We start from the raw sequence: 56,633 nt of genomic DNA, 5'->3' as shown, positions 1-56,633 counted from the left end.
ATCGTCGGCACGCGCCCGGATGACACCTCACCCGCGTGAGGGCCATGACGGGGACCCGTAGGCACGGCATGCGGCCTTCGGACGGGTGAGGTGTCCGCGGGAAGGGTGACGACAGGGGCTGATGCCCGGGAACAACGGTCGTCGGCGGTCAGGCCGATGAGCGCCGCCGACCGTCGAGCGTGCTCGCTCGGGCGTGCTCTCACCCGGTTCTCATCCGTGGCGGGTGCACCATGTCTCCATGTCCGGACAGCCGCCGAACGATCCAGGAAACGCACCCGGCGCGGCGAGCGCAGCGGCCGCCATTGGTGAGTCGAGATGGGGCGCGGGCGCCGCCGTCCTGGTCGCCGCCTTGGTGACGTCCGTTCTCCCGGAGCGGCTCACCACCGGGCCGCGGTGGGCGTTGCCTGCGCTGGAGCTCGCACTTCTCGCCGCCCTGCTCGCGGCGAACCCGCGCCGGCTGACCCGGAAGTCGCGGGACGCACGCGCGCTGTCGCTGGTGCTGATCGCCGTCATCGGCGCCACGAACGCGCTGTCGCTTGTCAGCGTCGTCCACCAGCTGCTGGTCGGCGACGTGTCCACCGGCCGGGAGCTCGTCTACGCCGCGGCCGGCGTGTGGCTGACGAACGTCGTCCTCTTCGGTCTGGTGTTCTGGGAGCTGGACCGCGGCGGTCCGCATGCCCGGAGTACCTTGACCTCCGGCCGCGCCGATCTGCTGTTCCCGCAGATGACCATGGACCGGCCGGACGACCCTGCATGGTCGCCGTCTTTCATGGACTATTTGTACGTCAGCTTCACCAACTCGACCGCCTTCAGCCCCACCGACACCATGCCCCTCACGCCGCGGGTCAAGCTCGCCATGACGGTCCAGGCACTGCTGTCCCTCGTCACGCTGGGCTTGGTGATCGCGCGTGCGGTCAACGTCCTGGGCTAGGTCGGCCCAGCCGCACTGGTCTTCTGCACAATGTCGATCTCCCAGCCGGCGCCGCACGCCGCGGCCACGCGACGGCTGGCTCAGCGGCCGGAGCAGCTGAGGAAGTCGAAGCTCTCTTCGGCGAAGACGGCCGGACCCTCGGGCCAGTCGACCCTGTCGGCTTCGACCACGTAGTAGCGCACCCGCCCCTTGGCCGCCTCCAGGATCGGGCCCCAGTCGATGGTCCCCTCGCCGACGCTGGTCTGCCCCGACGTCCCGGTGCCGATGGCGCCGTCCTTGATGTGCAGCAGCTCGATGCGGTCCCCGTACCGCTCGATGAGTGCCGCGGTGTCGACACCGGCGGTCTCGGACCAGAAGACGTCGACCTCGAAGGTCACCCAGCGGGGGTCGGTGTTCTCGACCAGGATCTGCCAGGCGGTCTTCAGCTCACCGGTCACGGGGTCGGGGTACGTGGTCTGGAACTCCGCGGCATGGTTGTGCCCGAACAGCCGGCCGGTCCCGTTTCGCATCGACAGCTCGCCGAGCCGGTTCATCTGCGCCGCGGTGGCGAGCGTGTCCTCGTAGCTGCCGATGCCCGGCTGGCCGAAGCCACCGGAGCCGACGAATCGGTGGCCGATGGCCTTAGCGTACTTCAGGAAGTCGGCGAAGTTGGCGTCGGTGTAGCGGTACTGCCCGCTCGACGCCTTGAGCCCGTACTTCCGTAGCAGCGCCTCGAACTCCTCGGCCGGCAGGCTGTATGAGCCGGCGTAGGGCTGGACCTCCTGGTAGCCGATCTCTGCCAGCGTGGCGAGCACCTCCTCGAGACCGACGTCGGCGATCCACTCGCGAGCGCCGTAGAGCTGGAACCCGATGGCCGGGGTGGGTACTCGAACGCCGGAGCAGTCGGCGGAGGGGGACGCCGACGACGTCGCAACCGCGCTGGAGGACAAGGCGAGCGCGGCGATGGCCGCGGTGACGGCGTGGGCGAGCCGCCGGCGGCGAAGGAATGCGGTCATGACTGTCGACCTCCTGGTCGGGTGGGTGAAGGGGTGCCGGGAGAGCTTGTCGTTCCGGCGGCTAGCGGCCGGCGGCGACGCCGCGGCCGTGGAAGTCGATGGCGTCGACGTTGTAGCCGTTGTTCTGGTCGGTCCGGAAGACCACGTAGAGCGTGCGCGTGCCGCCGGGATCCGTGACCGGCGCCGGGACGGTGTCGACGTAGGCGTCGGTGCTGCCGGTGCTCTGGATCGGTGTGGAGGCGAGGAGCTCGCCGTCGGGGGAGTCGGCCCGGAGTTCGATGGTGCCGGTGGTGGTGCCGGCGACCCGGTAACTGATGGAGTTGATGCCGCGCAGGTTCATCCGCTCGAAGGCGATCCAGTCGCCCGTCGAGATTCCGGCGACGCGGTAGGCTCCTTCGGCGTAGGCGTCGCTGCGCTGTTCCGACGTCCCGGACTGCGTGCTGCGGTGCTCGGCCTGGCGGTGTTTGGGCTGCAGCATGACGGTGGTCGTGCCCGTGAGCGGCGCGACGCCGTCGGCACCCTGATCGGTGTACGTCGCCGTGATGACGTAGAACATGTTGGCGTCGTCGCCGTGCCCCGCCGCCGATGTGGTGAAGGTGCCGGAGCAGCCGAACAGCTCCTCGAGCGGGTGACCGTGCGTGTCGTGGCCGATCGCCGGCTGGACCACGACGTTCTCACAGTCGATCCGGCCGTCCTCCCGGTCCTGTACCGCGACGCGGTACCTGATCGTGTCGCCGGCGTCGACGAAGCCTCCGTCGGGTGGCAGCAGGAGCTGCACGCTCGGCGCCGTGTTGCCGACGCTCACGGCGATGCTGGTCACGCCGGTGCGGCCGGTGTCGTCGGTCACGGTGAGGGTGGCGTCGTAGTCGCCCTTCGTCGTGTAGGTGTGCGTCGGGCTCGGCTCGTCGGAGCTGGCACCGTCGCCGAAGTCCCAGTGGTAGCTGATCGTCTGGCCTTCGTCGGTGTCGGCGGAACCGGTGCTGGAGAAGCTGACCGTCAGCGGCGCCCTGCCGTTCGTCGGGGTGGCCGTCGCGACGGCCTTCGGAGCGCGTTCGCCGGGCGGTGCGTGCTCGATGCGGTAGATGCCGTCGTCGGGGTTGTTACGCCCGAACCCGCGTCCCCACTCCGCGAGATACATGGCGCCGTCGGGACCGAACACCATGTCCATGGGCGCGTTGAAGATGGTGTCGGGCAGGAAGCCCGTGGCGTGGCTCGGCCGGCCGTTCTCGTCCAGCTCGATCTCGGCGAGGAAGTGCTTGCCCCACTCGTAGAAGAACGCCCTGCCGTCGTAGTACTCGGGGAACTTGCGGTCCGAGTCGAGGTCGGGGTCGTACTGGTAGACCGGCCCGGCCATGGGCGCACCACCGGTGCCCAGCTCGGGGAAGTCCGGGTCGGGGGCACTGGCCGAGTAGGCGATCTCGGGAGCGATCACCGGCGTCAGCTCCTGGAGGCCGCTGTTGTTCGGGGAGTCGTTGACGGGGTTCGCGCAGTCGAACTTCGGGCCCGACACGCCCGTGGCGAAGTCGTAGTCGTTGTAGGCCAGGTTCGGGCCGTGGCAGTAGGGCCAGCCGTAGAACCCGGGCTCGTCCACGACCTGCCATTCCACGTAGCCCTCCGGGCCGCGCTCCGGGTCGGCCGCGCGGGCGTCGGGGCCGTAGTCGGCCAGCAGGATGGCGCCGGTCTCGGGGTGGATGGAGATCCGGAACGGGTTGCGGAAACCCATCGCGTAGATCTCGGGCCGGGTCAGCGCTGTGCCCGGCGCGAACATGTTGCCCTCGGGGATCGTGTAGCCGCCCGCTTCGGTGTCGGCCGGCGTGATCCGCAGCACCTTGCCGCGCAGGTCATTGGTGTTGGCCGACGATCGCTGGGCGTCGAACTCCTCTCGGCCCGGCCGCTCGTCGATGGGGGAGTAGCCCGACGACTCGTAGGGCTGGGTGTCGTCGCCGGTGGACAGGTACAGGTTGCCGTCGGCTCCGAACTCGATCGACCCGCCCACGTGCGAGGGCCGCGGCGGGTAGGTGGTCGGAACGCTCAGGAGTTCGACCTCACTGGACAGATCCAGGGTGTCGCCGACGATGCGGAAGCGTGAGAGCCGCTTCTCCGGCTCCTCGATCGAGGAGTAGTAGAGGTAGATCCAGCCGTTGCTCTCGAAGTCAGGGTCGAGCGCGAGGCCCTGGAGTCCGCTCTCGCCCCTGGTGTCGACGTTGAGGGCTCCGGCCGTGACCGTGGTGCCCGTGTCCGGCTTCCAGATCCGCAGACCACCGGTGCGCTCGACGAAGAACACCCGGCCATCGGGTGCCACCGTCAGCTGCATCGGCTGGGTCACCTCGGCGACCAGCGACACCTTCTGGAAGTCGGTCTGCGGAGGGGGCTCGGCGTGCTCGCCCTCTTCGTGTGCGGACGTCGGCGCGGCGGCGCCGACGAGAGCGATCACCGCGCTGGCCACGAGTGCCAGTAAGCGGGTTCGGAAGGTGCGATGACTCATGTCGCTCCTCTCGCCGAGTCCGCACGGGACCCGATGGGCTTCATTGCTCAAGGGTGAAAACTAAGGGACGAACTCGCAACCGGCAAGAGGTCAGATTCGGCACAGAGCGGCGGGCAATTCGCCGATATAGGGCACCCACCTGCGGCCATCCGCCGCTTTGAGGCCATTGACACAGCAGCCAATCGCATGCCATTTTTTCCATGTGAGCAACGAAGCCCTCGTGTCGACGGCGGTCTGGAGCGGCCGGTACGGCCGCCTCCTGTCGCTGCTGCGCGATGAGGGCGCCTGTACGCGCATCGAGGTCGCGCGCAGGCTGTCGCTCTCGCCGACGACGGTCTCGCGGATCGTCGCTCAGCTGGTCGATGCCGGTTTGCTCATCGAGGGTGGCAGCGTCAGCCGGGCGGGGATGGGCAGGCGTGGGATCGAGGTGGCGATCGCCGTCGACTCGTACTGGGTCGTCGGCGTCCACATCGGTGTCGGGCGGGTCCGCGTCGGCATCGCGAACCTGGTCGGTCAGTGCCGGGTCCGCCGCACGGGATTCTCGTTCGACCTCGCCGCACGAGCGGCGGACATCGTGGCCCGAGCCGGCCGGGCCGCGCTCGGCCTGATCTCGGGCGCCGGGATGCGGCGCGAGCGCGTGCTCGGCGTCGGAGTGGCCGTCGCCGGACCGGTCGACGCTGACCACCGGACGCTGGCCATCCAGATCAACCTGCGGTGGGAGCACGTCCCGATCGCCGACATCCTGGAGCGCGACCTCGGGATTCCGGTCGTCGTCGAGCACAACGTCCGGGCGATGGCTCTGGCCGAGGTCCGGTTCGGGATGGCGCGGGGTGCCGGCAGTGTGGGGTTCGTCCACCTCCGTACGGGCGTCGGGACCGGCCTCGTCGTGGCGGGCCAGGGGTTCGTCGGTGGCGTGCACGGTGCCGTGGAGCTCGGGCACGTCCGGGTCACCGAGGGTGGCCGGCGCTGCCTGTGCGGCGGGGTCGGCTGCCTGGAGACGGAGGTCTCCGAGCGAGCCCTTCACCTGCTCCTGGGGCGGCTCGGTCTCCCAGTCGCCGGCGGGGAGCCGCTGGCCGTCCTCATCCAGGCGGCGAGGAACGACCGGTCGGCCGCGGCGGCGCTGGACGATCTCATCGTGAAGCTCGCCACGGCGCTGTCCGCGCTGGTCAATCTCCTGACCCCGGAGATCGTCCTGCTGGGGGGCGCCTTGGAGTTCCTGTCCGACCGGCTTCTCGACCGGCTCACGCGAGCCACTCGAGAAGCCGTCTTTCCCATCATCCGGCCGGCGGTACGGATCGCTCGGTCCAGCCTGGGGCCCGACGCCGGAGTGACGGGTGCGGCCACGACCGCGCTCGACCGATTCGTCTACTCCTGAACAGCCGAACCATCGAACACAAGGAGACCGCATGTCTACTCCGACGGCCCGCATCGACCTCCCGGTGCGCCACCTGGATCCCCTGGACTCCACCGTGGTGCTCAGCCCCGAGGCCACCGAGGCCGGCTACTGGATCGGCTGCGCGGCGGTGCTGCACGAGCCCGGGAAGAACCGGTTCGTGATGACCTATCGTCAGCGCCGCCCTCGCGAGCACGCCGGGGGCGACCGGGGCTACCGCTGTGCGGTCGCGGTCAGCGACGACGGCGTCAGGTTCAGCGACGTGTGGTCGGTCAACAAGGCCGAACTCGATTCGCCGTCCATGGAGCGGTTCAGCGTCATCCCGGTCGAGGACGGCTACCAGCTCTACATCAGCTACGTGGATCCGGCCGACAACCGCTGGCGCATCGACGTCATCGAGGCCGACGAGGTCGACCGGTTCGACGTGGCGTCGCGCAAGGAGGTGCTGACGGCCGCGTCGACCGGTACGGAGGGCGTCAAGGACCCCTACGTGCTGCGGCGCGGACCGGTCACGTATCTCCTCGCCAGTTACGCGGAGCCGTTCGCCGAGCCGGCGCGGGCGGCGTCGGCCCACGCGACGGCCGACATCTACAACGTCGGGGCGACGACGCATCCCACCGGGCTGGCCACGAGCGTGAACGGGCGGGAGTTCACCTGGCACGGCGAGGCCCTGGGCGTCGGCGACGGCTGGGACCGCTACCAGGCCCGGGTGAACTCCGTGGTCGCGCTCGAGGGCGGCGGCTACCTGGGCTTCTACGACGGCTCGGCCAGCCACCTGGAGAACTACGAGGAGCGCACCGGGCTGGCCGTGTCGTCCGACCTGTTCACGTGGCGGCGGCTCACCCCGGAGGGCCCGTGGACCGTCGTGCCGCACGCCACCGGATCGGTGCGGTACGTGGACGCGCACGTCATCGACGGCGAGTGGTGGATCTACTTCGAGACGACCCGGCCCGACGGCGCGCACGAGCTGCGGCTCGCGCGCCGTCCGGTGAGTGTGTGAGCGGGAGACGCGATGGCCAACAAGCATGCAGAGTCGCTGCTGGAGGCCGGCCGGCCCCCGTCCTCCGACACCGCCGGCGACGGATCCACTGTCGCCCGGATGCGCCGCCGACAGGGCGTATCGCTGGCCTGGCTGTATCTGGCCACCTTCGTGCTCGGCATCGGCCTGTGGTGGCTCTATGCCGCGCTCGGCGACAACGAGCTCGCGCCGGCGCCACCGGAGGTCATCGAGAGCTTCCGCGAAGGTCTGCGAGACGGATGGCTCCTCGAGCACACCGCGGCGAGCCTCCAACGCGTGGTCGCCGGCTTCCTTCTCGGGGTGGCCCTGGCCATTCCCGCCGGATTCCTCATGGGGTGGTACCGGTGGGCGCGGGGGATGGTCGAGCCGTGGGTGCAGTTCTTCCGCACCGTCCCGCCACTGGCGCTGATCCCGCTCGTCATCGTGTTCCTGGGGATCGGTGAGACGGCGAAGATCTTCGTGATCTTCCTGGCGGCGTTCCTGTCCTGTGTGATCGCCACCTTCCAGGGGGTGCGGAACGTCGACGTCACGTTCGTCAACGCCGCCCGCGTCCTGGGTGCGAACGACGCGACGATCTTCGCGAGGGTCATCGTGCCCGCGTCCATGCCGTACATCTTCGTCGGCATGCGGGTGGCACTCGGCTCGTCCTGGGCGACGCTCGTGGCGTCGGAACTGCTGGCCGCTCCGACCGGCCTCGGCCGGATGATGCAGAGCGCACAGCAGTTCCTGCAGACCGAGCGCATCGTCGTCGGCATCATCATGATCGGCGCCCTGGGCTTCGCCATGGACCGGCTCCTGCTCGTCCTCGAACGCAGGCTCACGAGTTGGCAGGAGGTGCGGTGACATGGCGCCGATGATCTCCATCCAAGCGGTCACCAAGGTCTACCAGTCCTCTCGCGGCGACGTCACCAGCCTGGACGACGTCAGCCTCGACGTGGACCGCGGCGAGTTCGTGACGCTCGTCGGGCCCAGCGGCTGCGGCAAGAGCACCATGCTCAACCTCGTCGCGGGACTTCTCGAGCCGACGTCGGGGCAGGTGCTGGTGAACGGTGCGCCGGTCTCCGGACCCGGACCGGACCGCGGCGTGATCTTCCAGCAGTACGCGCTGTTCCCCTGGCTCACCGCGCGCAAGAACGTCGAGTTCGGGCTCCGGCTCCAAGGTCTGAGCAAACGGGAACGGCGCGAGCGCGCGCAGCACTACCTGGAGCTGGTGGGCCTGGGCCGGTTCGGGTCGGCCCTGCCCAAGGAGCTGTCCGGCGGCATGAAGCAGCGGTGCGCCATCGCGCGTGCCTATGCCGTGAACCCGTCGCTGCTGCTCATGGATGAGCCGTTCGGCGCCCTCGACGCGCTGACCCGCGTGCAGATGCAGGACGATCTCCTGGCGACCTGGCAGCAGGAGCGGCGCACGGTGCTGTTCATCACCCATGACGTCGACGAAGCCGTGTACCTGGCCGGTCGCGTCGTCGTCATGAGCCCCCACCCGGGGCGCATCAGCGACATCGTCGACGTCCCGCTGCCGTATCCGCGCACGGAGGACATGCGACTGTCGCCGCAGTTCGCGGAGATCCGCGGACGCGTCTGGCGCGGTGTGCACCACCCTTCCGCAACGTCCAACCTACGAGGCGATGGAGCCTGATCATGATCATGCGACGCAGTGTGTTCGCCCTCGCAGCCGTGGCCGCTGTGGCCCTGGCGGGCTGCTCGGGCGACTCGGAGAGCTCTGACGACCAGGCGATGGCGGGCGGCCGCGAATCGGTCGAGCTGAACGTGGGTTACATCGACACCAGCATCAACGGTGTCGGCGTGATCGCCGTGGCGAACGAGCTGGAGCTGTGGGAGAAGGCCGGCATCGACGTGAACCTGACCCCGTTCACCAACGGCCCGACCCAGGTCGAGGCGATGGCGGCGGGCTCCCTGGACGTCGGGTACATGGGTGCCGGCGCCACCTGGATGCCGGCCTCCGGCCAAGCGGTGATCGTCGCGCCCAGCGAGGCCACGTACGGCGACTTCCTCATCGCCTCCCCGGACTCCGGCGCGCAGAGCGTCGAGGACATCGAGGGCCTGCGCGTCGGCGTCCCCGTCGGCGGCTCGGGCGAGATGATCCTCAGCCTCGCACTCGACGCGGCCGGTCTGACCGAGGACGACATCGAGAAGGTGCCCCTCGACCCGCCGGCCGTCGTGTCGGCGTTCGTCAGCGGGCAGATCGACGTCGCGGCCATCTTCTCCCCGCTCAGCGACCAGATCATGCAGAGCGTCCCGGAGGCCGTCGTCATCGCGAACAACAAGGACTTCCCCGACGTGACCTTCCTCGGTGCGTGGGTGGCGTCGAACCAGGCGATGGAAGGCAAGCAGGAGGCGGTCGAGCGGTTCCTCGAGGTCTACATCGAGGCGAACGACTACCGGAAGGAGAACCCCGAGGAGACGGTCGAACTGGCCGCCGCCGAATCCGGGGCGCCGGCCGAACAGCTGCAGGGCCAGGTCGACGCGCTCGAGTGGTTCACCTCCGACCAGCTGCTGGCCGACAACGAGGACGGCACCACCCGCGAGCGCTTCGGCGCCCTGCAGGACCTGTTCGTCGAACTGGGCCGCATGGAGAGCCCACGGCCGGTGGAGGAGTGGGTCGACGTCGACCTCTTCGCACAGGCCGCGGAGAGCCTCTCGTGAGCGCCGCCGGCACCGATCGGCCGGTGCGGATCGGGATCCTCGGCGCGGGCTTCGTCTCCGAGCTCTACCTGCGCGCCCTGGAGCACATCCGCGGACACGACGTGACAGCGATCTCCGGACGCAACGCCGAACGCGCGACGAAGCAGGCCGAGCGGTTCGGGATTCCCACCGCCGTCACCGGTGTCGACGACCTGGTCGGCCGCGACGACGTCGACCTCGTCCTCGTCGGCGTGCCACACGACCTGCACGTCGAGGCTGTCTCCGCCGCCGCGGCGGCCGGCAAGGCCGTCGTCTGCACCAAGCCGCTCGGCCGCAACGCCGCCGAGGCACAGGCCTGCCTCGACGCCGTCGAACGGGCCGGTGTCTGGCACGGCTACGCCGAGACCGAGGTCTTCGCCCCCGGCCTGGTCAAGGCGAAGCAGCTCGTCGACGCCGGCGCGATCGGCCGGGTCACCTGGGTCCGCGCCCGCGAGGCACATGGCAACCCGCACGCCCACGCACGCGACAAGGAACGCATGGGCGGCGGACCGCTGCGCGGCCTCGGCTGCCACTGCGTCGCCATCGGCCGCTGGTTCCTCGAGGGCGCGCAACCGGTGGAGGTCATGGCCTGGGGCGACCGCCTCGTGCGCGACGACGTCACCTCCGAGGACAGCGCGGTGATGCTCGTCCGGTTCGACGACGGCCGGCTGGTGCAGGTGGAGGCCGGGTGGACCCACGTCGCCGGCCTCGACGTGCGCAACGAGATCCACGGCTCACACGGCTGGATCGGCACCGACGAGACCGGCAGCACCGGCCTGCGTGCGTTCGCCGGCAACCCGGCGGGCTACGTCGTCGAGAAGGCCGGTTCCACCCAGGGCTGGATCACCCCCGTGCCCGACGAGCCGTGGACCTACGGCTACCACGCCGAACTCGCCCATTTCGTCGACTGCTTCAGGCGCGGCGAAGCACCCAGGCAGACGCTGCGCGACGGCGTCGTCGACAACGCGGTGATCGACGCCGGCTACCGGTCCATGGCGAGCCGCTCCTGGGAACCGGTCGCGCTGCCGGCGGCCGGCTGATGCCGGAGCTGCCAGGCGCCCGCCCGGGGCGGCCGGCGCCGGGCAGCAAGCCGGACCACCCCTACTCGGGGCGGTGGAATGGTAGTTTTCCTCGTGTGAGCAAAGAACTCTCCCGGGTCGAGGAGTCCAGCAGGAGGGGGCAGATCCTGCGGCTCCTCCGAGCCGAACCCGGGCTCACCCGCATCGAGGTGGCACGCCGCACCGGCTTGTCGGCCACCACGATCACTCGCGTCGTCGCTCAGCTCGTCGCGGACGGCAGCGTGACTGAGGCCGGCAAGGTGTCACGGCTCGGAACGGGACGTCCGGGCACGGAGATCTCCATCGAACCGACCTCGTACTTCGTGATCGGCGTGCACATAGGCGCGGGCTCGGTGCGCATCGGTGTCGTCGATCTGATGGGCGTGAGCCATCGGCAATCGGGCTTCGACTTCGAGCCCCACCAGGATGCCGACGTCGTCCTCGACCGGGTGGCGGTGTCGGTGACCCAGCTCATCGCGGACACGGGTGTCGACCGATCCCGGCTGCTGGGCATGGGGGTCGCCGTGCCCGGCCCGGTGGACGCCGACCACCGCCGGCTGCTGATGCCGATCAATCTGCCCTGGCGAGACGTGCCGGTCGCCGACCGGTTGGAGAAGATGGTCGGCCTCCCGGTGGTTGTCGATCACAACGTCCGCTCGATGGCGCTCGCCGAGGCGCAGTTCGGCGCCGGCAAGGGCTTGAGCAGTGTGGCCTTCATCTACCTTCGTATGGGCGTCGGGGCCGGTCTGGTCGTCGAGGGACAGGCCTTCCAAGGAGGCGTCCACGGCGCCATAGAGATCGGCCACCTGCGCGTCGTCGAAGGCGGCGAGAAATGCATCTGCGGTGGCGTGGGCTGCCTCGAGACCGTCCTGTCGGAACGGGCGCTGCGTAGCGCGCTGGCCGACCTCGGCATGCCGTCAGACGTCAGCAACCCGTTCGTCGCCCTGCTGAGCGCGGCGGCCGAGAGCCCGGCCGCCGCCGCCCATGCGGAGCTCGTGGTCAAGCGTTTCGCCACCGGGCTGTCGGGCCTCGTCAACCTGCTCAACCCCGAGCTCATCCTGCTCGGCGGCTTCCTCTCCGCCGTGCCAGAGGAGTTCGTCGGCCAGCTGACCGAGGCGACCCGCGAGGCGGTGTTCCCGATCATCCGGCCGACGGTCCAGCTGCGGCGCTCCGATCTGGGCCTCGACGCCGGCGTCTACGGCGGTGCGACGATCGCCCTCGACCACTTCTTCTACACCTGATCGCTTCAGGAGTCGGAGCGCTTGAGGCGCCACGCGGCTGCGGCGACGGCGGCGACCACGTAGCCGCCGAAGACGTTCCGGCATTGGACGGCAGGTACGCCTCGCCCCGCGCGGCGACGACATCCGGGGTCTCGGTGGACAGGACGCGCCACTATGGTGGACCGATGGCGTCGGTCAAGCAGTTCCAAGTCACCTTCGACTGTGCGGAACCTGAGCGCGTCGCTCGTTTCTGGTGCGAGGTGTTGGGGTACGTGGTACCGCCGCCGCCGGAGGGGTTTGCTACGTGGGACGATTTCGATCGCTCGCTGCCGCCTGAGCGTCAGGGTTCAGCGTTCGCCTGCATTGATCCCTCAGGTGTGGGCCCGCGACTGTACTTCCAGCGCGTTCCCGAAGGCAAGGTCGTCAAGAATCGGGTGCATCTCGACGTGCGGGTCGGCGCCGGGCTCGTGGGTGAGGAGCGCCTCGCCAGGCTCGAGGACGAGTGTGCACGACTGGTCGCGCTCGGGGCGGTACGCGTGCGACTGCTGCCTGCCGATGGCGTCAACGAGTCGTGCATCGTGATGCGGGACATCGAGGGCAACGAGTTCTGTCTCGACTGAGGGGCGCGAAGGCGGCCCCGAAAGCGAATCCGAATGAATCGGCCGAGTAGGGCGTCACCTCGGGGACAGCATGAGCCGGACCGCGTCGACGATGGCCTGCCGGTCGATGCCGGCGGCGTGCAGCTGCTCGGCGGGTGTCGCCGACGTGGGCATGCCGTGGACCGCGAGTTTCAGGACCGCGGGTGCCTGGTCGCCGTGGCCGAACACATCGAGCACGGCGTCGCCGAGGCCGCCCTCCGGCCAGTGGTCCTCGACGGTGACGATGCGGCCGGTCTCGCGCGCGGCGTCGCGGAGAGTCTGCGCGTCGACCGGCTTCACGGAGTAGAGGTCGATCACCCGGACCGCGATCCCGTCGTGGGCCAGGTCGTCAGCGGCGGCCAGCGCTTCGTGCACGGTGATGCCCGCCGCCACGACGGTCACCTGGTCGGCCGGCGACGATCGCAGGATGCGGCTGCCGGCGATGCTGAACTCGTCGTCGGGCCCGTAGATCACCGGGGTCTCGCCGCGGGTGGTGCGGAGATAGCCGATGCCGGGATAGTCGGTCATGGCCGCGACCAGCGCGGCGGTCTGGTTGGCGTCGCACGGGTACAGCACGACGCTGCCGTGAACGGCACGGAACGCGGCCAGGTCCTCCAGCCCCATCTGTGACGGCCCGTCCTGGCCGATCGAGACGCCGGCGTGCGAGCCGACCAGTCGTAGGTCCGCGCCGCCGATGGCGGCCATCCGGACGAAGTCGTAGGCGCGAGTGAAGAACGCGGCGAACGTGGCGACGTACGGGATCCAGCCGCGCGCCTGCATGCCGATGGCGGCGGCCACGAGCTGCTGCTCGGCGATGTAGAGCTCGAAGAACCGCTCCGGATGCGCGGTCGCGAACTGGTCCATCCGGGTGGAGTCGGCCACCTCGCCGTCGAGGCCGACGACGTCCGGGCGGGCCGCCCCGACGGCGGCCAGGGCCTCGCCGAACGCATTGCGGGTGGCGACCTCGCTGCCCACGGCGTACGACGGCAGCTTGACCGTGCCCGGCTCGCCGAAGCTGTGCGGCTGGGCCCGCTTCGCCGGTGGCGTGACGTGGACGCGCATCCGGCGGATGCCGCCGAGCTCCTCGATCGCGTCGTCGGGGTCGGTGAGCGGCTTGCCGTGCCGGCCCTCCTGGTCCGCGACGGCCGCGACGCCGGCGCCCTTCGTGGTGAGGGCCAGCACGGCGGTGGGCCGGTCGGCGGCGGCCGCCTCGGCGTAGGCGCGGTCGATCGCGGCGACGTCATGACCGTTGATCTCGACGGTGTGCCAGCCGAACGCGCCGATGCGGCGCGCGTACGCACCGGTGTCCCAGCCGTGCCTGGTCGGGCCGCGCTGGCCGAGCCGGTTGACGTCGACGATGGCGACGAGGTTGCCCAGCCGCTCGTAGCCGGCGGCCTCGAAGGCCTCCCACATGGAGCCCTCGGCCAGCTCGCTGTCGCCGCACAGCGCCCAGACGCGGTAGGGGAGCCGGTCCAGCAGCTTGCCGGTCAATGCCAGCCCGACCGCCACCGGCAGCCCGAGGCCCAGTGACCCGGTGGCGACGTCCACCCACGGCAGCCGCGGCGTCGGGTGCCCCTCCAGCCGGCTGCCGAGGGTGCGGAAGGTCAGCAGCTCCTCGTCGGTGATCGCGCCCGCTGCCTTGTACATCGCGTACAGCAGCGGCGAGGCGTGACCCTTGGAGAAGACCAGGTGGTCGTTGTTCGGGTCGTCGGGCTGGTCGAAGTCGTAGCGCAGATGCCGGGCGAGCAGCGTCGCCATCAGGTCGGCCGCCGACATCGACGACGTCGGGTGGCCGGAGCCGGCCGCGGCGGCGCACCGGACGGCGTCGACCCGCAGCTGCTGGCCGAGCTCGGCGATGTTCAGGTCGTCGTTCAGGTTCTGATCGGTCATCTCGGCCACCCGTCTGTCATCGGCTGTCGGCGGTCCTGCCTTCCTCGACCGCCCGGTCGAGGTCCTCGTCGGTGAGCACACGCTGATCCGGATCCGCCGTCGTCCCAGGCTCGACGGAGAACCTCAGCCGCTCCATGTACGGCGTGGGCTGCTTGCGGCGGTGGTCGAGGAACTCCTCCGCGTAGCGTGCGCGGGCCTGCTCCACCGTCTTGGCCCCGGTCACGATGTCGTTCATGAGGTTGAGCGCCAGGAAGTTGGCCTGCTCGTCGTGGCAGCGGGCCGACACTTCGCCGGCGGTCCGCTCGACCATCACGCTGCCGTCGAAGGCGGTCAGCTCCGACACCTTCTCCACGGGCACTCGGAAGTCGATGAACGACTCGACCGAGTCGAAGTGCGGGGCAGGGAAGGCGTGCTGGTAGAACGCCCGGGACGCGACCACCCGCTTCCACGGGCCGACCTGGTGCCAGATCAGCTGCGACTCGGTCGCCTCGTGCGGCTCGCCGTACTGGTCGATCACCAGCCGCGCCGCCTCCTGCGACTCCGCCGGCCACGCCTCGACGATGCCCGCGGCGCCGGTCTCCACGAACGACTTGATCCGCATCAGGTCCTGTCGCAGCCGGTGCGCCGGGTCGGCGCCGAACAGCGTCGCCACGGCATGTCCGACGGCGCCGACCATCGGGTTGTAGGTGAGCCGGACGTGGATCCGCGTCCTGCCGCCGTCCTCGGGGTCGAGGCGCACGACGCCGCTGTGCGCGACGAGCTGCCGATCGACGGTTCGCCAGGCGAGCTCGCGGCCGTCCTCCCGGCGCGTCTCCTCCGCGTCGAACCGGACGGGCACGCCCGCCGGCCCGGCGACGACCCAGTGGGACCGGCGGCCGTCGGGCGAGCGGCGGACGTCGAGCACGTCGGGCAGCAGCCCGGGCAGCGTGCTGTAGTCGCCGAGGAAGGACCACAGCCGCTCCGGCGACGCCGCGACGCTGATCGAGTCCTGGACGTCGACCGCCCTCCGGCCGGCGGTGACGCCGGTGAGCCGACGGATCGGGAGGTTCGTCGCGGCCCGGACGGCGAGCAGCGCGCCGGCACCGCCCACGGCCCACGAGGCCGGCCGGGGCAGCCGCCCCGACACCGTCCACAGCGCCGCGCCGCTGGTGCCGGCGACGAACCGGGCGGCAGGCGACCAGTGCTGCTGCAGGAGTTCGGGCACCGGCTGCCGCGGCCGGCGGGCGCCCTGGAGCCGCGGCACGCCGGTCGAGTCCCGATGGACGGTCCACCGCTCGTCGACGCCGCGCACCCCGGGAACGCGCCCGATCCCCCTGCGGGCTCGCCGCGCCTCGTCGGCCAGGACGTCGCCGCGCAGCGTCACCATCCCGCCGTCGACGCCCACCTCGACCGCGTGCGGGTGGGTGACGTAGCGGCCCAGCTCGGACCTGACGCGCTCGTGCAGCACCGTGTCGTCGACGCGGCGTCCCGTGACGCGGTACCGGGTACCGGCGGCGACGCCCCGCGTCCTGTTGGCGAGATCGCGGGCGAGGACGTCGAGGCCCTCGTTCCCGTCGTGTGCGGTGTGCGCGATGCGGTCGCGAACGCGGGCCCGCCGTGCTCGGCCCCGATCGGGGTCGAACAGGTACTCCGCGACGGCGCCGGCGCCCGCGGCCAGACCGGCGACCCCGGCGGCGCGCAGCGGGTCCGGCGCGGTGCTGGACACCGACGGCGTCCGCCGGCCGGCGGGGTTCCTGCGAGTGGTCGTGGTCGTGCGCATGGCGATCGGCCTCACTTCCTTGCTGGTGTGTCGTGCGGTGGTGCGTGGCCGCCGCTCTCCGGTCGCCCGTACCCGGCCGTGCCGCATCGACACCCGCCGGCGCGTCAGACGTCATAGCTGCGCCCGGTCACGCCCCACTCGCCATACGGCGGATCCAGGCCGGCGTCGATGGCGCGCAGGCAGGGCCGGCCGATGTGGGCGTACACGACCCGCCGGACCCTGAGCCGGACGGCGTTGGCGGCGACGTCGCGCACGCTGGCGTGCCCGCCCACCCCGCCGCGGAACCGGATCGGCCGGTTCCACCCCGCGGCGTCGGCGAACAGCAGGTCTGCGCCGGCGGCCCAGGACGGGAACCGCCAGAACTCCGGCGCCCAGACGACGGTCGTGCGGCCGGCGCTGATCGCGTACCCGACGGTGGGGTGTGACGTGTGCTCGACCGGGTGCGGCTCCACTCGGACGCTGTCGCCGGTGTAGTGGCCGATCCGCGGCGTCAGGCCACGCGCGGCGGCCAGCCGGCGCAGCGCCGTGCGCAGTTCGGCCCGCTCGTCGGTGACCAGCCAGGCCGCCACACCGTCCGGAGGTTCGGCGCCGGGGCCTCCGTCGAACACGATCTGGTGCCCGGAGAAGCGCAGCAGCAGGCCGGCCGGGGGATAGCGCGGCGAGTTCATCGCGCCCACGCCGAGCAGGGTCAGCCGAAGCGTCACCGGCCGCTGTCGCCCCGCAGGGCGTCGTCCACCGTCCGGAGCAGCTCGGTCCAGCTCGCGGTGAACTTCTCCACGCCCTCGCGCTCGAGCGTGTCGACCACGTCGTCGTAGTCGATCCCGAGCGTGGCCAGCTCGTCCAGCACGCGCCGGGCGTCCTCGTAGCGGCCGGTGACGGTGTCACCGCGGACTCCGCCGTGATCGGCGAAGGCGTGGATCGTCTGCTCCGGCATGGTGTTGACCACGCCGGGCGCGACCAGCTCTTCGACGTACATCACGTCCCGGTAGGCGGGGTTCTTCGTCGACGTCGACGCCCACAGGGGCCGCTGCGGATGGGCGCCGGCCGCGGCGAGCTCGCGCCACCGGTCGCCGGCGAACACCCGCTCGTAGCGCTGGTAGGCCAGCCGGGCGTTGGCGACGGCCGCGCGGCCGCGCAGCCGCTGCGCCGAGTCCGTCCCGATCTTGTCCAGCCGCTGGTCGACCTCGGTGTCCACGCGGGAGACGAAGAACGACGCCACCGACCCGATCGCGGACAGATCGTGACCGTTCGCCCGCGCCTGCTCCATCCCGGTCAGGAACGCGTCCATGACCTCGTCGTATCGGTCGAGGCCGAACGTCAGCGTCACGTTCACGCTGATGCCGGCAGCGAGCGTGGCGGTGATGGCCGGCAGCCCGGCCCGGGTCGCGGGGATCTTCACGAACAGGTTGGGCCGGTCCACCAGCCACCACAGCTGCCGGGCCTCCGCGCACGTGCGTTCGGTGTCATACGCCAGCCGCGGGTCGACCTCGATCGACACCCGCCCGTCGACGCCCTCCGACGCGTCGAAGGCCGGGCGCATCACGTCACAGGCCCAGCGCACGTCATAGCAGGTGACCAGCCGGGCCGCGGTCTCGGCGCCGACGCCGCCCAGGGCGAGGTCGTGCACCTGCTCGGCGTAGTCGTCGCTCTCGGACAACGCCTTCGCGAAGATCGTCGGGTTGCTGGTCACTCCGACGACCTGGAACTCTCGTCGCAGCCGGTCCAGGCCGACGGTGGTCAGCCGCCGCCGCGACAGGTCATCCAGCCACACCGCGACCCCGGCCGCGGACAGTTCGGCGAGCCGCTCGTTCATCGCGCACCTCCTCGGCCTCGCAGACCGGCCCGTACCCACCGCCCGGGTTTGGTACCCCGGTCACACGGCCGGAGGTGACCGGGCCGCGGTGGTGGGTACGGGGCCGGGCGAACGGAAGGAAGTAGGGACGTCTCATGATCGAGTACCGAGAACTGGTGACGACGGTCGCGCGGACGCTCGACCTGGACACGACGGAGGCCGAGCGGGCGGCGGAGAGCACCCTCGCCGTACTCGCACTCGTCCTCGACGGCGATGCTCGCCGCCATCTGGACGACTCGCTCCCCGGCGACCTGCGCTCGGGCATCGCGCCGGACGAGCCGCCGCGGCCCTGGGACGACGTCATCTTCACGCGTGCGGTGGCGACGGTGACGGGGTCGTCGCCGGAGGAGGCCAGACTGCGGGTGCAGGCGGTGCTGACCGCGCTGGCGCAGCAGGACCGTGAGCTCGTGGAGTCGCTGGGAGTGCCGGAAGCGGTGCGCCCCTTGCTCGACGCGCCGGCACCGGGCGGCGGGCTGACCGGGCCGGCGGGCCACGACGCGCAATGACTGCCCGCGACGTCGAGGTGGCGCACCGCGTCGACGAGCGCATCGACGCCCTCAGCGGCGGGATCACCGCAGGTTGAGTTGACACGGTCGGACTCGATGACGAATGGCGCCGGGCGGCGCCGGGTATCAATGACAGCGGCGTCGGCAACCGGAGGTGATCACGATGCCGACCGGCACAGTGAAATGGTTCAACGCGGAGAAGGGCTTCGGCTTCATCGAGGCCGACGATGGTAGCGGTGACATATTCGTGCACTACAGCGCCATCGTCGACGCGGGTCGTTTCCGGACCCTCGACGAAGGGCAGCGGGTCCGTTTCGATGTCACTTCGGGTCCGAAGGGCAACCAGGCCGCCAACGTCGAACCGGCGACGTGATGTCGTCCGGCTCTGCCGGGTCACCCTGACCGTGCGGGACCTCTCTGGCGGGACTCCATAAAAGGCGATATGAGGGCCATCGCACCCCCGGCGGCGGCGACGACCCACAGCGCCAGGGCCAGGCCGCCGAGGCCGGCCAGAGCGCCGACGATCAACGGCCCGGTGAACGAGCCGAGGTATCCGACCGTGGTGACCGCGGCGATCGCGACCGGGGCCGGCAGTCCGCTCGCGACCGGCGCCGCAGCCATGACCACCGGCGCGACCACGGCCACACCCATCCCGACGACTCCCCATCCGGCCAGACTGACCACCGCCAGCGGCGTCGCGACCGCAAGCGCCGTCCCGGCCACCACGAGGAGGCCGGCACCGCGCACCACGCCGGCCCGGCCGAACCGGCGCAGCAGCCGGCCGGCGGCCAGGCGGCCGCCGGCCATGCCCAGCGAGAAGACGGTGAAGGCCGCCGCGGCGACGCCCGCGTCGGCGTCCTGGTCCGCCCGCAGGTGGACGGCGCTCCACTGGAACGCCGTGCCGTCGATCAGGAAGGCGCAGAACGCGATGGCGCCGAGGACGCCGAGCGCACGGCTGGGCCGGCCGAACACCTTCCGCGTCGCCGTCCGAAGCTCGGTGACGAACCGCCGCACCGCGATCGCGCCGGCGAACAGGCAGCCGCCTGCAGTGACGAGGAAATGCTGTCTGACGTCGAGGGCCGCTGCGGCCGCCGCCGTACCGGCGAGCCCGCCGCCGACCAGGCCGAACGAGTGGGCCGCGTGCAGGGCTGGCAGTACCGGGCGGCCGCTGCGCCGCTCGAGCTCGACGCCCTGAACGTTCATGGCGACGTCGACGACGCTGTTGGCCGCGGCGAATACGGCGACGGCAGCCACGAACGGCGCTGGTCCGGGAGCGACGCCGGCACCGCAGAGGGCGGCGCCGAAGACCGCCAAGCCGGCCGCCGTGGCCCTGCGGCTGCCGAGCCGCGCGACGATCACGGCACCCGCGGGCAGCCCGGCGACCGCTCCGGCCTCCAGCCCCGCGACGACCGCGGTCAGCTCGACGACGGACAGGTCCAACCGCTCCCGGACCGCCGGGATGCGGGTCGCCCAGGTGGCGGAGACTGTGGCGGTCACGAAGAAGACGACGGCGGTGGCCGTCGTCGGCTGACGCAGCTCGGAGGAGGTCATGCTCGTCCGCTACCCGCTCGCTGATATAACGCGTCAGCAGAGTTTCTGATGCTCGTTCTAATATTTCGGTATGCTCGACGTCACCAAGCTCGCCACCCTGCGCGCCGTCATCGAGCGTGGCTCGTTCTCGGCCGCGGCGGACGCACTGATGCTGACCCAGCCCGCCGTCTCCCGCCAGATCACACTGCTCGAACGGCAGGCCGGTACCCAGCTGCTGCGGCGCACCCGCCAGGGTGTGCGGCCCACCGAGGCAGGCCGGATCCTCGCCGAGCACGCGGCCACGATCCTGGGCCAGCTCGCCCGGGCGGAGGCACACATCGGCGACCTTGCCGGTCTGCGCAGCGGTCGAGTGCGGCTCGGCTCGTTCCTGACCGCGCTGATCTATCTGTCGGCCGAGCTGGCGGTGCTGCTGGAGGCGAGACACCCCGAGCTCTATCAGCAGGGTCACAGCGTCATCGAGGATGTCCTGGTCGATCGGCGGACGGCCCTCCGGCAACTGCAGGCCGGCGAGCTCGACCTGGCGATCGTCTTCGAGCACGCTTTCGAGCCTGAGGAACCGGACCCAGACGTGGAGATCGTTCCGCTGTTCCCGGACCCGCCGCGCATCCTGCTGCCGTCGAGGCACCGGCTCGCCGGGGCGGCGTCGGTGCGCCTCGGCGATCTGGCCGGCGAGACGTGGATCCGAGCCCACCACGGTTCGGCCGCGCGCCTGGTGGACCATGTCCTGCGATCCGCGCAGCTCCAGCCCGAACTGCTCCTCGCCGGGCACGGCGACGAGCCGGTCGAGGCACAGGCGTTCGTCGCCGCAGGGCGTGGCGTCACGATCGCACACGACCTCAACGTGCTCATTCGGCCCGAGCAGGTGGTCGCCGTTCCGCTCACCGGCGGCGGGCCGGTGCGACACATCCAAGCCGCCATCATGCGAGACCAGAGAGCTCCCGCCCCCCGTGCCGTGCTCGAGGTCCTCCGTCAGGTCGGACACCGGCACGCTCGGCGCCGGTGATGACCACGCAGCGCGGTCGCGGGCATGCGGTGGCTGCGTGCGGGTATCCCCGGAGCACTGGTCGTCATCGCAACGTGTCCCGGGGAGGCCACCGTGAGCACATCCAGGGGGCTCGCGCGGGCCCAGGGCGCGTTCAACCTGGTGGGCGGACTGTGGCCGATCATGAGCGTCCGATCGTTCGAGGCGGTGTTCGGGCCCAAGACCGACCGATGGCTGGAGTACACCGTCGCGGGCCTGCTGATGGCCGTAGGGGTCGCACAGCTCACCACGCCGGACGACGACGCGGCCCTGCGCGTGGCCGAACGCGTGGGCGTGGGCACGGCGGCGACACTGCTGGCCATCGACCTCGTCTACGTCCCGGCAGGGCGGCTGCGCTGGACCTATCTGCTCGACGCCACGGCGGAGGCCGGCTGGATCACGGCCTGGGCGATGTCGGGTCGGGTTCGGCGAGGACGATGAGCTTCTGCCGGTAGCCGGCAGTCCCGATCTCGATCGAGCGAGGTGGGCGTGCGACTGGTCTCATGTCGGAACCGCTCGCGGTGGTCGGCCCAGGACGGCCACCGCCGCCCGGAACGTCCGGACACGAACCAGGCCCAGCCGCAGCAGTGGTGTAGGGGTGCGCCGTTCCCGCAGCAGGAACACCACGACGAGCGCGGCCGCCAGGCTGAACTCCAGGAGCGCGACCACCCGCATGCCGGGCCGGCCGACCGTCGTGATGGCGGCCACCAGCGCCGCCACTCCCGCGGTCGCGAGCAAGGCCGCCCAGACGTCGACGGAGCACGGGCCGTCCCGGAGCCTGCCGCCGGGCAGCACGGCGGCGGCCAGCGCCGCTGACGCGGCCACCGGGGTGCTGAGCAGGAAGACGTACTGCCAGCCCAGAGACTGCGTCACCAGGCCGCCGGCGAACGCCGCGAGCCCGATGAGCAGGATGGGGCGGCGCCCGAACCGGTCGCCGAGCCGCCCCCCGACGAGGAGGAACCCCCCGACCGTCAGCACATACGCGGTGAGCACCCACTGGGCGTCCGACGGCGCGAGGCCGAGGTCGGCGCTGATCGCCGGCAGCGCGACCGTGATGACCTGGCCGTCGAACACCGTCAGGAACGTACTGACCGACAGCACCGCCGTGAGCATCACGAGCCGGCACGCTTGATCATGGAGAAGGTCGCCTTTGGAGTCGCGGGAAACCCGGCCTTCTCCATGATCAACTCGGTGAGCGGCCCGAGCTAACAAACGGCCCGTCGGTGACCAGCGCCTGCGTCAGGTGGTTCAGGTCGTGGCCGGTGCGTACTGCGGGCGGCCGGTGGGCCGGTAGACCTGGAGCGTGATGCCCTTCGGGAAGGCTCGCGACTCGACCAGGTCCAGCGCTGCGTCCGGGCCGGCGTCGGGGAACAGCCGCGTGCCCTGGCCGACGATCACGGGATAGGTGAACAGGATGATCTCGTCCACCAGGTGGTGGTCGAACAGCCAGCGGACCAGGGCGCCGCTGCCGTGCACCTGCAGCTCACCTCCCGGCCGGGCTTTCAGCTCGCCGACGGCGGCCGCGACGTCTCCGGAGAGGACGGTGGTGTCCGCCCATCGCGGGTCGGTGAGCGTGGTCGATGCCACGTACTTGGGCCGCGTGTTCAACGGCCCAGCGATGGGCTTGTGCTCCGGATCTGGCATCACTCCCCAGGAACCGGCGAAGATCTCGTAGGTCCGCCGGCCGAACAGGAACGCGTCGGCGCGCTGGTAGACCTCGCCGAGGAACGCCTGAGCCTCGTCGTCGTCGACGAACAGCGGCAACGCCCAGCCGCCGCGCTCGAATCCGCCCTTGCGGTCCTCGTCCGGCCCGCCGAGTCCCTGCATCACTCCGTCGACAGAGAGGTTCGTGACGGTCGTCAGTTTCATGATCGTGGTTCCCTTCTCACTGGGTCTTGACCCCTTTGGGGCGCCCCTCGTGGGCGGTCTCTCACCCCTCCCACGAACACCGCGGCCCCGATCCGACACCGCCGCCCGGAATCCTTCTCTGGCATCACCAGTCCTGGTGAACGTGATCATCTGGCGCGATCGTCACGTCACGGGGTCGGCCGGGCCGGGTGGATGACGATCCAGTCCGGGTACTTGCCGGTCCGGTTGTCGCCGGACGAGCGTCCGGTGAGCCGGCGGCGGACCCACGGAAGGACGTATTGGCGGTAGTAGCGCACGGTCTCCGCCGCGGTTGGTGCCGCCCGGTTCCGGGCGACCGGAGCCATCCAGTCCTGGGGATACGAGGCGCCCAGCGTCTCCAGCACACGGGCCGCGACCCGCTGATGGCCGGCGGTGTTCAGATGCAGTCGATCCTCGGCCCAGTAGTCGGCATGGGTGAGTTCGGTGTCGGCCCAGTTGTTCGTGAACGGCACGTTGTACCTCGCCGTGAGCGCCTCGACCGCCGACGTCAGCCGGTCGCCCAGTTGGCGCATGCGCCTGCCCATGGGCAGGCCGCGGGTGGGGTCGCCGCCGCTGAGGATGATCGGCTGAACGTCGGTCTCCAGACAACGAAGGATGACGTGCTCGGTGAGTGCGCAGATGCGGCCGATGTCGACACGCGGGCGCATGAGGTCGTTGCCGCCGCCGTTGAAGGTGAGAGCGGTCGGCTCGAGCGCCAGCGCCGGTTCGAGCTGTTCGGCCACGATCTGGCCGGCGAGCCGTCCCCGAATGGCGAAGTTGGCGTACTCCAGCGGTGCGTCGCGATCGCGGGCGAGGCCGCTCGCGAGCAGGTCGGCCCAACCCCGGGGCGTCCCGTCCGGGAGTTCGTCGCCCACACCTTCGGTGAAGCTGTCGCCGATGGATACCAGCCGCATGGCCTCCAGTATTGGCTACGACCGTGAGCGACGATGTCCTCGTCAGTTCGCCCCGAGCAGCACCATGCGGGTGGGCATGCCGTCGACATCAGTGCGGTCGACGACGCGGCCGCGGGTGAGGTCGACGGTGACGATGCGCTGGCGGCCGGGTTGGGAGACGTACACGTGGTCGTCGGCGGCGGCGAGGTCGGGTGCGGTGGCACGGTCGACGTGCTCGTGGAAGTCGAGGTCGACGCGCTCGCCGAGCTGGATCTCGTGCCGCAGGTCTCCGTCGCGGCCGTCGCGTATCTGCAGGAATCCCTGGTGGGTGAGGACGAGCAGCTGCTCGCCGTCGGGCGTCGTCGTGACGGCCAGGGCGGTGCGGCTGGTGCCGCCTGTCGAGAGTGGGATTCGGGTGATCGCCGGGACCCTGCGGGTGGTGTCGTCGGCGGGGTCCACCGGCACGACCAGGACGCCGTCGGCGCACCCGAACACCGCCCGTCGCCGTCGCGGCCGACCGCGAACGCGTAGTGGTCGGCCGCGGCCAGCTCCAGCTCCCCGGCGGAGGCGTCGCCCAGACCCGGCACGCCTGCGGGGTCGAGGAGAACCATCCGGCCGCTGCCTTCCTCGGCGACGCCGATGCTGCCGGTGACCTCCGGCAGCCGCCCGTTGCTCACGCCGCCCGGCGACTGTGCGAGGTAGGTCTGGGCCACGAACGGACGGCGTGCCTCGCCGGTCGCTTCGTCGTAGGCGGTGTCGATGACGGTGACGTGGTCACGGTCGGTGTCGCGGCCCCGCAGTGCCATCGCGATGCGGCCGTCCGCACTGCGGGCCAGGCTGATCGGCGCCGGTAGGGTCGAGAGCCGTTCCACCTCCACGCCGTCGTCGAGGACGACGATGTCGCCGCTGTCGGAGTCGACCACCAGGAGGCGTTCGTCGGCGGTCCACACCTCCGGGACGGAGGAATGTGTTTACTCGGCGCGCGGGGTGCTCACGCCCGTTTCGTAGGCGAAGATCACGGCCTGGACCCGATCGCGGAGATCGAGCTTCATGAGCAGTCGCTTGACGTGTGTTCTGATCGTCGATTCCTCGACAGTCAGGGCGGCGGCGATCTCGCGGTTCGACAGGCCACGGGCGATGAGGGCGAGGACTTCGCGCTCGCGGGGGGTGAGCTGGTCGAGTCTCGTCTGGCCGGCGAGGTTCGGCGTGGGCTGCTGGGCCATGCGGTCGATCACCCGCCTGGTGACCGATGGCGACAGCAGCGAGTCGCCCGCCGCGACGATGTCCACGGCCGCGATCAACTCTTCCGGCCGGCTGCGTTTGAGAAGGAAGCCCGACGCGCCGGCGCGGAGGGCGCCGAAGATGTAGTCGTCCTGCTCGAACGTCGTGAGAATCAGAACTCGTACGTCAGGTGCCGCTCGCGTGAGCTCCTGAGTGGCGGCGATGCCGTCGAGGCCGGGCATGCGCACATCCATCAGGACGACGTCCGGCGCCGTTCGAGCCGTTCGTTCGATGGCTTCTCGTCCGGTCGATGCGAGGCCGACGATCTCGATCCGGGGATCGGCGGTGAGGAGTTCGACGAGGCCGGCGCGCATGAGGTCGTCGTCGTCCGCGATCAGTACGCGTGTCACGTCCGGCGGCCTCCGTTGGGTAACCGGACGTGGACGCGAAACGCGCCGTCGACGCGCTGGGCGTCGAAGCTGCCGCCGAGCAGGGTCGCGCGTTCTTGCATGCCGATGAGGCCGTGGCCGCCGCTGGGTCGATGGCGGTCACGGTCGGCCACGGGGTTGATGACCGTGAGCCGGACCTCGGTGGCGGTGGACTCGAGAATGATCGTGGCGCTGCCCGCGCCGTGGCGTGCGGCGTTGGTGAGCGCCTCCTGGAGGATGCGGTAGGCGGCCTGGTCGGTTGCCCGGTCGAGCTGCCCGGGCGCGTCTGTGGTCTCGAGTGTGACGTCGAGTCCGGCCGATGTGTGGTGGGCGATCAACGTGTCGAGCGACGCGAGCCCGGTCGGTGCTTCCACTCCGTCCGATGGGCCGCTGTCCCGGAGTGTCGCCACGATCCGGTCGATGTCGTCCGCGGTCTGCCGGGCGAGCTCCTCGATCGCGGTCAGGGCGGGTAGCGAGCGATCTGGCTCGTCATGGTGGCGCAGCCGGGCCGCGCCGGCTCGGACGGCGATGACGTTGATCGCGTGGCCGGCGGAGTCGTGGAGATCGCGCGCGATGCGGGCGCGTTCTTCGGCGACGGCGAGCAGTCGTTCGCGTTCGGCGTCGCGTTCGGCGCGATGGGCGCGCGCTCTGAACTCTGCTAGCTGTTCCCGACGCAGATGGGTCCGCTCGCCGGCGAACCAGGCGGCGGTCCAGGCGAGTCCGGTGTGCAGGAGTTCGATACCGGGGAAGGTCTGGTGTGCGGCTGCGGTCGCGCCGAGGTATGCCACGAGCAGCCCGACCACGATGGCGGTGATGCGTCCGGGCCATGGGGCGTCGCGGTCGCGGCTGGCGGTCAGGAGGTAGAGGGCGATGGTGGGGCCGAGAGCCAGGTCGACGGAGTAGCCGAATCCGGCCAACAGGACGCTCACCGCGGACGTCGCCACGAACGCGCCGAGTGGTGACCGTCGCCACGACAAGAGCGGCACTGCCCCGCAGGCGGCGAGCAGGACGCCGAGCGGGTCCAGCTCCGTCGAACCCGGCCGAGTTGGCGCGATGCCGCCGTGCGAGAGCTGCGACAGCGTGCCGATGAGGACGACAGCCACGATGGCGACGTCCACAAGCGCTCGCGAGCCTCGTGTGGTCGCGAACGATCCGCGGACGCCGGCTGTCGTGTACATGGGCACTGCGAGGTTACCGCCCCGCGCGCTGCCAGCGAGTCGCCCTTGCGGGGGATCCGCGTCCACGCGATGAGGACGGCGAAGGTCACCCGGCGGGGCGTTTCGGCGCCGGCCCGGGTGTCCGTACGTTCGGGACGTGCTGATCGCCGAGGCCAGCCGCATCGAACAGCCCTGGACACGAGAGGACATCGCATGACTGACCCGTCTCGCCGGCCCGACGCCGGTTGGGGGTCCGGTGACGACGCGACCACTGGTGTGCGTCGCTGGGTGAAGGTGACCGTGATCGTCGCGGCGGTCGTGGTGTTGCTGGTCGTGGTGTGGCTGCTCATCGGCGGGGGCGGTGGCGAGCACGGTCCGGGACGGCACGGATGAACGCGGACACGGCAGACGCGGCGATACGGGTCAGCCATGTCGTCAAGACCTATCCACTGGGTGCCGGTGAGGTCGTCGCGGTCGACCATCTCAGTCTCGATATCGCCTACGGGGAGTTCGTCGCGATCGTCGGCCGGTCCGGCAGCGGGAAGACGACGCTGCTCAACCTGCTCGCCGGCATCGACCGGCCCACGTCGGGGACGGTGCACGTCGCGCGGGCGGACCTGGGTTCGTTGTCGGAGTCGGGCTTGGCCACCTGGCGGGGTCACAACGTCGGGCTGGTGTTCCAGTTCTTCCAGCTGCTGCCGACGCTGACGGTGGTGGAGAACGTGATGCTGCCGATGGACTTCGCCAGGAAGGTACCGGTCGCCGACCGCCGCGACCGCGCGCTGCACCTGCTGGACCGCGTAGGCATCGGTGACCAGGCCGACAAACTGCCGGCCACGCTGTCCGGGGGCCAGCAGCAGCGGGCGGCGATCGCCCGGGCACTGGCCAACGACCCACCGCTGCTTCTGGCCGACGAGCCGACCGGCAACCTCGACTCGCACACGGCCGACGCGGTTCTGAAGCTGTTCGCGGACCTGAACGCCGACGGACGGACCATCGTGGTGGTGACCCACGAGCGCGACATCAGGTCGATCGTCGGTCGCGAGGTGACGCTGGTGGACCGGCGGATCGTCGACGACGAGCGGACAGGGGCGTCGGCGTGACGGGCCTGCTTGCGGTCAAGCTGCGCCGCGATCTGCGGGCGACCTGGCCTCGGATCGCGTTGATGGTGGTCGCGATCGCGGTGAGCCTGACCGCGTTCAGCGCTGTGCTGTACGCGTGGAGCGCCATCGACCGAGAGGTCGAGCGGGCATATCTGAGCACCGAGCCGGCGTCGGCGACGATCCGGTTCGCCCCCGGCGTGGACACCGAGAGGATGGCCGCTATCGCCGCCGAGGCACGCGACCAGCCAGGTGTGCTGGAAGCGACCGGGCGCACCCAATTCACCAGCGACATCACCGTCGTCGGCGAGCCGCGCGACGTCCGGCTGCAGGTGTTCGCGGCGGCGCCGGACGATCCGCTGACGATGGCGAGGTTCTTCGTCGAGGACGGCGCATGGCCGCCAGACCCCGGTGAGATCTATCTGGGGCGGGACTCGCTCGACCTGCTGGAGGTGGCCGTCGGTGACGCGGTGACCGTCGAGACACCTGACGGCGAGGCGATCCGCCTGTGGGTGGCGGGCACCGTCTACGACCCCAGCCTCTCACCGGCCGCGCAGGAGCAGGCCGGTCGCGGCTACCTCTCCACGGCGTCGCTGGCCGCCGTTGGCGAGTCGGAGGCGGCGGCCGCCGGTCAGTGGTCGCCGGGGTCTCCGCTGGACCAGTTGAAGATCCAGGTCGCCGGCCCGGATGAGACGACGCCGAGCCGGGACCGTGACACGATCGTCGCCGTCGCCGGTGACGTCGCGCTCTGGCTGCAGCAAGCGCACGGTCTCGCCGTCGCCGAGATCCAGGTTCCGGAACCGTACGCGCACCCGCACCAGGGGCAGGCTGACGCGCTCCTCAGCGCGCTCCTGGTCGGAGCCGGGGCCGCCCTGCTGCTCAGCACGATCCTGGTCGCGAACATGCTGGGCGGCCTGTTCGCCCAGCAGATACCGCAGATCGGGATCATGAAGGCGATCGGCGCCCGCGCCGGCAGCATCGCGCGCCTATACCTGGCGATGACGTTGCTGATCGCCGGAGTCGCCACGCTGCTCGCGCTGGCCCCCGGCATCCTGATCGGCCGCGCGTTCGCCCCCGCCGTGTTCGACTTCCTGGGCATCGATCCCGCCGGCCTCGCGCCCGCGTGGTGGACCTACCTGGTCGTCCTCGCCGCCGGGGTCGTCCTGCCCGTCCTCATGGCGCTGGTGCCGCTGGTCAAGACCAGCCGCACGACCGTGCGGGCGGCGATCGATCACCGCGGCGCCGGCGCGGACCCTCGCAGGGCGACCCGCGTCCTGGCCCGGCTGGGTCGTATCGCCCGCCTCGATCGGGGGCTGCTCATGGCGCTGCGCAACACGATCCGGCGCCCGGCCCGGTTCCTGCTGTCCGCGGGGCTGCTGGCGAGCGCGGGCATGATGTTCGTCGCCGGGTTGTCCGCGCGTGACGGCATGGAAGCGGTCGCGGCCGAGACGGCCGAGCTGCTCCAATGGGACGTCGCCGTGCAGCTGGCCACGCCCGTGTCCGTGGACGTGCTCGCCCCGGTGGTGGGCCAGGTGTCCGGGGTGGAGCGGTTCGAGGGCTGGACCACCGCCTCGGCCAGCCTCTCCGGGCCGGGCGGGCTGCCGGTCTCGCGCACCTATCCCGACCAGGGGCACGGCCGCCTCCAGGTCACCGCGCTCCCGGCGGACACCACCACGTTCGCTCCTCCCGAACTGTCGGAAGGACGCTGGCTGGAAGCGCAGGAGACCGGGGCGATCGTGCTCAACCAGGTCACGTTGGCCGCCGCCGATGCCGACATCCAGACCGGTGACACTGTTCAGCTGTCCATCGCCGGAGTGTCCACCAGGTGGCGCGTCGTGGGCATCGCCGAGGAACGGGGCGCGACCAGCAGCGCATACGTCACGGCTGAAGGCCTCGCCACAGCGTTGGGCGAGCCACGGTGGTCGAACGCTCTCCGCATCGTCACCTCCGATCACGACGAACAAGCCCGGGCCACCGCGGCCGACGCAGTCGACCAGGCCCTCGCCGGTGCCGGTATCGACGTGCAGTCCGCCGACTCCGTCGGTCGTCAGGAAGCCGTCACTGGCGGGCACCTGGAACCGATCCTCGTGATCCTGCTGGCGACCGCGTTGCCGATGGGCGTCATCGGCTGCATCGGCCTGGCCTCCACGATGGGCGCCAACGTGCTGGAACGGATCCGCGAGTTCGGCGTCATGCACGCCATCGGCGCCCGCCCCAAGGCCGTGCGTCGCATCGTCATCGCCGAAGGCATCTTCATCGCCCTCGCCAGCTGCCTGCTCGCGGTGCTCCCGGCCCTCGGCGTCACCGCGGCCATCGGCGCCCTGCTCGGCAACACGTTCATGTACGCGCCGCTGCCGTTCCGGCCTTCCATCCTCGCCGCCCTCATCTGGACCGGCCTCGTGGTCCTCGGTGCGTGGCTTGCTACCGACGCGGCAGCAACCCGCGCCTCCCGGCTCACCGTCCGCGAAGCCCTCGCCTACCTCTGACGGAGCGGTCGACCGGCCCTGGTCGTGCGCGTGCTGTTCCGGCAACGTTCCGCATTCCTGAGGGGGCCATCATGATGGGCGGACGAGCAAAGATCGCGTCGGCAGCTGCCGGTGTTGCCATGCTCGAACGACTGCCGGGCCAGCGAGGATCCGGTGAGCTGGAACGCGTGGGCTGGCTGATGTGCAGGTGTGCGCGCTGCGGTGGTGGCGACGGCGAGTGCCGGGCGCAAGAGGGCTCGCGTCCCGGCGCCGGGCTGGCCTGTCGGTCCGGGCGTGTTGACAAGAACGCCAACTGTTGGCGCTGGTGTCAACATGCCCGGATCATGACCGGCCGGTCTGCCCTATCGCCCGGGCAGGGACCGGCGACCCGAATCCCCACTATCCACCACACACCGGGCCACACCCCCGGCCGAGACCCACGGAAGCAGCAGGAGTTCTGGCAGACGCTGTCGTACAGCAAGCAGCAGTGGCACGTGCTGCAGGTGACAGGCGCCAAGAAGCCCGAGACGCGGGCCAAGCGGGCCGGGCGTCAGCCTTTGACAGCGCCCATGGTGAAGCCGGCGACGAATCGGCCGAGTAACAGCGTGAACAGCAGCGCGATCGGCATCGCGACCACGATGTTGGAGGCCTGCAGCGACTGCCAGAAGAACACGTCGCCGCGGATCAGTTCGGTGGGTACGCCGGTGCTCACCGTCTTTTCCGCCGACGGCGAGATGAATGCCAGTGCGTAGATGAACTCGCTGGCGGTCAGGGTGAAGGCGAACACCACGACGGCGACGATGCCGGGGAACAGTAGTGGCACGACTACCCGGGCGAACGCGCCGAGTCGGCTGTACCCGTCGACCATGGCCTGTTCCTCGACATCCTTCGGCAGGCCCTTGCAGAAGCCGATGAGCAGCCAGGTGCACACCGGGATGGTGATCGTCGGGTAGATCAGCACCAGCGACCAGGTGGAGTCCTGCAGGCCCAGCCAGACCACGACCCGGGTGAGGGAGAGGAACAGCAGGGTCGGCGGCACCAGGTAGACGAAGAACAGGGCGATGCCCGCCGGTCCGGCCCATGGGCGGTCCAGCCGGGCCAGCGCGTACGCCGCCGGCAAGCCGAACAGCAGCGTGATCGCGACGACCAGCACCCCGACCCACAGCGTGTTGACCACGAAGGTCGGGAACGGGGTGTCCTGGAACAGGAACAGCACGTGGTCGAGCGTGGCCGGCTTGTTGAAGAAGAACGGGTTGTTGGTGGCGGTGTAGAGGTCGCTGTTCAGCTTCAACGCCGTGACCGCGCTCCACAGGAACGGTCCGGCCGCGACCACCGCGGCCAGCACGGCGAGGACGTACACCCCGACTCGGCCCGCGCGTCGGCGCCACACAAAGCGCCGCCGCTGCCGGTCGACCTCGGCCGGGGGCTCGGTCAGCACCGAATCGCTCATCCTGGCGCTCACCTCACATCACCTGCATCCGGCGGACCGCGCGCAGGATGAGCACCGCCGCGGCCAGCAGCAGCGGGAACAGGAACAGCGCGATCGCCGCGCCCTGCGCCACGTCGCCGCCTTCGATGCCGCGCACGAAGGCCCAGCTCGCCAGCACCTGAGTGGAGTTGGTCGGCCCGCCGCGCGTCAGCACGTACACCACCGCCATGTCGGTGAAGGTGAAGATCGCACCGAACAGCGCGGCCACCGCTATCAGCGGCATCGTGAGCGGGATCGTCACCTCGAACATGCGCCGCCAGAAGCCGGCGCCGTCGACCCGGGCCGCCTCGTCGATGTCGCGCGGGATCGCGATCAGACCCGCCATGATGATCACCGCCGCCAGCGGCACCAGCCGCCACACGTGCACCGCGATCACCGACGCGGTCGCGAGCGACGGCCGGCCGAGCCAGTACATGTTGCCCTCGAGCAGCCCGACCTGGCGGAGCAGCCAGTCGATCGGCGAGAAGATCGAGTCCAGTAGCCACAGCCAGGACACGGTCGACAGCGCGACCGGGGTCGTCCACGGCAGCAGCACCAGGAACCGGACCAGCCATTTGCCGCGGAAGTCGGCGATGAGGATGTTCGCCAGCACCTTCCCGAACACCACGATCAGCACCATCGACACGCCGGTGAACACCAGCGTGTTCCGCAGCGCCTGCCAGAACACCGGGTCGTCGAACACCCGCCGGTAGGCGTCGAGCCCTGCCCAGTCGTACGACGGGTCCCCGGCGGTCACGTCGCTGAACGCGAACCCGATGGCCAGCACGAAGGGGACGCCGACCAAGGCGACGACGTACACGACGGCCGGCAGGAGAAAAAGCGATGCCAGCGGGCCCTCGCGATCGGCGAGCCGGCGCCGTCCGGTGGCCGGTGTTGCCGGTGGACGGGTCGCGGTCGTCGCCTGCGTCATGGCTGCGACCACTCCAGGGGTACGGCGTCCATACGATCGCCCGTCTCGGGGTCGAAGAACCGCAGCCGGTCGGTGGCGACAGCGAAGTCCGCGGTCTCCCCGGCGGTGAGCGGCGTGGTCACCGTCGACGGCAGCCTGGCGATCACCCGGGTGGCCTCGCCGAGCGTCGTGATCGTGCCGTACACGTGCCGGTCCCCGGACAGGTACTCGATCCGGTCCACGACGAACGGGATCTTCACCGCTCCCGCGCCGACCACCTCGGCCGGCAGCAGGTGCTCGGGCCGGAACCCCACCAGCATCCCGTCGCGGCGGACCAGGTTCATCGGCGGCGAACCGATGAAGGTCGCCACGAAGGTGTCGGCCGGGTCGTCGTACACGTCCCGTGGGCGGCCGAGCTGGCGGACCTGGCCGGCGTCCATCACGGCGATGCGGTCGCCCAGCCCCATCGCCTCGGCTTGGTCGTGTGTGACGTAGATCGTCGTGGTGCCGATCCGCTGCTGGAACCGCTTGAGTTCGTCTCGGGCCGACGCGCGCAGCTTGGCGTCCAGGTTCGACAGTGGCTCGTCGAGCAGGAAGACCGCCGGCTCCCGGACCATGGCCCGGGCGAGCGCGACCCGTTGGCGTTCGCCGCCGGACAGCTCGCGCGGCTTGCGGTCGAGCAGGCGGCCGATGCCGAGCAGGTCCGCCGCCCACCGCGCCTTCTTCTCGCGGGCGTCCCGGTCCATCCGCTCGGCCTTGAGTGGGAAGACGATGTTGGCCAGCACGGTCTTGTGCGGGTAGAGCGCGTAACTCTGGAACACCATGGCCACCTGGCGAGCCCGAGGCGGCAGCTCGTTGACGACGTTGCCACCGATCAGCACGTCGCCCTCGGTGGGCTGCTCCAGCCCCGCAATCGTGCGCAGCAGCGTCGTCTTGCCGCATCCGGACGGCCCGAGCAGGACCAGGTACTCACCCTCCTCGGTGGCCAGGTCGATGCCGCGCAGCGCCTCGACCTGCTGATGCCGCCCGTCGAACGTCTTGCGCAGTCCACGCACCTCTACGATCCGGGTCACGGCTCACCCGCCACCGCCGATGAGCCCGCGTGCCCGCCACTTCGCGAAGATCGCGTCGACCTCGGCGGTCGCGTCCGCCACCGCCTGATCGGGCGTGACCTCGCCGCGTGCCGCCCGTGCGAACATGTTCGGGATGATCGGCAGCCCGAACACCTCGCCTTCGGCGGTGTTGGCGGGGCCGGGGTGACCGATGTTCGTCGCCCAGTCGGTGGAGTCGGCGAGGAAGGCCAGCTTGTCCGCAGGCTGGGAGCCGAACGGGTCGTCCTCGAGCCAGGCCTTGAGGTTGGGCACCAGACCGTCCCAGGCGGGAAAGTCGTACAGCTTGGAGTGGTACGCGGCCGACTCCAGGTTCGCCGTGTAGTGGAGCAGGAACTCCTTGGCGGCGTCCGGGTTGGTGGCGTGCTGCGGGACGAGCCAGTTGTACATGACGTGCTGTGCGGCGAGCGCGGTCTCGGGTCCCTCCAGCGCCGGCACGAAGAGCGTGTCGTTGGCGATGTCCGGGTTGGTCTCCTGGCTCGTCCGGTAGGCAGAGATCGAGTTCAGGATGTAGCTGAGCTTCCCCGCGACCATGCCCTGGTTGTTGCTCGCCGCGTTCCACGAGAACACCTCGTCGGTCATCGCGCCCTGGAACAGTCGGACCATGTACTCCACCGCGGCGACGGTCTCCGGCGAGTTGAGTACGACGTTCTCGTTCTCGTCCTGGATGGACGCGCCGAACGACCACATCAGCGCCCGCCCGGCCATGTTGGAGTCGATCTCCTGGGACATCCCGATGCCGAGCTGGACACCTTGCGTGGCCATGATCTCCGAGCCGCCCTCGAGCAGCTCGTCCCAGGTGCGTGGCCCGTCCGTCAGGCCGACCGGCTCCCACATGCTGCGGCGGAAGTTGCCCGGGTCGGGCACCCAGCCCGGGCCGAACGCGTAGAACTTGCCGGTGGTCGGGTTGAACGAGGACTTCCGGCAGATCTCCAGCTGCTCGCCGTACCGGTTGTTGGCCTCCTCGGTCACGTCGGCCAGGTCGAGCACACTCGGCTCGAACTGGGCCAGCGGAGCGATGTACTGCATCAGGTCGTGACCCTGGCCGGCCGACAGCTCGGCCGCGATGCGGGCGGGCACGCCGGCGACGTCGATGTGGTCGACGGTGACGTTCACCCCGACCTGCTCGCCCCACTCCCGGGTGAACTGGTCGAACCACTCGTCGTGGCTGGGCACGAAGTGGCTCCACATCAGGATCGACAGCGAACCGGACAGCCGCGCCGTCGGCTCGGTGAACGCCGGGCTGGGCGACTCGGCCGCGGCATCGGCGTCCTCCCCGGGACTCTCCGGCTCCTCCGCGCAAGATGCGGCCGCCAGGCCCAGGCCGGCTAGGCCGGTCATGCGCAAAACGTCGCGTCGTGTCCAAAGCGGATAGGACCGCATCAGGCACCTCCTACTTTGTGGCTGTGTAGGTCTGCCTATCCCTCGATCAGAGAGGGCGATCAGATCGTCATCCGCGCATGCTTCGCGAGCGCCAACGCCCCGGGGCAGTCAGTGGCAGGCTCCTGTGTTACGGCTCGACCATATACACCAATCCGAGGCGGATGACAGCCAAGACAAGACAACCGAGCTGGGAACAGCAGGAGGGAAGGCCCGATCGCCGGTGCTGATGCGCCTTCGCGGCGATGAGTTTCGTGGTCGGCGCGAGTCCATCCAGGCGGGCCGTATCCGAACGAGTGTGAGGAGGGCGCAGGGTGTCCGACGACCGAGAGCTGATCCGGGAGCTGATCACGCGGTGGGCGGCGGCGGTGCACGCGGGCGACATGGAGGCCGTCCTGGCCGGTCACACCGACGACATCGTGATGTTCGACGTCCCGCCGCCATACGAGGGCGTCCGCGGTATCGAGGCCTACCGCGAGACGTGGCCGCCGTTCTTCCAGTGGCAGGCACAGGGTGCCAGGTTCGAGATCGAGTCCCTGGACATCACGGCAGGCGACAACGTGGCCTTCGCGTTCGCCCTGTTGCGCTGCGGTATGCCGGAGGAGCTCGCGGCCAACCCGGCCAACCGGCTCCGACTGACGCTCGGCTTGCGCAAGGAGCATGGCCGGTGGGTTGTCGCGCACGAGCACCACTCCTTCCCCTATGTGTCTGGAGAGCCGTGATCCAAGGCGCCACGTACGCCTCAGGGTGGCGCCGATTGATCAGTCCGCTGGCAGGGCGAGGAGACCGCGCACGACCGCGACGAGATCGTCCCCTGACACGTCCGGTTGGGCGTAGATGTCTGGGTAGGCGCCTTGCATGCGTTCGACCCATCCGGTCGTCAGGCCGGCTTGGTGGGCGCCGTGCGTGTCCCAAGCATGGGCGGCGACCAGAGCGACGCGATCCGTGGGCACCTGCGTACGGAGTGCGGCGTGCCGGTAGATCTCCGGGGAAGGCTTCCACCGTTGCACGTCGTCGACTGAGATCGCCTGCTCGATGTCGCGGTCGATGCCGGCCCGCTGCAGGAGCTTGATGGTGTTCTCGGCCGACCCGTTGGTCAGGGTCACCATCCGTACCCCGGCAGCGCGGGCAAGGCGTACGGCCGGGTCGACATCGGGGTGGCGATCGAGTTCGGCGAATCCCGCGACGATCGTGCGGATGCTCTCGTCGCCGAGCATGTGACCAGTGACCGATCGCAGTGTGCTGGTCGCGATCTCGCTGAACGGCCGGTAACTGCCGGTCGCGACGAGTGCGAACCCGTCGCGCAACAGGCGGGAGAACCACAGATCGAGCACGTGACCCGGCTGACCAGCATCCGTCAGCCTCCTGCGGACCGCCTCGAGTGAGAACAGCGTCTCGATCACATCGAACGCGATGACCAGGGGACGTTTCGCCATGCTTCGATCATCCTCGCATCGCAGGATCCTTGGTCGGCTTGATGTGTGGAGGTGCGCCGGTTGTGCCCGGCGCGAGACCGTTCCAGCGCGCGAAGCTGTTGGCCTGGACGGCCGCGGAAATCGTGCAGCCCGGGATGAATCCGAACTGGCCGGTGACCAAGGCGTAGGCGATCCACGGAGGCTGAACGGCCGCGCCGAGCAGCCAGCCCCACCACCGCTCGGAGCCGGCTGACCACAGCGCCAGCACCTGAATTCCGGTCAGTAGCCACGGCCAGTAGGACGGCGCGCCGATGCGCGAACCCGATCCCCATGCGGATGCCACCACCGCGGCGGAGCCGGCCAGGCTCAGGAGTGCGCCCCACGCGAGGCGGTGCCCTGTTCGGGCCCGCTCGGACGCCGTGCCCGCCGTTGGGCCGTTGCTCCACATGACCGGAAAGCTACGGGCCGTGTCATCGCTGCGGTATGGGGAGTTCTCCCCACGACATCAGCCCGTGCTCCATGGCGTAGAGCGTGGCGCCCGCTCGGGTGGACACGCCGATCTTTCGATAGGCGTTCTGGATGTGGTGATCGGCCGTCTTCGCCGAGATCCCCAGGCGCCGCGCAACCTGTTTGGTCTGCAGTCCGCGGCCGATGAGACGGATGACCAATGCTTCGCGCTCAGTGAGTCCGGCCGGCCGCGCGACGTGGTGAATCCGCTGGCCGGCAGCTTCCAACACGGCGGCGACGCAGTCAGGGTCCAGCTTTCCCTGCTTGGCGTCTCGCCCCAGCATCTCCGCGACTTCGTCGGGGGAGTGCGGTGGCCGATAAGGTCTGGGCTCGATTTTCGCATGGAAGGCGTCAGCGACGGCGAGCAGCCGGGCCTGCGGAGACAACGATGCGGCCGTGGCGCCCTGGCTATAGCCCGAGCCGTCGAGTCGTTCGTGATGCGCACAGGCGACGGCCGCAAGTTCCTGGAGGAACGGTGAACGCGAGAGAACCCGCCCGGTGTGGTAGGGATGCAACCTGACCTGTTCCCACTCGTCCGCAGTCAACCGTCCTGGCTTCAGCCAGACACGCGGATGGACGGCGACCCGTCCGACGTCATGCACCAGCGCCGCTCGGCGAACCTTGCGGACGTCGGCGGCGTCGAATCCCAGGAGCTCCGCAGCACCAGCGGCCAGCTGGGCCACTCCGGACGTGTGGCCGACCAAGGATGGTGAGACAAGATCGGCGAAGTCGCCGATGGCGGCCAGAGCTCCATCGATCGCCGTGCCGGAGAGCGCTAGCTGAGGCTTCGGTTCGGCAGCAAGCGTGGCCTCCCACACCGATGTCGCGGTTTCGGACGTGGCCAGGATTTCGTCCGCATGATCGACGAATGCGTGTGCCACGTCTGGATCGAAGGCATGTCCCGCACGATCTCGAATGACCGCGGTGGTGCGTTCGTCGTCACCGATCAGTCGTTGGTTGGCGGCGTCGCGCGCAACGTGGACAATACGTAGCGGCAGTGGTATGTCGTCACCCTTGGCCCGGCCCAATGCTCCTTTGCCGTCCCAGCGATCGGTGAGGCGAAAGAACATGCCATGGACCGCGGGGTGCATGCCGAGCCGTTCGGCGAACATCTGTGCTACTTCGCAGATGGCCGCGAAGTGTGGCCGCAGGAAGAGGGCCGCCATCGGCAGCCGGGTGGCGACCTCATAGGCCCGCCGGAGCGGTGGACTGTCCGGCGACGACACCGCGCGGGCAGCTCCGCCAAGGCTCTGCGACCTCGAACCGAATTGGACCGGCATCAGGTTGGCTGTGGCGCCTCCGACAAAGATCCGCGAATGCTCTTCGACGTCGGTCGTGCAACCGCTGTACATGAGAAGGCTGAGGTAATAGGTGTGCGACGCCGTCTCCGAGTCGACATCGAGCAACTGGGCGAGCCGCATCGTCATCAGCGTGGCCTGCAACCCATGCTCAAAGGGAAAGCCCATGCCGAGGTCCGTCGCCAGGCACATCGCGGCGATGACCTCAGAAGCGCGGCAACCATCGTCCACCGACCGCTCGTTTGCGGTCACCGCACCAACACTAATGGCTCCCCAGCGGGCTCGTCAGTCGCTGCGTCCTTCATCGCGTACGGTCTGCACGGCGTCCTCGGCGGTAGAGCGCACCGCATCGGCGGATTCCCGTGCGGGCTGGCTCAGGTCGTCGGCGACCTCGCGGGCCATCGACGACGCCTCCTGCGCCACGCCGGACGCCTGCTCCTTCACGGTCGCGGCGGCGCGGCGTTCGGCCCGGCTCGCCGGGATGACGCTCGCGGCGAGCCAGCCGGCGCCGAATGCGATGAGGCCGGCCGCCAGCGGGTTGCCTGCGGCCCGTTCCCGCATCATCGTCGGCGCCTCGCCCGCCTTGTCCGTCATCGTCGACGCGGTGCCGGCCACCGACGAGGCCGCGCCGCCGCCAGCGGACGCTACGTCCGAAGCGACGCCCATGACGCGGTCCTTCAGACCGCTCATCGCGCCACGGACACGCTCGCCCTGCCGCCGCGCTACCGTGCCCGGTCGCATCCGCTCGCGGACCGCGTCGACGTCGTCGCTCAGCTCGTTCCGGGTCCGCTCGATGTCGGCCCGGATCCGATCGGGATCGTTGCTCATCGTGGGTTCTCCTGTCCTTTGAATGCGTCCGGGATCTCTCTGACCGTCTCGGCGGTCCGCGGCGCGCCCCTGACCCGGCGCATCTCCGTCCGGCCAGTCGCCGCCAGGACGGCCGCGACGATCGCCCAGAGGCCGGCCACGATGAGCGCCGACCAGCCGTGGCCGGTCGCGTCGGCGATCGCCCACCACAGCGCGATCGACAGGAACAGCAGCGCCAGCCACGCGGCCACGCCGGCGCCGCCGTACATCCCGGCGCCGCGTCCAGCCCGGCCGGCCGACTGCTGCAGCTCCGCCTTGGCCAGCTCGACCTCCTGCCTGACCAGGGTGGACAGGTCGCGACTCATCTCGCCGAGCAGCTCACCCAGGGACGCATCGGACCCGGCGGCGTGCGCCGGCTCGCGGGGTAGGTCGCTCATGACGAGGCGTCCTGTTCGGTCGGCCGCGCCATGCCCCGGGTCAGACGGCCGGCGAGCACGCCCGCCCCGACGGCGAGCGCCAGGAACATGCCGGGGCGCCGGCTGGCGAACGCCCGCACCTCCTCGATCAGCTCGCCGGGCTCGCGACCGTCGAGCCACCCGGCGAAGTCGTCGGCCCGGCCGGCGGCCTCGCGCACCAGGTCGCCGGCCATGCCAGGCTGCGAAGAGTGGTCGGACATCGACCGCAGCTCCTCCGACATCGTCCGCAACCCGCTGACGGCGCGGTCCTTCTGCTGCCGAGCTTGCGAGGTCGCCTCGTCCCGGGTCCGGCCGGTGAGGTGGTGCAGCTGCCGCCGCGCCTCGCCGGTGACCTTCGACGCCTCCTCCTTGGCGGCGTCGACGGTGGTGGACACCCGCTCCCGCACGCCCTGCGCCGCGTCGGGCGCGGACCCGCCGGTCGGCGACGTCTCCGGTGCCGCCGGCGTCGCCGGGTCGAACGGCTGCCCCGTTCCGCTGCCCGGACCGGGTGACCGGCCTTCGTGGTACGTCATGACGGTTCCCCCTCGGTTGGTGCGCCACCGCCGTCCGGTAGCCCCGGCCCGCGTGGCCGGTAGCCCGCAGATACCCGGACGAATCGGTGCGAAACAGCGCCGCCCGGCGGTTTTCGCGCGGCCGGTCCGAGCGGTCAGGCAGCGGTCTCGCCGATGCTCTTCCGCAGCCGTCGGAGAATCCGCGCCAGCAGCCTCGAGACCTGCATCTGTGTGATGCCGAGCTCGGCCCCGATCTCGAGCTGCGTCCAGCCGCAGAAAAAGCGGAGGTAGAGGATCCGCCTGTCGCGAGCGGAGAGAGCGCCGCAGGCGGAGGACAGCGCGACCATCGCCTCGGCATGGTCGTAACCGGTATCGGGCCCGCCCAAAGCGTCGGCGAGCACCGAGCCGTCTCCGTCAGCGTCGGGCGCGGCGGCTCGGTCGATCGAGATTGCGGTGTAGCAGCTGCCGGACTGCTCGGCCTCTCTGATCTCCTCGAGCTCCGCGCCGAGGTGATCGGCCAAGTCGGCATCGGACGGGATGCGCCCGAGCGACTGGCAGAGCTCGTCCGACGCGGCCGCCATGGAACTGCGCAGCTCCTGGACGCGACGGGGCGGGCGGACGGCCCAGCCGTGGTCGCGGAAGTAGCGCTTGATCTCGCCGAGGATCGTCGGCAATGCGAACCCGACGAAGTCGTTGCCGCGGTCGGGATCGAACCGGTGGACGGCGGCCACCAGGCCGAGATACGCCACCTGCTGGAGTTCCTCGGCCTCCACGCCGCGGCCGCCGTACCGTCGGCTCACCGCCTCGGCGAGGCGGAGGTTCTCGACGACGACCTCGTCGAGGAGGCGCCGCTTTTCAACGCCCGTGGCGCGCGCCGCGGCGCGGAGGAGTTCGTTGGTCCTGCCGTCGTGGATGAGCCGGACGGCCCTGTGGCCGTCGCCGGCGAAGCCGTCGCTGTCGCCTTCGTGGTGGGCAGAGGTCAGAGTGGGCATGCGCGCACCCCCGGTGAATCGAAATGAGGAGTGGCACACTTCCGAACCACGATCTGAATCGGAGCCTTACCCCGAATGCACTCCAATCACTCCTCATCGCCGGCCACCTTGTCAAGGGGTAGGTGCGAGCGGCGCGGCTCGACCACGACGAGCGCCTGGGCGAGCCCGCGGGTCAGTGGTTCCGGTGACGGTGCTTGGCGGTGCCGGCCGATGTGACGTCGGCGCCGCGTGGGCCCTGGTACGCAGAGAGGCCTTGGAGGTCTCGGGCCTGGAGGGCGCGGCTGATGTCGCTGGGGGAGACGATGCCGATCACTCGCTGGTGGTCGTCGAGGACGACGGCGCGTCCGTCGCTGCAATCGCGCATCCGCGGGAGCAGGTCCACCAGCGGCTCGTCTGGCGTGGTCAGTGGAAGCTCGTCGGGTGCGCATGCGATGTCGCGGAGGGTGATGGCCGAACGGTCCTCGTGCCGGACGCCACGCATGCGGTCGATGGTGGCCAGGCCTAGCAGGCGGCCGTCCCGGTCGAGGAGTGGGTAGCTGGCGTGCCGGCGTGTCCACAAGCCGTCGGCGATGAACCGGTCGAGCGGCTGGTCGGGGTCGGCCGCCATGGGCTGCGGTGTCATGACATCGCGCACACGGACTCCGTCCAAGGTATCGGCGATGCGGGTCTGTTGCTCTTCGGCGGCGGCGACGTTGACGAGGAAGAACCCGATGAGCACCAGCCAGACGCCGTCGAAGCCGTCGCCGGTGACGATCTGGACGAACCCGAGTGTCATCAGGACGAACCCGAACACGCGGCCGGCCCGCGCGGCGGTGACGGCGGCGCGGGTGCGATCGCCACGGCGGGCCCACAACGCCGCGCGCAGGACTCGGCCGCCGTCCAGCGGCGCTGCCGGTACCAGATTGAAGACGGCCAGCAGGACGTTGATGCCGGCCAGGTAGACGAACATCCCGACGACCAGGTCGGAGCTGCCGGCGGCATCGAGTCCGACCGCGACGATGGCGGCGACGACAGCCGTCGCCACACTGGCCAAGGGCCCGACGACGGCGATCCGGAAGTCCGCACCGGGCGTCCGCGGCTCACCCTCCAGCTCGGCGACCCCGCCGAACAGCCACAGCGTGATGCCCTCGACTTCGATGCCGTTGCGCCGTGCGACCACGGCGTGGGAGACCTCGTGCGCCAGCAGCGAGGCGAAGAACAACACCGAAGTGACCAGCGCCGCGAGCACATACGCGACGGTGCTGCGTCCCGGGTACACGGCCGGGAAGCGGCCGAAGGCCAGGCCGACGACGAGGATGGCCGCGATCGCCAGCACACTCACGTTCAGCCCGACCCGGACACCGAAGATGGTCCCGAGACGGATCGACTCACGCACCACCGTTCGCTCACCTCTCACAAGTCCCGGCGTGTCGGTCAGCGAGTCATGTGGCCGGCTCGCAGCTCACCAGTGACTATGGGCCGCAGTACCCGGGAGGATCGGTCTCAACCGGCTCAAGAGCCCAAGGTCACCAACAGGGTCCACCTGACGCGGGGTAGACCATGGCGGTCGCCAGCAGGAAGCAACACGGTCTGCTGTTGACCGACCATGCCACCGACCAGGGCGTTGACTGCGACCAGGAGTGTGAACTGGCCGGCGTTCTCGCGCAGACCCAGCCGGATCGCGGCGGGCGTCCGCGTCATGCCGTAGCTCGGGAGATCGTGCTCCGCTCGCGACGAGCCCAGAACAGGACCGGGATGAGCAGCAGGGCGAGCGCACCGCCGGCCAGGGAGAGGGTCGCGTAGTCCGAGGCCGACACGACCACGCCGGACATGGCGCCGCCGCCCGCGCCGGCGAGCGCGACGAGGACATCAATGGTGCCTTGCGTGCGTGGCCGGTTCTCCGGAACGGTGGCATCGACGACCAGCGCGGTGCCGGCGATCAGGCCGAAGTTCCAGCCGAGTCCGAGCAGTGCCAGCGCGACAATCAGCAGACCGAGCGACTCGCCGGGCGCGGCGGCCGCGGTCACGCCGGCGAGGAGCAGGGTGAGGCCGGAGGCGATCGCCATCGGCGTGCGTCCGATCCGGTCGACGAGGACGCCGGTGACCAGCGATGGCAGGAACATCGCGCCGATGTGGATGCCGATGACGAGGCCGACGTCGCCGAGCCCGTGGTGGTGGGCCCGCATGTGCACCGGGGTCATGGTCATGATGGCGACCATTGAGATCTGGGTCAGCACCATGATCGTGGCGCCGACGTAGGCGGCGGCACCGGGTCGCGGCCTGGAGAGCGTAGTGGGCGGATCGCCGACGGTGCTGACGGCGGCCGCGACTTGGAGTCGGCGCGCGAGGAGGAACGGGTCGGGGCGCAGCAGGGCGAACAGCGCGATGCCGGCGGCGGAGTAGGCGACGGCGGCGAGCAGGAACGGTCCGGCCAGCGCGGGGATGCCCATCCGTGTGGCGAAATCGCCCAAGGGGTCAACCAGGTTCGGTCCCGCGACCGCGCCGAGGGTGGTGGAGACCATGGCGATACTGATCGCGGTGCCGCGGCGGGCGGGCGGCGCCAGGTCGGTGCCGGCGTAGCGGGCCTGCAGGTTGGTCGCGGTTCCCGCGCCGTAGATGAACAGTGAGGCGAACAGCAAGGGCACGTTGTCGCTCACCGCCGCGGCGACGACCCCGGCAGCGCCGATGCCGCCGGCGGCGAACCCGGCGCCGAGACCGATCCGCCGGCCCCACCGTTGCGTGAACAGGCCGACCAGGTAGGCGGCGAGGGCTGAGCCGAGGGTGAACAGCGCGGTGGGGAGCCCGGCGACGCTTTTGGAGCCGAGCATCTGCTGAGCCAACAGGGCACCGACGGTGACGCCTGCGGCCAGGCCGGCGCCGCCGAGGATCTGGCTGAGGACGACGACGGTCAGGGTGCGTCGCTGCACCCGCTGCCGCTCAGGGTCGTCGAGCTGGAGGGCGATGTCTGGCACCGTCATGGGCGGTCGCAGGCGTCGACGGGCAGGTCGGCGAGGCGCCACTCGAGCATGCCGTCGTTGAGGCGGATCGCTCGCCGTCCGTGCTCGGTGAGCAGCCGGACGGCGTCGTAGGCCAGCACGCAGTACTCGCCGCGGCAGTACACGACCGTGTCGGTGTGCTCGGGCAGTTCGTTGATCCGGTCCGCCAGTTCGTCGACGGGGATGGAGATGGCGCCGGGGATGTGGCCTGCCAGGTATTCCTCCACCGGGCGCACGTCCAGCACGACCACGTCACCAATCTCGATCCGGGCCTGCAGCTCGTTGTGGCGGAGTTCTGCGGTGTCGGTGTCGCCGAGGTAGGCGTCGCGGGCGACGGGAACGGCGGCCTGATGTCGCTCCGCGACTTTGCGCAGCAGCGCGAACAGCTGGGCGACGTCGTCACCGGCCAGCCGGTAGAAGATGCGCACACCGTCGCGGCGGGTCGCGACGAACCCCGCCTGTTTGAGCGTCTGCAGATGAGCCGAGGCTGTCGTCAGGTTCAGCCCGGCCGCTTTCGCCAGCCCGTCGACGGTGCGCTCGCCCTGGGCCAGCAGGTCGAGCAGCTCCAGGCGCTTCCCGCTGGCCAGCGCCTTGCCGCTGGCCGCGAACGCCTCGTACAGCTCGGTCTTCGCCAGTGCCTGGGTGGTTGCCGCCATGCGATCCTCCAATAATCTGTGGAGTATCGTATAACAACGCGCGGAACTTTTCCGGCCGCGCATCGCATCGCCTGCCTCGGAGACCTGGAGGTGCCACCGTGGACTTCGCCGAGGAACACCTGATCCCGCTGGTCGACGAGGGACTGGGCAACAGCGCCTATCTCGTCGACCTGGGCGACGGGCGTGCGCTGGCGGTGGACGCCAGCCGGGATCTGCGCGCCCTCCACGCCAGCGCGAAGCGGCGAGGACTGACTGTGGCGTTCGCCGCCGACACGCACCTGCATGCCGACTTCCTCTCCGGTGCCATCCAGCTCGCTCGCGACCAGGGCGCCACCGTGCTGGCCTCGGCGGCCGGGCGACGGGCCTTTCCGCATACGCCGCTCGGCGACGGGGACGAGGTGAATCTGGACGGACTGACACTGCGGGCTCTGTCCACGCCCGGTCACACCCACGAGCACCTGGCGTTCCTGCTGCTCGACGGCAACCGTGCGCTCGGTGTGTTCACGGGCGGATCGCTGCTCGTCGATTCCGCCGCCCGGACCGATCTGCTGGGCGCCGACCGCGCCGAGGAGCTCGCTCGCGCCCAGTACCGGTCGCTGAACAGGCTGGCCACACTGCCGGACGAGACGGCGGTGTGGCCGACCCACGGCTCGGGCTCGTTCTGCTCCGCCCCGTCCGGTGCGGAGCGCACGACGACCGTCCGCGCACAAAAGCGCGACAACCCGCTGCTCGCCGTGCGGGACGAGGACACATTCGTGCGCGAGCTGCTGGACCGTCTCGGGTCCTACCCGGCCTATTTCGACCGGCTCACCGAGCGCAACCGGCGCGGCCCAGCCGTCGGCACCGCCCCCTCGCTGGGGCCGCTGACCGTCGACCAGGTCGTGACGCTGTTGGGCAGCGGCGGCTACGTGATCGACGTGCGGCCCGCGGCCGACTTCGCGGCCGGCCACATCCACGGCGCGATCTCCATCCCGCTGCGCCCGCAGTTCGGGATCTGGCTGGGCTGGCTCCTGCCCGACGATGCCCCGCTCGCCTTCGTGGCCGGTGACGACCAGGACGTCGATGAGATCGTCTGGCAGGCGTACAAGATCGGCTACGAGCGGCTGGCCGGCCGGCTCGACGGTGGCATGCCGGCTTGGCTGGCGGCCGGACGAGCGCAGCGCACGACCGCGTTCCTGTCCGCGGACCGGGCGCCGTCGGGGCCGTACCTCGACGTGCGACAGCAGGCCGAGTACCGCGGTGGCCGCGTTGCCGGCGCACTACACGTCGAGCTCGGCAAGATCACCGATCTGGTCGACGATGTGCCGCCGGGCGCGGTCGTGGCCTGTGGTCACGGCGAACGAGCGATGACCGCCGCGAGCATCCTCGAGCGCGCCGGCCGCACCGGCCTCACCGTCCTCGCCGGCGGACCGGCTCACTATGCCGCAGCCCATGGCGCCGAGCTGGTCCGGGACGTGAGTGCGTGAGAATCAGCGGCTGGTGCGGCTGAACACCCGCACGGCGAGCGGCGCGAACACGACGGTGAGGGCGGCGGCCCAGGCCAGGGTGAGGGCGACCTGGCCGGTGACGGTCTGTCGCGGCGGCAGGGCGCCCTCGCCGAGCATCAGCCCGCGCAGCGCGCCGGCGGCGACGGTGACCGGCTGGTGGTTGGCAAATGGTTCGAGCCAGCCGGGCGTGGTCCGGGCGGGGACGAAGACGGCGCTGGTGAAGCCGAGGGGTCCGTGCTCGGGCGCGGGCCGCCCGGTCACTGCGTCTCCGTGGTCGTCTCGGTGAGCGGAGGCGCCTCTGCCGGCGGGTCCTCGGTGAGCTTGGACTCGATGCCGATGTAGTGGTCCTCGATCGCCGCTCGCGCCTGATCCGGGTCGCCCGTGAGAAGCGCGTCGAGAATGACGGCCACGTCAACACGGGCGCGGAGAGCAGGTTCGCGACCGCGGCGGGCGACTACGCCGACGGTGCGTGGCACCACGTCGCCCTCACCCGCAGCGCCGAGGCCGTGACGATCTACCTCGATGGCGAGCCACAAGGGTCGTCTGCACCGGCCGCCGGTTCCGTGTCGGCCGGCGCACTCACCGGCATCCGGATCGGTGCCCGGGTCGACGGCATCAACAACCCGCTGGACGGCGCCGTCGACGATGTGTGGATGTTCGACCAGGCGCTCAGCGCCGCCCAGATCGCGGCGCTGGCGGCCGGCGAGGCGCCGGCCGGCGCCGAGCCGGTGCTCCATCTCCCGCTGGACCGGATCACCAGGTGATCACGTTCACCAGGACTTCTCGCGCCTCACAACTAGGCACGCTTTCCTGGCGAAGCGGGAGAAGTCCTGGTGATGTCACGGATCGTTGTGCTCGTCGTACTCACCGTGCCACGAACGCCAATGCCTCTCGTAGGGGCCGCCCGCTCTGACGAGTTCGTCGTGGGTGCCCAGCTCGACCAGTTCGCCCGCCTCCAGGACCGCTATGCGGTCGGCGTCGTGCGCGGTCTGCAGCCGGTGGGCGATCGCGATGACCGTGCGCCCGTGCAGGACCGCCGCCAGGGACCGCTCGGTCTGCCGCGCGGTCCTCGGGTCGAGCAGCGCCGTTGCCTCGTCCAGGATCAGCGTGTGCGGGTCGGCGAGCACGAGGCGCGCCAGCGACAGCTGCTGGGCGCGTGCGCCGTCGAGGCCGATGTCGGCGCCGACCTTTGTGTCCAGGTCTTGCGGCAGGTCGTCGATCCAGCGTGCGCCCACGGCCTCCAGCGCGGCGCGCAGCTCCTCGTCGGTGGCGCTCGGTCTCACCACCCGCAGGTTGTCGCGCACCGTGTCGTGGAAGACGTGGTGGTCCTGCGTGACGAGCACGACCTGCTCACGCAGCCGGTCGGGTGGCAGGTCCGCCACCGGCGTTCCTCCTACGGTCACCGTCCCGGTACGTGGCCGGTCGAGGCCCGCCAGCAGCCGGGCCAGTGTGGACTTCCCCGCTCCGGAGGGGCCGATGACGGCCAGTCGCTCGCCGGGCCGCACCACCAGGTCGACTCCACGCAGGACGTCCCGGCCGCCGTCGTAGGCGTAGCGGACGCCGGACACCTCGGTGCGGTCGCCATCAGGTGCTGCCGCAGGTCGCGGCTCCTCGCGCGGTACCTCCGCGAGTCCCTCGACCCGTGCGTAGGACGCGATCGCGCCCTGCAACTGCTCCACCCACAGCGTCAGCGTGTCCAGCGGACCCACCAGCTGCCGCAGGTACACCGTCGCGGTCACCACCACGCCGACGCTGACCACACCGTTCGCGTGTAGCACCCCGCCAGCCAGCAACACGCCGACCACCGGCAGCGCGCACGAGACGTCGAGCGACGGGAACAGCACCGTCCGCAGCCGCAGTGTCCGCAGCCGAGCGGCCCGTGCGTCGGCGACTGCGCGGTCCGCGGCCTCCGCGCGCCGGCTCTCCAGCGCGAGCGCCTCGATCGTGCGGGCGCCCTTCGCGGTGCTCGTGACGACGTCGGCCAGCCGCGCCCCGGTCGCCGCCTCGGTGAGGTAGGCCGGCCGGGCCCGCCGCAGGTACCAGCGCAGCGCGGCGCCGACGCCGAGCAGGCACACCAGCCCGCACAGTCCGAGCAGCGGGTTCAGCACGAGCACTGCGACGATGAGGAGCAGGGCTTGGACGAGAGCCACGAGGACCTCGGGCACCGCTCGCCGCAACGTATTCGCGACCACGGAGGCGTCGATGCTGCCGCGGGCGATCAGGTCGCCTGCGGGCACGTGCTCCGCGACGGACGGCGGCAGCGCGAGCGTGCGCGTCAGGAACCGATCGCGGACCCGGGCCGCCGTGCGCTCGCCGAACCGGTAGCCCACTGCGAGCGCCCACCGCGCGAGCAGCGTCTGCACGACGGTGAACACCACCACGCCCAGCGCCAGACGGTCCACGGTGCCGAGCACGTCACCGGAGCCCGCCCTGACCGCGTCGACGATCCGGCCCAACAGCCACGGTCCGGCCAGCCCCGCCGCAGAGGCCAGGCTGTTGAGCAGCAGCAGACCGGCCACGGCGCCCTGGTCCGCGCGCAAGTCGGCCCACGCTGCGGCCCGGATCTGGGCTGGCTTCGCCACAGGAAGCGTCGCGCTCATCAGCTCACCTGCCCGTCCTGCATGCGGGACACCAGGTGCCGGTAGGCAGGGTTGTCGCGCAGCAGCTCCTTGTGCGTGCCGGACGCCGCGGCGCGGCCATCGGCGAGGAAGACGACCTCGTCGGCCCGGTCGAGTACGAGCGGCGAGGTTGTCGTGACCACCGTGGTGAGGTCCTGCCTGGCTTCGCGCAACCGGTCGACTACGGCGGCCTCGGTGAGCGCGTCGACTGCGGAGGTCGGCTCCACGGCGAGCAGCACGTCCGGTGCGGTATAGAGGGCGCGCGCCAGACGGAGCCGCTGCCGCTGCCCACCTGACAGTGTCCTGCCGCCGGACGCGACGGGTGCGTCCAGACCGCCGGGCAATGCCTCCACGACGTCCTCTGCCACGGCGGTCCGCAGGGCTGCGCGGACACGCTCGTCGTCCGGCTTCTGCCGACCCGCGACGGTGTCGCGCACCGTGCCCGCGAACAGCGCGGCGTCGTTGTCGGCGACGACCAGCCGCTCCCGCAACTGATCGGCCGCCACCGCGTCGACCCGCACCCCGGCCCACGTCGCGTCGGTGTGAGTGAATCGGCCCAACCTCTCCACCACCGCGATCGCTTCATCGGGACGCGCGCTCACCAGCGCGGTGAACAGCCCGGCGCGCACCAGAACGCCGGACTCCGGGTCGGCGAGCGGTCCGCAGACGTCCGGTAGCTCGACCGCGTCATGCTGGATGTCGCGTTCGGGCTGCAGATTGAGCAGGTCCACGATGCGCCGGGCGGCTACCAGCGCGCGGGCGATGTCGCCACCGCCCTCGATGAAGGCCGACACCGGCACCACCAGTACAGCGACGTAGCCGTAAACCGCGACGAGGTCTCCGATGGTGATCTCGTCCCGCGCGGTCATCCGCGATGCCAGCCACACCACTGCGGCCAGGAACAGCGCTGGCAGCCCGCTCGCCAGCGCGGTCACCCAGCTCGCCGGGCCGCCGACGCGGTAGCCGCGCTCGACCAGTTCCCGCGACTGGCGCCCGTAGCGCTCAACCGTGAACTCCTTCCCCCCGAGGCCGTTGAGCACGTGCAGCCCACCCAGAATGTCCACCAGCCGCGTGGTCAGCCGGCCCTGGTGCACGCGGTAGTCGCCGCCGGTGCGCTCGATGCGCCGCAGCAGCGGCCCGACTGTGCCAGCCAGCAACGGCACACCGGCGAGCACGACCAGGGCCAGCAGTGGCGAGATGGTGAACAGCACCACGGCGACCACCCCGTAGGCCACGATCGCGCCGAAGCCCGGTCCCGTCACGGTCATCGATTGCGCGACAGCCTGAACGTCGGCAACGCCGATCGTCACCACCTCGCCCGTGCCCACCCGCCGCGACAGAGCCGAGCCCAACCGGGCGGTGTGCCGCACGACCGCACGCACAGTGCGAAACGACGCGTCCATGCGGATCTTGGTCATGGTGCGGTGCCGGGAGATGGCCAGCACGGCATTGAGCACGCTCGCGACAGCTAGCACCACAGACCACGTGACCAGGGCCGCAGTGTCTCCCGCGACGAGACCGTCGTCCACCGCGCGGGACAGCACCCACGGGGGCACGGCCAAGCCGACCATCCACGAACTCCCGAGCGCCGCGCCTGCAGCGACGCGCCGCGCCTGCGAGCGGGCGAGCCAGAGCAGGAAGCGGAAGGGGCTGCTCGTGTGGCGTGCCGCAGGAGGCGCCCAGTCTTCGGCCACACGGTCGGCGGCCGTGTGGTTGCCCGGCATCAGGCCACCCTAGTGGGGAAGCGTATGGCCGGGCTGAGTCCCCGGCGGAACGTCCCGTGGCTGTCTGACAGGCGGCGCCTGGTGATCGCAGCGATGAGTTCTGGTCGCGCGAGCCGTCTACGCAGCAGGGTCCACGTCAATCGGAGGTGTTGAACGTGCGCAAGGTCGTCGTGTATGAGCTGTTGTCCCTCGACGGCGTCGCGGAGAAGCCCGATGGGTTCTTCGCCGACTGGGACGACGCGATGGAGGCCAACCTCGGCGCCGTCATCGCGGCGCAGGACTCGGTCATCCTCGGCCGGCGCAGCTACGAGGAGTGGGCCGAGTTCTGGCCGGGCAGCGACATCGAGCCGTTCGCGACGTTCATCAACGGGGTCACGAAGTACGTCGCCACCTCCACGCCGCTCGATCGGAAGTGGGCCAATACGACCGTGGTCGACGGCGAACTGGTCGAGTTCGTGCGGGATCTGAGGAACCAACCCGGAGCCGACATCGGCGTGCATGCAAGCATTTCGGTCGCCCAGGCCCTGCTTGCCGCGGGCGTCGCCGACGAGCTCAGGCTGGTGATCGCACCGGCGATCGCGGGCAGCGGGCGGAAACTCCTCGACGGCTTGCCGGCGATTCGGCTCGAGTCGATCCGAAGCATGACCTCGCCGACGGGCTATCTGCTCGTCGACTACTGCGTCATCGGGTAGGCGAGCCGGCAGGACGCATCGCCGACGCCGCTATGCCATCTGGAATCGCCCCGCGAGGTGGCGCAGCGGGAACACGAGCGCCCACCCGTACACGGTGACGAGCGCGCACACCACGACCAGCCAGGGCCGATCCCGGAGCGACGTTGGATGCTGCCTATGAGTGCACATTCTGGCCCTGCGGAGTACACGACGAACTCGTGACAAGCGCACATGTCGATTGATCGGTGGATCGCTCAGCCTTGGACCATGAGCATCGTCGACGGAACATCCAATAGCCTGGCCGCTGCCGGTGCCATCCCACGAGCGACCAGCCCCTGGCGCCGGTTCGTGCCGTGGCAGGGTCGCGCCACCCGCCTGGACATGGCCCTGATGGGCGCGATTCTCGGAGTGGTAGCGCTCGGCTTGGTGTTGCGGCCGCTGAAGCCGTTCCTGCTCGCCTCGCATCCGGTCATGCTGGAGTTCCTCACCGGCGACCTCACGGCGATCGGCGCCGCCGCTGCGTTCGCCCGGATCGGCGAGGCTCCCGTCTGGCTGGTCGTTGTCGCCGGAGCCGCGGGCATGGTGAAGCTCGACTGGCTTACCTGGTGGACCGGGCGGCAGTGGGGCCTGGGCATTGTCAGGATGTTCACGACCAGCGAGCGCGCCCTGCGGTTCGCCGGCCGCGCCACCGAGCTGCGGCCGTGGACCCTGCGCGCCGCGGTCGTCCTCGCCGTGCTGCCCGGTGTCCCCACTGCGGTCGTGTACGCCATGGCGGGCTTGGCCGGGATGCGCCTGGCGACATTCCTGATCCTCGACTTCGCCGGCGCGCTGGTCATGACCGGCTTGGTCGCGGGCCTCGGCTACGGGCTCGGTCAGCAGGCGGTCGACGTCGTCCTCATCATCGATCGGTACGCCGCGGTCGTGAGCCTCACGATGATCGCCATTGCCGTCCTGATCCCGGCGATCAAGCGGCTGATACGACGCCGATGAGGCACGATGTCAGCGACGGGATCCACCTCGAGGTCCGGCTCAATCAGGACAAGATCTGCCTGCTGGTCGTGATCTTTGAAGGGTCACCCGGGCAGCATCCATCTACGCGAAGACACGGTCATGGCCAGCCTGGATCGGTGGCCGGCGCTCGAGCCGAACGACCCCGAATGGATCGCTGCTGCGGCAGGTCCAGACGAGGCGGAAGCCGCCCGGATCGAGACGTTGCGCGAGCAGCAGGCTCGCCTCAACCGCAAGATCGCGAACCTTGTGTCGGCGGACTCGCCGCTGCGCCCAGGTGGGCCTGTTCCGCCATGCGCCGGCGATCTCCTGCCGACTATCGAAGCCGTGGGCCAAGCCGGCGAAGACCCGCCGGGACGGCGCCGGCAGCGCCGCCCCAGCGAGTCGCGGGGCGCCTATGGCGTGTCGTCGATGAAGGTCACGTACGGCACGCCGCCGTCGCCGTCCACGCCGGAGTTCGGGCCGAGCGCGTGCCGACCGGCCGGGAGGTGCTTCGTCCACACCACCAGCGAGATGTTCTCTCGATCGGCCGGGACGTCCCAGGCCGACAGGTCGCCGGAGAAGTCGTCGTCGAACAGCGTGGCGCCGTCCGGCGTGGTGACCGTGAACCGGTCGAACTCGCCGATCTCGTTGCCGGCCATCCGGATGCCGGCCCGGCCGGCGGCGAAGGTGCCATCGACACGGTCGTCGACCAGCTTCCCGTCAAGGAAGGTACGGATGCGGTCGCCGACCGCCTCCACCCGCAGCCGGTACTCGTTCCGGGCGGCCGGGACGATCGGGTTGACCTGCCCGATCCGCGTCATGCGCCCGTCGACCATGCGGTACATCTGCAGCTGGCCCAGGCCGCCGTCGCTGCCGAGGGAGCCGCCGATCTGCCACACGTAGCCGTTGCGAGCGTCCTGGGCGCGGAACATCACACTCGTCCCGACCTGCACCTGCTGCACCGTCACGTCGAGGATCTGGTCGCCCCAGTCCGCTCCTTCCTTCAGCAGCGTCACGCCCGATCCGGACGCGCGCATCCGCCCGTCGGGCTCGAGGGCGATGCTCTGGAGGAAGTCGTGGGTGCCGACGGTGAGATCGGTCCGGGTGAAGCCCTGCTCCTGCAGCCAGCCCGGCCACCAGGTGCCCTCGCCGCGCTCGTCGAAGGCCACGTAGACGTCCGCGGGCCGCGAGAGGTCCAGCGTCAGGTAGTCCTCGGGTGCGGCGTTCTCGGCGTCGTCCGGAGCGCCACGCACCATCGCCGTCCCGTCGAGCACGTCGGGCAGGCCGTCGAGGACGTCGCTGCTCTCGAGCAGGTGGTCGACTCCGTCGTGTGCGCGGACCAGCCGGTCCAGGTGCCGCGGGCCGGCCACGTCGACGACGTCGCTGCGGATCTCCGGCGTGCTGGACTCGACACCGAGCGTCTGCCCGCCAAGGTGGCGCGCCTCGGCGGCCGGCCGGCCGCCGATCTCCTCGAACGGGAACGAGCGCAGCGGCGCACCGACCCGCTCGACGACGTAGCTCGATCCCGCCTCGACCGTCAGGTCGATCTCCTCGGCGTCGGTGGGCCGGACGATCGAGGCGGCCGGGTCGGCGCCGTCGACGACGCGGATCCGCTCGCCGGGCCACGGGTTGGCGATGCGCAGCGTGTCGTCCGCGGCGGCCTCGATGCCGACGAGGTTCGGCACGCCGTCGCGCACCTGAGTGCTCACCCTGTGCCCGCCGGGGATGACGACGGTGCCGTCGACGTCCCAGTCGTCGATCCAGGACGGCGCGATCCGGACGACCCCCTCGTGGGCCTGCACCAGGGCTTCCTGCAGCGAGCTCGCGACGATGGCGCTCCACGAGCTGTAGTAGTTGTGGATCGACGCCGGGTCGTCGTTCTTGCCGTGGCCGGTGAAGCCGTTCGGGAACTTCTGCAGGTCGACCGTGCCTTCGACGAGCAACCGCTCCATGTCCTCGGGCAGCCCGAGTCGCGCCGCCCAGATCGGGCTCTCGTCCCACTCGCGGGTCAGCGGGAAGACCCGCTGCTGGAACGTGTCGCGCATCAGCTGCGAGCCGATGCCGAACAGGCCCCACGGCATCAGCGGCTCGAGATCGACGTTCTGGGTGTTCTTGGCCGGCTCGTCGGTCGCGGACCAGGCCATGACATCCACGCCGTTGCGCGTGGTGGTGCGGAACTCGGGCAGCTTCGGGATGGTGGCCCGTAGCTCGGCGGCGAGATCGGCGTCACCGTTCTGCTCGGCCAGGTCGGCCACGATCGGGAACATCACCTTCATCGCCGCGAGGTCCGGCGTCGGGTCGGTGGTGTCCCACTGGGTCTCCAGCGAGTTGACGTCATGCAGGTGGACGCGCCCGTCCTCGCCCTCCTCCAGCAGTGACAGGTAGAAGCGCACCACCTCGCGCATCAGCGGGTAGCCCTCCTCCACCACGGACTCGTCGCCCGTGTAGAGGTACTGCTTCCAGATGTCGTGGGCCACCTCGGGGCCGGTGGAGATGACGCGGTTGAGGAACGCCGGGCCGATCTCGCCGTCGCACGCGCCGCCGGTTCCGTCGAAGCGCAGCAGTTCCGGCACGCAGACGCCCTCGGTGCCCGGCCATGCCTGCCGGGTCCAGGCGAGCATCTGCGGCAGCCGGTCGATGTACAGGCTCAGGTAGGCGTCGTTGAACTCCGCGGTGCCGGCGCCGAAGTTCGCGAACACCTGCTGGCGCAGGTTGAAGTGGAACCAGAAGTCCGGCGAGATCATCTGGTCCTCGAACGGGTACAGCATGTTCGCCGCGCCGGCCTGGCCGGTGGGCACTTCGGCGCGCTGGGTGGCGGCGGTCGTGTAGAGCTGCTGGATCCGCAGGTTCTCCATGTACTCGCCGACGCCGTCGGAGGAGGCGACCCGCATCGGCGCCACGCCGGCCCAGAAGTCCGCCCACCACGCCAGGTGGCCGGCCTCGAGGTCGACGGCGTCAGCGCCGGTCAACGCCTCGGCCGCCGCGCCGCCGACGTCGCCGCCGGTGTAAGCGGGCACCCCGGCCACCACGCGGAACGACCCGTCCGCGGCCGGAGTGAAGGTCAGCCGGACCGTGACGTCGTCGACCACCTCGGCCGTCACGTGACGCCCGAGCACGGTCACCGCGGCGATGGCGCCGGTGGTGATGCCGGAGTCCTCGTCGGTGAACGTCTCGGCCAGGGCGACGATGCCGCCGTCGGCGTATGCCGCGGGCTCACGGCCATCCCACAGCCGCAGCTCCACCGTCTGGGTCTCGTCCGGGTCGGCGCCGCTGACCTCGACGACGAACTGGTCGGCGTCGGCCCGTATGTAGCTGACGGTGCTCAACCCGCCGCCGGACTGACGCAGTTGGCCGTCATACATGTCCAGCCGGCCGGTGTAGTCGCCGGCCGAGGACAACTCGAACAGTCCGGGGATCACGAGCTGGCCGGCCGATTTCAGGTCGGGGAAGGTGTCGTTGCGGTTGAGCTGCGCGGTGAAGCCGTTCTCGGCCCACACGGCCGCGCCGACGTGCCCGTTGCCCACCGGCATGCTCTCGAAGTCGCGCCATGGAGCCTGTTCGAGCGCGAGGTCGGAGCGCGAGACCAGGTCTTCGGTCTCCACCTGCAGGACGCCGTCGCGCCACGCGGTGGTGGTACGTCCGGACTCCGGTGGTGCCGACCCCGCGGGGAGCGGTGCCATGGCTGACAGCAAACCCGCGACCAGCGCCGCGCTGAGTGCCGTGCCGAGTAGACGTCTGTGCATCATCGCCTCCAGACAATCGATTGACTTCGTGTCGTGCGCATGCCGCTCGTGACCGGGATGGGATCAGTCGCCTACGGAGACGATCTCCAGCGCGGCGACTGCGGCGTCGAGGAGGCGGACCGCCTCGTCGCGAGGGAGCCGGCCGGGGTCGCTGGCCGCCGCCACGTACACCGTCTGCCGGACCGAGAGCGCCAGGCCGCCGCCGGAGGTGTCCGGCACGACCTTCCGCCGCGGCGCCCCGATACTGATGAGCAGCGCGGGCGCCGGTTGAACGATCGGGAGCTCGGCCAGCAGCCCGTCGTTGGTCGCGTCGTGGACCGTCAGCCCGCCGCTGCCACCGACACCAGCCGCAGGGCCGGCGTCCGGACGTGTCCGTACCGTGGCCAGGGCGCGGGCCAGCCCGGCGACGGAGAGCTCGGTGGCGTTGGGCACAGTGGCCGCGGTCAGCGCACCGGCCGGGCCGGGGACCGTCACGCTCAGACCGGCCGCCCGCAGAGCGATGCCGTCCGCCGCCCGCAGGATCGCGAGCGCAGCGCGGGCAAGCAGCTCGCCGGCCCGAGCCGGTGGGGCGAGCAGACAGGTCACGTCGGCCTCGGCGAGAGCGTGCGACCACGTGACCGCCGGCCGGCCGCCGGTCGCCGCGAGAGGGGCGAGGTCGCGCAGGCGGATGCGGCCGCCGACACCCCCGCCTCGGATCGTGTCGACGTCGATGCCCAGCTGCTGGGCCAGGTGGGCCACCACGGGAGTGGGCGGCACCGGGGCGGGC

Annotated in this window: 53 protein-coding genes and 2 pseudogenes; 22 read left to right on the top strand and 33 right to left on the bottom strand. The window is 70.6% G+C overall.

Translation table 11 applies throughout. From position 1 onward, the window contains the following. The first annotated feature begins 238 nt into the window (after positions 1-238). Complete coding sequence (locus E1262_RS14360) at positions 239-931, top strand: DUF1345 domain-containing protein (RefSeq protein WP_132103821.1); 693 nt, start codon at positions 239-241, stop codon at positions 929-931. 80 nt (positions 932-1,011) lie between these two features. Here the strand turns inward: E1262_RS14360 and E1262_RS14355 are convergent, their stop codons facing one another. After that, positions 1,012-1,926: a sugar phosphate isomerase/epimerase family protein gene (locus E1262_RS14355; protein ID WP_132103820.1), complete on the bottom strand. Its 915-nt coding sequence runs from the start codon at positions 1,924-1,926 to the stop codon at positions 1,012-1,014. Between the two features lie 61 nt (positions 1,927-1,987). Then, a complete protein-coding gene (locus E1262_RS14350) occupies positions 1,988-4,411 on the bottom strand; it encodes a PQQ-dependent sugar dehydrogenase (RefSeq protein WP_132103819.1) in 2,424 nt (807 codons plus the stop codon). A 202-nt stretch (positions 4,412-4,613) separates the two neighbouring features. Between E1262_RS14350 and E1262_RS14345 the strand changes: the two genes are divergently transcribed. The 8 genes from E1262_RS14345 (at position 4,614) to E1262_RS14310 (ending at position 12,402) form a co-directional block, all read left to right on the top strand. After that, positions 4,614-5,786 carry an ROK family transcriptional regulator gene (locus E1262_RS14345; protein ID WP_132103818.1) on the top strand — a complete coding sequence of 391 codons (1,173 nt, stop codon included), beginning with the start codon at positions 4,614-4,616 and terminating at the stop codon, positions 5,784-5,786. A gap of 31 nt (positions 5,787-5,817) precedes the next feature. Further along, complete coding sequence (locus E1262_RS14340) at positions 5,818-6,804, top strand: glycoside hydrolase family protein (protein ID WP_132103817.1); 987 nt, start codon at positions 5,818-5,820, stop codon at positions 6,802-6,804. A 12-nt stretch (positions 6,805-6,816) separates the two neighbouring features. Further along, complete coding sequence (locus tag E1262_RS14335; protein WP_203453867.1) at positions 6,817-7,665, top strand: ABC transporter permease; 849 nt, start codon at positions 6,817-6,819, stop codon at positions 7,663-7,665. 1 nt (position 7,666) lies between these two features. After that, positions 7,667-8,458 carry an ABC transporter ATP-binding protein gene (locus tag E1262_RS14330; RefSeq protein WP_132103816.1) on the top strand — a complete coding sequence of 264 codons (792 nt, stop codon included), beginning with the start codon at positions 7,667-7,669 and terminating at the stop codon, positions 8,456-8,458. Between the two features lie 2 nt (positions 8,459-8,460). Continuing rightward, the gene (locus E1262_RS14325) at positions 8,461-9,486 is read left to right on the top strand and encodes an aliphatic sulfonate ABC transporter substrate-binding protein (protein WP_132103815.1); all 1,026 of its coding nucleotides are present in this window, start codon (positions 8,461-8,463) and stop codon (positions 9,484-9,486) included. After that, positions 9,483-10,544 carry a Gfo/Idh/MocA family protein gene (locus E1262_RS14320; protein ID WP_162605907.1) on the top strand — a complete coding sequence of 354 codons (1,062 nt, stop codon included), beginning with the start codon at positions 9,483-9,485 and terminating at the stop codon, positions 10,542-10,544. The genes E1262_RS14325 and E1262_RS14320 overlap by 4 nt, the downstream gene beginning before the upstream one ends. 95 nt (positions 10,545-10,639) lie before the next feature. Next, positions 10,640-11,803 carry an ROK family transcriptional regulator gene (locus E1262_RS14315; protein ID WP_162605906.1) on the top strand — a complete coding sequence of 388 codons (1,164 nt, stop codon included), beginning with the start codon at positions 10,640-10,642 and terminating at the stop codon, positions 11,801-11,803. A gap of 164 nt (positions 11,804-11,967) precedes the next feature. Continuing rightward, complete coding sequence (locus E1262_RS14310; protein WP_132103812.1) at positions 11,968-12,402, top strand: VOC family protein; 435 nt, start codon at positions 11,968-11,970, stop codon at positions 12,400-12,402. Between the two features lie 54 nt (positions 12,403-12,456). Here E1262_RS14310 and E1262_RS14305 read toward each other — a convergent pair whose 3' ends face one another. From E1262_RS14305 to tal, 4 genes are all read right to left on the bottom strand, one after another. After that, positions 12,457-14,310 (bottom strand): transketolase, encoded by a 1,854-nt coding sequence (locus E1262_RS14305; protein ID WP_132103811.1) that lies wholly within the window; start codon positions 14,308-14,310, stop codon positions 12,457-12,459. Between the two features lie 16 nt (positions 14,311-14,326). After that, positions 14,327-16,069, bottom strand: coding sequence for an SRPBCC family protein (locus tag E1262_RS14300; RefSeq protein WP_162605905.1), 1,743 nt, complete (start codon positions 16,067-16,069; stop codon positions 14,327-14,329). A 104-nt stretch (positions 16,070-16,173) separates the two neighbouring features. Next, a complete protein-coding gene (locus tag E1262_RS14295; RefSeq protein ID WP_203453866.1) occupies positions 16,174-16,773 on the bottom strand; it encodes an MBL fold metallo-hydrolase in 600 nt (199 codons plus the stop codon). Further along, positions 16,770-17,882 carry a transaldolase gene (gene tal, locus E1262_RS14290; protein WP_132103809.1) on the bottom strand — a complete coding sequence of 371 codons (1,113 nt, stop codon included), beginning with the start codon at positions 17,880-17,882 and terminating at the stop codon, positions 16,770-16,772. Before tal ends, E1262_RS14295 begins: the two co-directional genes overlap by 4 nt. 134 nt (positions 17,883-18,016) lie before the next feature. Between tal and E1262_RS14285 the strand changes: the two genes are divergently transcribed. After that, complete coding sequence (locus E1262_RS14285) at positions 18,017-18,427, top strand: DUF2267 domain-containing protein (protein WP_132103808.1); 411 nt, start codon at positions 18,017-18,019, stop codon at positions 18,425-18,427. A gap of 163 nt (positions 18,428-18,590) precedes the next feature. Further along, entirely contained in the window at positions 18,591-18,800 is a 210-nt protein-coding gene (locus E1262_RS14280; protein WP_132103807.1) for a cold-shock protein, read from the top strand. A 20-nt stretch (positions 18,801-18,820) separates the two neighbouring features. On the opposite strand, the gene E1262_RS14275 is transcribed toward E1262_RS14280, so the two are convergent. Beyond that, on the bottom strand, positions 18,821-19,978 hold the full coding sequence (locus tag E1262_RS14275; RefSeq protein ID WP_132103806.1) for an MFS transporter: 1,158 nt from the start codon (positions 19,976-19,978) through the stop codon (positions 18,821-18,823). A 70-nt stretch (positions 19,979-20,048) separates the two neighbouring features. On the opposite strand from E1262_RS14275, the gene E1262_RS14270 reads away from it, so the two are divergent. Together E1262_RS14270 and E1262_RS14265 are read left to right on the top strand one after the other, a co-directional pair. Next, the gene (locus E1262_RS14270; RefSeq protein WP_132103805.1) at positions 20,049-20,981 is read left to right on the top strand and encodes a LysR family transcriptional regulator; all 933 of its coding nucleotides are present in this window, start codon (positions 20,049-20,051) and stop codon (positions 20,979-20,981) included. A gap of 93 nt (positions 20,982-21,074) precedes the next feature. Next, entirely contained in the window at positions 21,075-21,440 is a 366-nt protein-coding gene (locus tag E1262_RS14265) for a hypothetical protein (protein ID WP_132103804.1), read from the top strand. Between the two features lie 60 nt (positions 21,441-21,500). Here the strand turns inward: E1262_RS14265 and E1262_RS14260 are convergent, their stop codons facing one another. The 6 genes from E1262_RS14260 to E1262_RS14235 form a co-directional block, all read right to left on the bottom strand. Then, the gene (locus tag E1262_RS14260; RefSeq protein ID WP_162605904.1) at positions 21,501-22,100 is read right to left on the bottom strand and encodes an MFS transporter; all 600 of its coding nucleotides are present in this window, start codon (positions 22,098-22,100) and stop codon (positions 21,501-21,503) included. 147 nt (positions 22,101-22,247) lie between these two features. After that, positions 22,248-22,868 (bottom strand): dihydrofolate reductase family protein, encoded by a 621-nt coding sequence (locus E1262_RS14255; RefSeq protein ID WP_132103802.1) that lies wholly within the window; start codon positions 22,866-22,868, stop codon positions 22,248-22,250. Positions 22,869-23,035: 167 nt separating this feature from the next. After that, positions 23,036-23,800 carry an SGNH/GDSL hydrolase family protein gene (locus E1262_RS14250; protein ID WP_132103801.1) on the bottom strand — a complete coding sequence of 255 codons (765 nt, stop codon included), beginning with the start codon at positions 23,798-23,800 and terminating at the stop codon, positions 23,036-23,038. A 42-nt stretch (positions 23,801-23,842) separates the two neighbouring features. Continuing rightward, positions 23,843-24,274, bottom strand: coding sequence for a hypothetical protein (locus E1262_RS14245; RefSeq protein WP_132103800.1), 432 nt, complete (start codon positions 24,272-24,274; stop codon positions 23,843-23,845). Positions 24,275-24,750: 476 nt separating this feature from the next. Then, a complete protein-coding gene (locus tag E1262_RS14240; RefSeq protein ID WP_132103799.1) occupies positions 24,751-25,410 on the bottom strand; it encodes a response regulator in 660 nt (219 codons plus the stop codon). After that, positions 25,407-26,531 (bottom strand): sensor histidine kinase, encoded by a 1,125-nt coding sequence (locus E1262_RS14235; protein ID WP_162605903.1) that lies wholly within the window; start codon positions 26,529-26,531, stop codon positions 25,407-25,409. Before E1262_RS14235 ends, E1262_RS14240 begins: the two co-directional genes overlap by 4 nt. Before the next feature lie 267 nt (positions 26,532-26,798). Here E1262_RS14235 and E1262_RS14230 point away from each other — a divergent pair, with 267 nt between their 5' ends. The 4 genes and pseudogenes from E1262_RS14230 to E1262_RS32100 form a co-directional block, all read left to right on the top strand. Beyond that, entirely contained in the window at positions 26,799-26,978 is a 180-nt protein-coding gene (locus E1262_RS14230) for a hypothetical protein (RefSeq protein WP_132103797.1), read from the top strand. Further along, positions 26,975-27,688: an ABC transporter ATP-binding protein gene (locus E1262_RS14225; protein WP_132103796.1), complete on the top strand. Its 714-nt coding sequence runs from the start codon at positions 26,975-26,977 to the stop codon at positions 27,686-27,688. The genes E1262_RS14230 and E1262_RS14225 overlap by 4 nt, the downstream gene beginning before the upstream one ends. After that, positions 27,685-30,171, top strand: coding sequence for an ABC transporter permease (locus E1262_RS14220; RefSeq protein WP_132103795.1), 2,487 nt, complete (start codon positions 27,685-27,687; stop codon positions 30,169-30,171). The genes E1262_RS14225 and E1262_RS14220 overlap by 4 nt, the downstream gene beginning before the upstream one ends. Positions 30,172-30,242: 71 nt before the next feature. Further along, positions 30,243-30,683: pseudogene (locus tag E1262_RS32100) on the top strand (YdeI/OmpD-associated family protein); the annotation flags it as partial. 17 nt (positions 30,684-30,700) lie between these two features. Here E1262_RS32100 and E1262_RS14210 read toward each other — a convergent pair. The 4 genes from E1262_RS14210 to E1262_RS14195 are packed head-to-tail and all read right to left on the bottom strand — an operon-like array spanning position 30,701 to position 34,978. Beyond that, positions 30,701-31,600, bottom strand: a complete 900-nt coding sequence (locus tag E1262_RS14210; RefSeq protein WP_132103794.1) for a carbohydrate ABC transporter permease — start codon at positions 31,598-31,600, stop codon at positions 30,701-30,703. 13 nt (positions 31,601-31,613) lie between these two features. Then, positions 31,614-32,549, bottom strand: coding sequence for a carbohydrate ABC transporter permease (locus E1262_RS14205; protein ID WP_132103793.1), 936 nt, complete (start codon positions 32,547-32,549; stop codon positions 31,614-31,616). Further along, a complete protein-coding gene (locus E1262_RS14200; RefSeq protein ID WP_238992931.1) occupies positions 32,546-33,601 on the bottom strand; it encodes an ABC transporter ATP-binding protein in 1,056 nt (351 codons plus the stop codon). The genes E1262_RS14205 and E1262_RS14200 overlap by 4 nt, the downstream gene beginning before the upstream one ends. Before the next feature lie 3 nt (positions 33,602-33,604). Beyond that, entirely contained in the window at positions 33,605-34,978 is a 1,374-nt protein-coding gene (locus E1262_RS14195; protein WP_203453865.1) for an ABC transporter substrate-binding protein, read from the bottom strand. Between the two features lie 353 nt (positions 34,979-35,331). Between E1262_RS14195 and E1262_RS14190 the strand changes: the two genes are divergently transcribed. Then, complete coding sequence (locus tag E1262_RS14190; RefSeq protein ID WP_132103792.1) at positions 35,332-35,739, top strand: nuclear transport factor 2 family protein; 408 nt, start codon at positions 35,332-35,334, stop codon at positions 35,737-35,739. A gap of 39 nt (positions 35,740-35,778) precedes the next feature. Here E1262_RS14190 and E1262_RS14185 read toward each other — a convergent pair whose 3' ends face one another. From E1262_RS14185 to E1262_RS14135, 11 genes and pseudogenes are all read right to left on the bottom strand, one after another. After that, positions 35,779-36,453: a haloacid dehalogenase type II gene (locus E1262_RS14185; RefSeq protein WP_132103791.1), complete on the bottom strand. Its 675-nt coding sequence runs from the start codon at positions 36,451-36,453 to the stop codon at positions 35,779-35,781. A gap of 7 nt (positions 36,454-36,460) precedes the next feature. Continuing rightward, positions 36,461-36,880, bottom strand: a complete 420-nt coding sequence (locus tag E1262_RS14180; RefSeq protein WP_132103790.1) for a hypothetical protein — start codon at positions 36,878-36,880, stop codon at positions 36,461-36,463. A gap of 22 nt (positions 36,881-36,902) precedes the next feature. Next, positions 36,903-38,489 (bottom strand): HD domain-containing phosphohydrolase, encoded by a 1,587-nt coding sequence (locus tag E1262_RS14175; RefSeq protein ID WP_132103789.1) that lies wholly within the window; start codon positions 38,487-38,489, stop codon positions 36,903-36,905. 33 nt (positions 38,490-38,522) lie between these two features. Beyond that, positions 38,523-39,065, bottom strand: a complete 543-nt coding sequence (locus E1262_RS14170; RefSeq protein WP_132103788.1) for a DUF3618 domain-containing protein — start codon at positions 39,063-39,065, stop codon at positions 38,523-38,525. Further along, on the bottom strand, positions 39,062-39,481 hold the full coding sequence (locus tag E1262_RS14165) for a phage holin family protein (RefSeq protein ID WP_132103787.1): 420 nt from the start codon (positions 39,479-39,481) through the stop codon (positions 39,062-39,064). Before E1262_RS14165 ends, E1262_RS14170 begins: the two co-directional genes overlap by 4 nt. Further along, positions 39,478-40,032 (bottom strand): hypothetical protein, encoded by a 555-nt coding sequence (locus E1262_RS14160; RefSeq protein WP_132103786.1) that lies wholly within the window; start codon positions 40,030-40,032, stop codon positions 39,478-39,480. Before E1262_RS14160 ends, E1262_RS14165 begins: the two co-directional genes overlap by 4 nt. A gap of 134 nt (positions 40,033-40,166) precedes the next feature. Further along, positions 40,167-41,003: a SigB/SigF/SigG family RNA polymerase sigma factor gene (locus E1262_RS14155; protein WP_132103785.1), complete on the bottom strand. Its 837-nt coding sequence runs from the start codon at positions 41,001-41,003 to the stop codon at positions 40,167-40,169. Between the two features lie 172 nt (positions 41,004-41,175). Next, positions 41,176-42,378 (bottom strand): site-2 protease family protein, encoded by a 1,203-nt coding sequence (locus E1262_RS14150; protein WP_132103784.1) that lies wholly within the window; start codon positions 42,376-42,378, stop codon positions 41,176-41,178. Between the two features lie 158 nt (positions 42,379-42,536). Then, positions 42,537-42,683 (bottom strand): annotated as a pseudogene (locus E1262_RS32095) (MFS transporter); the annotation flags it as partial. Beyond that, entirely contained in the window at positions 42,680-43,960 is a 1,281-nt protein-coding gene (locus tag E1262_RS14140; RefSeq protein WP_132103782.1) for an MFS transporter, read from the bottom strand. The gene E1262_RS14140 and the pseudogene E1262_RS32095, both read right to left, overlap by 4 nt. Continuing rightward, complete coding sequence (locus E1262_RS14135) at positions 43,957-44,634, bottom strand: ArsR/SmtB family transcription factor (RefSeq protein WP_132103781.1); 678 nt, start codon at positions 44,632-44,634, stop codon at positions 43,957-43,959. The genes E1262_RS14140 and E1262_RS14135 overlap by 4 nt, the downstream gene beginning before the upstream one ends. A gap of 98 nt (positions 44,635-44,732) precedes the next feature. Here E1262_RS14135 and E1262_RS14130 point away from each other — a divergent pair, with 98 nt between their 5' ends. Then, positions 44,733-46,100, top strand: a complete 1,368-nt coding sequence (locus E1262_RS14130) for an MBL fold metallo-hydrolase (RefSeq protein ID WP_132103780.1) — start codon at positions 44,733-44,735, stop codon at positions 46,098-46,100. 3 nt (positions 46,101-46,103) lie between these two features. Here E1262_RS14130 and E1262_RS14125 read toward each other — a convergent pair whose 3' ends face one another. Beyond that, the gene (locus tag E1262_RS14125; protein WP_132103779.1) at positions 46,104-46,382 is read right to left on the bottom strand and encodes an ABC-2 transporter permease; all 279 of its coding nucleotides are present in this window, start codon (positions 46,380-46,382) and stop codon (positions 46,104-46,106) included. An 80-nt stretch (positions 46,383-46,462) separates the two neighbouring features. Between E1262_RS14125 and E1262_RS14120 the strand changes: the two genes are divergently transcribed. Further along, positions 46,463-46,885 (top strand): LamG domain-containing protein, encoded by a 423-nt coding sequence (locus tag E1262_RS14120; protein WP_203453864.1) that lies wholly within the window; start codon positions 46,463-46,465, stop codon positions 46,883-46,885. 75 nt (positions 46,886-46,960) lie between these two features. Here E1262_RS14120 and E1262_RS14115 read toward each other — a convergent pair whose 3' ends face one another. Beyond that, a complete protein-coding gene (locus tag E1262_RS14115) occupies positions 46,961-48,721 on the bottom strand; it encodes an ABC transporter ATP-binding protein (RefSeq protein ID WP_203453863.1) in 1,761 nt (586 codons plus the stop codon). Beyond that, positions 48,721-50,463 (bottom strand): ABC transporter ATP-binding protein, encoded by a 1,743-nt coding sequence (locus tag E1262_RS14110; protein WP_132103777.1) that lies wholly within the window; start codon positions 50,461-50,463, stop codon positions 48,721-48,723. The genes E1262_RS14115 and E1262_RS14110 overlap by 1 nt, the downstream gene beginning before the upstream one ends. A gap of 155 nt (positions 50,464-50,618) precedes the next feature. Here E1262_RS14110 and E1262_RS14105 point away from each other — a divergent pair, with 155 nt between their 5' ends. Then, complete coding sequence (locus tag E1262_RS14105) at positions 50,619-51,155, top strand: dihydrofolate reductase family protein (RefSeq protein WP_132103776.1); 537 nt, start codon at positions 50,619-50,621, stop codon at positions 51,153-51,155. Between the two features lie 246 nt (positions 51,156-51,401). Then, positions 51,402-52,124, top strand: a complete 723-nt coding sequence (locus E1262_RS14100; protein WP_132103775.1) for a DedA family protein — start codon at positions 51,402-51,404, stop codon at positions 52,122-52,124. Positions 52,125-52,537: 413 nt separating this feature from the next. Here the strand turns inward: E1262_RS14100 and E1262_RS14095 are convergent, their stop codons facing one another. Together E1262_RS14095 and E1262_RS14090 are read right to left on the bottom strand one after the other, a co-directional pair. Then, a complete protein-coding gene (locus E1262_RS14095) occupies positions 52,538-55,804 on the bottom strand; it encodes a glycosyl hydrolase family 95 catalytic domain-containing protein (protein ID WP_132103774.1) in 3,267 nt (1,088 codons plus the stop codon). Between the two features lie 126 nt (positions 55,805-55,930). After that, a partial coding sequence (locus E1262_RS14090) for an E3 binding domain-containing protein (RefSeq protein WP_203453862.1) occupies positions 55,931-56,633 on the bottom strand: 703 nt, incomplete at its 5' end.

The sequence above is a fragment of the Jiangella aurantiaca genome (assembly GCF_004349105.1).
Lineage (GTDB): Bacteria > Actinomycetota > Actinomycetes > Jiangellales > Jiangellaceae > Jiangella > Jiangella aurantiaca.
Note: the sequence above shows the minus strand (reverse complement) of the source record. Positions and strands in the feature narration are given on the sequence as shown.

Excerpts from the sequence above, each read along its gene's own strand:
- E1262_RS14360 (WP_132103821.1), top strand. The coding sequence starts at position 239 with ATGTCCGGACAGCCGCCGAACGATCCAGGAAACGCACCCGGCGCGGCG.
- E1262_RS14355 (WP_132103820.1), bottom strand. The coding sequence starts at position 1,926 with ATGACCGCATTCCTTCGCCGCCGGCGGCTCGCCCACGCCGTCACCGCG.
- E1262_RS14350 (WP_132103819.1), bottom strand. The coding sequence starts at position 4,411 with ATGAGTCATCGCACCTTCCGAACCCGCTTACTGGCACTCGTGGCCAGC.
- E1262_RS14340 (WP_132103817.1), top strand. The coding sequence starts at position 5,818 with ATGTCTACTCCGACGGCCCGCATCGACCTCCCGGTGCGCCACCTGGAT.
- E1262_RS14335 (WP_203453867.1), top strand. The coding sequence starts at position 6,817 with ATGGCCAACAAGCATGCAGAGTCGCTGCTGGAGGCCGGCCGGCCCCCG.
- E1262_RS14330 (WP_132103816.1), top strand. The coding sequence starts at position 7,667 with ATGGCGCCGATGATCTCCATCCAAGCGGTCACCAAGGTCTACCAGTCC.
- E1262_RS14325 (WP_132103815.1), top strand. The coding sequence starts at position 8,461 with ATGATCATGCGACGCAGTGTGTTCGCCCTCGCAGCCGTGGCCGCTGTG.
- E1262_RS14310 (WP_132103812.1), top strand. The coding sequence starts at position 11,968 with ATGGCGTCGGTCAAGCAGTTCCAAGTCACCTTCGACTGTGCGGAACCT.
- E1262_RS14305 (WP_132103811.1), bottom strand. The coding sequence starts at position 14,310 with ATGACCGATCAGAACCTGAACGACGACCTGAACATCGCCGAGCTCGGC.
- E1262_RS14300 (WP_162605905.1), bottom strand. The coding sequence starts at position 16,069 with ATGCGCACGACCACGACCACTCGCAGGAACCCCGCCGGCCGGCGGACG.
- tal (WP_132103809.1), bottom strand. The coding sequence starts at position 17,882 with ATGAACGAGCGGCTCGCCGAACTGTCCGCGGCCGGGGTCGCGGTGTGG.
- E1262_RS14285 (WP_132103808.1), top strand. The coding sequence starts at position 18,017 with ATGATCGAGTACCGAGAACTGGTGACGACGGTCGCGCGGACGCTCGAC.
- E1262_RS14280 (WP_132103807.1), top strand. The coding sequence starts at position 18,591 with ATGCCGACCGGCACAGTGAAATGGTTCAACGCGGAGAAGGGCTTCGGC.
- E1262_RS14275 (WP_132103806.1), bottom strand. The coding sequence starts at position 19,978 with ATGACCTCCTCCGAGCTGCGTCAGCCGACGACGGCCACCGCCGTCGTC.
- E1262_RS14270 (WP_132103805.1), top strand. The coding sequence starts at position 20,049 with ATGCTCGACGTCACCAAGCTCGCCACCCTGCGCGCCGTCATCGAGCGT.
- E1262_RS14255 (WP_132103802.1), bottom strand. The coding sequence starts at position 22,868 with ATGAAACTGACGACCGTCACGAACCTCTCTGTCGACGGAGTGATGCAG.
- E1262_RS14250 (WP_132103801.1), bottom strand. The coding sequence starts at position 23,800 with ATGCGGCTGGTATCCATCGGCGACAGCTTCACCGAAGGTGTGGGCGAC.
- E1262_RS14230 (WP_132103797.1), top strand. The coding sequence starts at position 26,799 with ATGACTGACCCGTCTCGCCGGCCCGACGCCGGTTGGGGGTCCGGTGAC.
- E1262_RS14225 (WP_132103796.1), top strand. The coding sequence starts at position 26,975 with ATGAACGCGGACACGGCAGACGCGGCGATACGGGTCAGCCATGTCGTC.
- E1262_RS14210 (WP_132103794.1), bottom strand. The coding sequence starts at position 31,600 with ATGAGCGATTCGGTGCTGACCGAGCCCCCGGCCGAGGTCGACCGGCAG.
- E1262_RS14205 (WP_132103793.1), bottom strand. The coding sequence starts at position 32,549 with ATGACGCAGGCGACGACCGCGACCCGTCCACCGGCAACACCGGCCACC.
- E1262_RS14195 (WP_203453865.1), bottom strand. The coding sequence starts at position 34,978 with ATGACCGGCCTAGCCGGCCTGGGCCTGGCGGCCGCATCTTGCGCGGAG.
- E1262_RS14185 (WP_132103791.1), bottom strand. The coding sequence starts at position 36,453 with ATGGCGAAACGTCCCCTGGTCATCGCGTTCGATGTGATCGAGACGCTG.
- E1262_RS14180 (WP_132103790.1), bottom strand. The coding sequence starts at position 36,880 with ATGTGGAGCAACGGCCCAACGGCGGGCACGGCGTCCGAGCGGGCCCGA.
- E1262_RS14170 (WP_132103788.1), bottom strand. The coding sequence starts at position 39,065 with ATGAGCAACGATCCCGATCGGATCCGGGCCGACATCGAGCGGACCCGG.
- E1262_RS14165 (WP_132103787.1), bottom strand. The coding sequence starts at position 39,481 with ATGAGCGACCTACCCCGCGAGCCGGCGCACGCCGCCGGGTCCGATGCG.
- E1262_RS14160 (WP_132103786.1), bottom strand. The coding sequence starts at position 40,032 with ATGACGTACCACGAAGGCCGGTCACCCGGTCCGGGCAGCGGAACGGGG.
- E1262_RS14155 (WP_132103785.1), bottom strand. The coding sequence starts at position 41,003 with ATGCCCACTCTGACCTCTGCCCACCACGAAGGCGACAGCGACGGCTTC.
- E1262_RS14140 (WP_132103782.1), bottom strand. The coding sequence starts at position 43,960 with ATGACGGTGCCAGACATCGCCCTCCAGCTCGACGACCCTGAGCGGCAG.
- E1262_RS14135 (WP_132103781.1), bottom strand. The coding sequence starts at position 44,634 with ATGGCGGCAACCACCCAGGCACTGGCGAAGACCGAGCTGTACGAGGCG.
- E1262_RS14115 (WP_203453863.1), bottom strand. The coding sequence starts at position 48,721 with ATGAGCGCGACGCTTCCTGTGGCGAAGCCAGCCCAGATCCGGGCCGCA.
- E1262_RS14110 (WP_132103777.1), bottom strand. The coding sequence starts at position 50,463 with ATGCCGGGCAACCACACGGCCGCCGACCGTGTGGCCGAAGACTGGGCG.
- E1262_RS14100 (WP_132103775.1), top strand. The coding sequence starts at position 51,402 with ATGAGCATCGTCGACGGAACATCCAATAGCCTGGCCGCTGCCGGTGCC.
- E1262_RS14095 (WP_132103774.1), bottom strand. The coding sequence starts at position 55,804 with ATGGCACCGCTCCCCGCGGGGTCGGCACCACCGGAGTCCGGACGTACC.